Source organism: Photobacterium sp. GB-36 (assembly GCF_003026135.1).
In the GTDB taxonomy this organism is placed as follows: Bacteria; Pseudomonadota; Gammaproteobacteria; order Enterobacterales; family Vibrionaceae; genus Photobacterium.
In genome coordinates this window covers 115,344-173,014 of the sequence record NZ_PYNY01000007.1, presented here as the reverse complement: position 1 = coordinate 173,014, position 57,671 = coordinate 115,344, and the positions used below count along the sequence as shown (strand labels likewise).

General features: G+C 38.9%; 54 protein-coding genes (1 of these 54 only partly in view). 25 read left to right on the top strand and 29 right to left on the bottom strand.

Annotation, left to right across the window (positions count from 1 at the left end):
• Positions 1-72: 72 nt before the first annotated feature.
• Both C9J46_RS09285 and fdhD read right to left on the bottom strand, forming a co-directional pair.
• On the bottom strand, positions 73-984 hold the full coding sequence (locus tag C9J46_RS09285; protein WP_107290804.1) for a helix-turn-helix transcriptional regulator: 912 nt from the start codon (positions 982-984) through the stop codon (positions 73-75).
• On the bottom strand, positions 984-1,865 hold the full coding sequence (gene fdhD / locus C9J46_RS09280; RefSeq protein ID WP_107290803.1) for a formate dehydrogenase accessory sulfurtransferase FdhD: 882 nt from the start codon (positions 1,863-1,865) through the stop codon (positions 984-986). Before fdhD ends, C9J46_RS09285 begins: the two co-directional genes overlap by 1 nt.
• Positions 1,866-2,176: 311 nt before the next feature.
• Between fdhD and C9J46_RS09275 the strand changes: the two genes are divergently transcribed.
• The 10 genes from C9J46_RS09275 (at position 2,177) to cobB (ending at position 12,440) form a co-directional block, all read left to right on the top strand.
• Positions 2,177-2,671, top strand: a complete 495-nt coding sequence (locus tag C9J46_RS09275; RefSeq protein ID WP_107290802.1) for a DUF3305 domain-containing protein — start codon at positions 2,177-2,179, stop codon at positions 2,669-2,671.
• Positions 2,661-3,356 (top strand): DUF3306 domain-containing protein, encoded by a 696-nt coding sequence (locus C9J46_RS09270; RefSeq protein WP_107208199.1) that lies wholly within the window; start codon positions 2,661-2,663, stop codon positions 3,354-3,356. The genes C9J46_RS09275 and C9J46_RS09270 overlap by 11 nt, the downstream gene beginning before the upstream one ends.
• A 300-nt stretch (positions 3,357-3,656) precedes the next feature.
• On the top strand, positions 3,657-5,312 hold the full coding sequence (locus C9J46_RS09265) for a 4Fe-4S binding protein (RefSeq protein WP_107290801.1): 1,656 nt from the start codon (positions 3,657-3,659) through the stop codon (positions 5,310-5,312).
• A 9-nt stretch (positions 5,313-5,321) separates the two neighbouring features.
• Entirely contained in the window at positions 5,322-5,939 is a 618-nt protein-coding gene (locus C9J46_RS09260; protein WP_005367775.1) for a molecular chaperone, read from the top strand.
• Positions 5,940-6,036: 97 nt separating this feature from the next.
• Entirely contained in the window at positions 6,037-6,231 is a 195-nt protein-coding gene (locus tag C9J46_RS09255) for a twin-arginine translocation signal domain-containing protein (protein WP_107208201.1), read from the top strand.
• Between the two features lie 13 nt (positions 6,232-6,244).
• Positions 6,245-9,103, top strand: coding sequence for a formate dehydrogenase subunit alpha (locus tag C9J46_RS09250; protein ID WP_107246638.1), 2,859 nt, complete (start codon positions 6,245-6,247; stop codon positions 9,101-9,103).
• Between the two features lie 11 nt (positions 9,104-9,114).
• Positions 9,115-9,732, top strand: coding sequence for a formate dehydrogenase FDH3 subunit beta (gene fdh3B / locus C9J46_RS09245; protein ID WP_005367779.1), 618 nt, complete (start codon positions 9,115-9,117; stop codon positions 9,730-9,732).
• Positions 9,733-9,827: 95 nt separating this feature from the next.
• A complete protein-coding gene (locus C9J46_RS09240) occupies positions 9,828-10,898 on the top strand; it encodes a formate dehydrogenase subunit gamma (RefSeq protein ID WP_107260310.1) in 1,071 nt (356 codons plus the stop codon).
• Positions 10,899-11,076: 178 nt separating this feature from the next.
• Positions 11,077-11,583 (top strand): prepilin-type N-terminal cleavage/methylation domain-containing protein, encoded by a 507-nt coding sequence (locus C9J46_RS09235; RefSeq protein WP_107208204.1) that lies wholly within the window; start codon positions 11,077-11,079, stop codon positions 11,581-11,583.
• A 143-nt stretch (positions 11,584-11,726) separates the two neighbouring features.
• Positions 11,727-12,440, top strand: coding sequence for a Sir2 family NAD+-dependent deacetylase (gene cobB / locus C9J46_RS09230; RefSeq protein WP_107208205.1), 714 nt, complete (start codon positions 11,727-11,729; stop codon positions 12,438-12,440).
• Between the two features lie 65 nt (positions 12,441-12,505).
• Here cobB and C9J46_RS09225 read toward each other — a convergent pair whose 3' ends face one another.
• From C9J46_RS09225 to potA, 6 genes are all read right to left on the bottom strand, one after another.
• Positions 12,506-12,952, bottom strand: a complete 447-nt coding sequence (locus C9J46_RS09225; RefSeq protein WP_107287402.1) for a glycine zipper family protein — start codon at positions 12,950-12,952, stop codon at positions 12,506-12,508.
• Positions 12,953-13,143: 191 nt separating this feature from the next.
• Complete coding sequence (gene potD, locus C9J46_RS09220) at positions 13,144-14,199, bottom strand: spermidine/putrescine ABC transporter substrate-binding protein PotD (protein WP_107208207.1); 1,056 nt, start codon at positions 14,197-14,199, stop codon at positions 13,144-13,146.
• A 304-nt stretch (positions 14,200-14,503) separates the two neighbouring features.
• Entirely contained in the window at positions 14,504-15,541 is a 1,038-nt protein-coding gene (locus C9J46_RS09215) for an extracellular solute-binding protein (protein ID WP_107208208.1), read from the bottom strand.
• A 184-nt stretch (positions 15,542-15,725) separates the two neighbouring features.
• Positions 15,726-16,496: a spermidine/putrescine ABC transporter permease PotC gene (potC, locus tag C9J46_RS09210; RefSeq protein WP_045084112.1), complete on the bottom strand. Its 771-nt coding sequence runs from the start codon at positions 16,494-16,496 to the stop codon at positions 15,726-15,728.
• Positions 16,496-17,353: a spermidine/putrescine ABC transporter permease PotB gene (potB, locus tag C9J46_RS09205; RefSeq protein WP_045128969.1), complete on the bottom strand. Its 858-nt coding sequence runs from the start codon at positions 17,351-17,353 to the stop codon at positions 16,496-16,498. The genes potC and potB overlap by 1 nt, the downstream gene beginning before the upstream one ends.
• Complete coding sequence (gene potA / locus C9J46_RS09200) at positions 17,337-18,455, bottom strand: spermidine/putrescine ABC transporter ATP-binding protein PotA (protein ID WP_045129697.1); 1,119 nt, start codon at positions 18,453-18,455, stop codon at positions 17,337-17,339. Before potA ends, potB begins: the two co-directional genes overlap by 17 nt.
• A 443-nt stretch (positions 18,456-18,898) precedes the next feature.
• Here potA and C9J46_RS09195 point away from each other — a divergent pair, with 443 nt between their 5' ends.
• Positions 18,899-19,729 (top strand): hypothetical protein, encoded by an 831-nt coding sequence (locus C9J46_RS09195; protein ID WP_107208209.1) that lies wholly within the window; start codon positions 18,899-18,901, stop codon positions 19,727-19,729.
• A 265-nt stretch (positions 19,730-19,994) separates the two neighbouring features.
• Positions 19,995-21,224 carry a peptidase T gene (gene pepT, locus C9J46_RS09190; RefSeq protein WP_107208210.1) on the top strand — a complete coding sequence of 410 codons (1,230 nt, stop codon included), beginning with the start codon at positions 19,995-19,997 and terminating at the stop codon, positions 21,222-21,224.
• A gap of 65 nt (positions 21,225-21,289) precedes the next feature.
• On the opposite strand, the gene C9J46_RS09185 is transcribed toward pepT, so the two are convergent.
• A complete protein-coding gene (locus C9J46_RS09185; RefSeq protein ID WP_107208211.1) occupies positions 21,290-21,535 on the bottom strand; it encodes a hypothetical protein in 246 nt (81 codons plus the stop codon).
• Between the two features lie 251 nt (positions 21,536-21,786).
• Between C9J46_RS09185 and C9J46_RS09180 the strand changes: the two genes are divergently transcribed.
• Together C9J46_RS09180 and C9J46_RS09175 are read left to right on the top strand one after the other, a co-directional pair.
• Complete coding sequence (locus tag C9J46_RS09180) at positions 21,787-22,386, top strand: sugar O-acetyltransferase (protein ID WP_107287401.1); 600 nt, start codon at positions 21,787-21,789, stop codon at positions 22,384-22,386.
• Between the two features lie 75 nt (positions 22,387-22,461).
• Positions 22,462-23,256 carry a Cof-type HAD-IIB family hydrolase gene (locus tag C9J46_RS09175; RefSeq protein ID WP_107290800.1) on the top strand — a complete coding sequence of 265 codons (795 nt, stop codon included), beginning with the start codon at positions 22,462-22,464 and terminating at the stop codon, positions 23,254-23,256.
• A gap of 65 nt (positions 23,257-23,321) precedes the next feature.
• Here the strand turns inward: C9J46_RS09175 and C9J46_RS09170 are convergent, their stop codons facing one another.
• Both C9J46_RS09170 and C9J46_RS09165 read right to left on the bottom strand, forming a co-directional pair.
• Complete coding sequence (locus C9J46_RS09170; RefSeq protein WP_107290799.1) at positions 23,322-23,993, bottom strand: flavin reductase family protein; 672 nt, start codon at positions 23,991-23,993, stop codon at positions 23,322-23,324.
• A 164-nt stretch (positions 23,994-24,157) separates the two neighbouring features.
• Positions 24,158-25,642, bottom strand: a complete 1,485-nt coding sequence (locus C9J46_RS09165) for a carboxypeptidase M32 (RefSeq protein WP_107246641.1) — start codon at positions 25,640-25,642, stop codon at positions 24,158-24,160.
• A gap of 357 nt (positions 25,643-25,999) precedes the next feature.
• On the opposite strand from C9J46_RS09165, the gene C9J46_RS09160 reads away from it, so the two are divergent.
• Positions 26,000-27,175 carry a D-alanyl-D-alanine carboxypeptidase family protein gene (locus C9J46_RS09160; protein ID WP_107208216.1) on the top strand — a complete coding sequence of 392 codons (1,176 nt, stop codon included), beginning with the start codon at positions 26,000-26,002 and terminating at the stop codon, positions 27,173-27,175.
• Positions 27,176-27,373: 198 nt separating this feature from the next.
• Positions 27,374-28,267, top strand: a complete 894-nt coding sequence (gene ttcA / locus C9J46_RS09155) for a tRNA 2-thiocytidine(32) synthetase TtcA (RefSeq protein WP_107208217.1) — start codon at positions 27,374-27,376, stop codon at positions 28,265-28,267.
• A gap of 63 nt (positions 28,268-28,330) precedes the next feature.
• On the opposite strand, the gene C9J46_RS09150 is transcribed toward ttcA, so the two are convergent.
• Together C9J46_RS09150 and C9J46_RS09145 are read right to left on the bottom strand one after the other, a co-directional pair.
• A complete protein-coding gene (locus C9J46_RS09150; RefSeq protein ID WP_107290798.1) occupies positions 28,331-29,089 on the bottom strand; it encodes a hypothetical protein in 759 nt (252 codons plus the stop codon).
• A gap of 3 nt (positions 29,090-29,092) precedes the next feature.
• Complete coding sequence (locus tag C9J46_RS09145) at positions 29,093-30,823, bottom strand: trypsin-like serine protease (RefSeq protein ID WP_107290797.1); 1,731 nt, start codon at positions 30,821-30,823, stop codon at positions 29,093-29,095.
• A gap of 166 nt (positions 30,824-30,989) precedes the next feature.
• Between C9J46_RS09145 and C9J46_RS09140 the strand changes: the two genes are divergently transcribed.
• Complete coding sequence (locus tag C9J46_RS09140; RefSeq protein ID WP_107208220.1) at positions 30,990-31,289, top strand: hypothetical protein; 300 nt, start codon at positions 30,990-30,992, stop codon at positions 31,287-31,289.
• A 44-nt stretch (positions 31,290-31,333) separates the two neighbouring features.
• On the opposite strand, the gene uspE is transcribed toward C9J46_RS09140, so the two are convergent.
• From uspE to C9J46_RS09115, 5 genes are all read right to left on the bottom strand, one after another.
• Positions 31,334-32,275 carry a universal stress protein UspE gene (gene uspE / locus C9J46_RS09135; protein WP_107246646.1) on the bottom strand — a complete coding sequence of 314 codons (942 nt, stop codon included), beginning with the start codon at positions 32,273-32,275 and terminating at the stop codon, positions 31,334-31,336.
• Between the two features lie 271 nt (positions 32,276-32,546).
• The gene (locus C9J46_RS09130; protein ID WP_105060229.1) at positions 32,547-33,311 is read right to left on the bottom strand and encodes an FNR family transcription factor; all 765 of its coding nucleotides are present in this window, start codon (positions 33,309-33,311) and stop codon (positions 32,547-32,549) included.
• Between the two features lie 74 nt (positions 33,312-33,385).
• Positions 33,386-34,069, bottom strand: coding sequence for a sulfite exporter TauE/SafE family protein (locus tag C9J46_RS09125; protein WP_107208166.1), 684 nt, complete (start codon positions 34,067-34,069; stop codon positions 33,386-33,388).
• On the bottom strand, positions 34,062-34,283 hold the full coding sequence (gene ccoS, locus C9J46_RS09120; protein ID WP_107208165.1) for a cbb3-type cytochrome oxidase assembly protein CcoS: 222 nt from the start codon (positions 34,281-34,283) through the stop codon (positions 34,062-34,064). The genes C9J46_RS09125 and ccoS overlap by 8 nt, the downstream gene beginning before the upstream one ends.
• On the bottom strand, positions 34,284-36,680 hold the full coding sequence (locus C9J46_RS09115) for a heavy metal translocating P-type ATPase (protein ID WP_107290796.1): 2,397 nt from the start codon (positions 36,678-36,680) through the stop codon (positions 34,284-34,286). It lies immediately after the preceding gene.
• A gap of 468 nt (positions 36,681-37,148) precedes the next feature.
• On the opposite strand from C9J46_RS09115, the gene C9J46_RS09105 reads away from it, so the two are divergent.
• Positions 37,149-37,604 carry a hypothetical protein gene (locus C9J46_RS09105; protein ID WP_107290794.1) on the top strand — a complete coding sequence of 152 codons (456 nt, stop codon included), beginning with the start codon at positions 37,149-37,151 and terminating at the stop codon, positions 37,602-37,604.
• A 46-nt stretch (positions 37,605-37,650) separates the two neighbouring features.
• On the opposite strand, the gene C9J46_RS09100 is transcribed toward C9J46_RS09105, so the two are convergent.
• Positions 37,651-38,382, bottom strand: a complete 732-nt coding sequence (locus tag C9J46_RS09100; RefSeq protein ID WP_107208162.1) for an SDR family oxidoreductase — start codon at positions 38,380-38,382, stop codon at positions 37,651-37,653.
• Between the two features lie 145 nt (positions 38,383-38,527).
• Here C9J46_RS09100 and C9J46_RS09095 point away from each other — a divergent pair, with 145 nt between their 5' ends.
• The 5 genes from C9J46_RS09095 (at position 38,528) to C9J46_RS09070 (ending at position 44,360) form a co-directional block, all read left to right on the top strand.
• Positions 38,528-39,691: an FIST signal transduction protein gene (locus C9J46_RS09095; RefSeq protein ID WP_107208161.1), complete on the top strand. Its 1,164-nt coding sequence runs from the start codon at positions 38,528-38,530 to the stop codon at positions 39,689-39,691.
• A 12-nt stretch (positions 39,692-39,703) separates the two neighbouring features.
• A complete protein-coding gene (locus C9J46_RS09090; RefSeq protein WP_107208160.1) occupies positions 39,704-41,806 on the top strand; it encodes a PAS domain-containing hybrid sensor histidine kinase/response regulator in 2,103 nt (700 codons plus the stop codon).
• Between the two features lie 968 nt (positions 41,807-42,774).
• Positions 42,775-43,569, top strand: a complete 795-nt coding sequence (locus C9J46_RS09080) for a transcriptional regulator (RefSeq protein ID WP_107208158.1) — start codon at positions 42,775-42,777, stop codon at positions 43,567-43,569.
• Positions 43,562-43,999, top strand: a complete 438-nt coding sequence (locus C9J46_RS09075; RefSeq protein ID WP_107208157.1) for a hypothetical protein — start codon at positions 43,562-43,564, stop codon at positions 43,997-43,999. The genes C9J46_RS09080 and C9J46_RS09075 overlap by 8 nt, the downstream gene beginning before the upstream one ends.
• Positions 44,000-44,114: 115 nt before the next feature.
• Positions 44,115-44,360, top strand: a complete 246-nt coding sequence (locus C9J46_RS09070) for a hypothetical protein (protein WP_107208156.1) — start codon at positions 44,115-44,117, stop codon at positions 44,358-44,360.
• A gap of 45 nt (positions 44,361-44,405) precedes the next feature.
• Here C9J46_RS09070 and C9J46_RS09065 read toward each other — a convergent pair whose 3' ends face one another.
• Genes C9J46_RS09065 through matP form a run of 3 tightly spaced genes read right to left on the bottom strand, consistent with a single transcriptional unit; the run spans position 44,406 to position 45,682 of the window.
• A complete protein-coding gene (locus tag C9J46_RS09065) occupies positions 44,406-44,804 on the bottom strand; it encodes a PPC domain-containing DNA-binding protein (RefSeq protein WP_107260334.1) in 399 nt (132 codons plus the stop codon).
• Between the two features lie 55 nt (positions 44,805-44,859).
• Positions 44,860-45,165, bottom strand: a complete 306-nt coding sequence (locus C9J46_RS09060) for a DUF3634 family protein (RefSeq protein ID WP_107208154.1) — start codon at positions 45,163-45,165, stop codon at positions 44,860-44,862.
• A gap of 52 nt (positions 45,166-45,217) precedes the next feature.
• Positions 45,218-45,682: a macrodomain Ter protein MatP gene (gene matP / locus C9J46_RS09055; protein WP_107208153.1), complete on the bottom strand. Its 465-nt coding sequence runs from the start codon at positions 45,680-45,682 to the stop codon at positions 45,218-45,220.
• Between the two features lie 193 nt (positions 45,683-45,875).
• Between matP and C9J46_RS09050 the strand changes: the two genes are divergently transcribed.
• Entirely contained in the window at positions 45,876-47,609 is a 1,734-nt protein-coding gene (locus C9J46_RS09050; RefSeq protein ID WP_107246653.1) for a Lon protease family protein, read from the top strand.
• A gap of 68 nt (positions 47,610-47,677) precedes the next feature.
• Positions 47,678-48,193, top strand: a complete 516-nt coding sequence (gene fabA / locus C9J46_RS09045; RefSeq protein ID WP_107208151.1) for a bifunctional 3-hydroxydecanoyl-ACP dehydratase/trans-2-decenoyl-ACP isomerase — start codon at positions 47,678-47,680, stop codon at positions 48,191-48,193.
• Between the two features lie 317 nt (positions 48,194-48,510).
• On the opposite strand, the gene rmf is transcribed toward fabA, so the two are convergent.
• The 7 genes from rmf to pyrD form a co-directional block, all read right to left on the bottom strand.
• Positions 48,511-48,684, bottom strand: coding sequence for a ribosome modulation factor (gene rmf, locus C9J46_RS09040; RefSeq protein ID WP_005367875.1), 174 nt, complete (start codon positions 48,682-48,684; stop codon positions 48,511-48,513).
• 172 nt (positions 48,685-48,856) lie between these two features.
• Complete coding sequence (locus tag C9J46_RS09035) at positions 48,857-50,842, bottom strand: DUF3466 family protein (protein WP_107246654.1); 1,986 nt, start codon at positions 50,840-50,842, stop codon at positions 48,857-48,859.
• Positions 50,842-52,776 carry an ABC transporter ATP-binding protein gene (locus C9J46_RS09030; protein ID WP_107287392.1) on the bottom strand — a complete coding sequence of 645 codons (1,935 nt, stop codon included), beginning with the start codon at positions 52,774-52,776 and terminating at the stop codon, positions 50,842-50,844. The genes C9J46_RS09035 and C9J46_RS09030 overlap by 1 nt, the downstream gene beginning before the upstream one ends.
• A gap of 5 nt (positions 52,777-52,781) precedes the next feature.
• Entirely contained in the window at positions 52,782-53,033 is a 252-nt protein-coding gene (locus C9J46_RS09025) for a glutaredoxin family protein (RefSeq protein WP_107246656.1), read from the bottom strand.
• Positions 53,027-55,171 carry a bifunctional 23S rRNA (guanine(2069)-N(7))-methyltransferase RlmK/23S rRNA (guanine(2445)-N(2))-methyltransferase RlmL gene (gene rlmKL / locus C9J46_RS09020; protein WP_107246657.1) on the bottom strand — a complete coding sequence of 715 codons (2,145 nt, stop codon included), beginning with the start codon at positions 55,169-55,171 and terminating at the stop codon, positions 53,027-53,029. Before rlmKL ends, C9J46_RS09025 begins: the two co-directional genes overlap by 7 nt.
• Before the next feature lie 986 nt (positions 55,172-56,157).
• Positions 56,158-56,697, bottom strand: a complete 540-nt coding sequence (locus tag C9J46_RS09015) for a cell division protein ZapC (RefSeq protein WP_107246659.1) — start codon at positions 56,695-56,697, stop codon at positions 56,158-56,160.
• Between the two features lie 254 nt (positions 56,698-56,951).
• Positions 56,952-57,671 carry the 3' portion of a quinone-dependent dihydroorotate dehydrogenase gene (gene pyrD / locus C9J46_RS09010; RefSeq protein ID WP_107208146.1) on the bottom strand. 291 nt of this gene lie beyond the right edge of the window, so 720 of the gene's 1,011 nt are visible here — the last part of the coding sequence; the start codon falls outside the window, past its right edge; it ends in the stop codon at positions 56,952-56,954.

The window sequence follows — 57,671 nt, the reverse complement described above, 5'->3', positions numbered from 1 at the left end:
TAATCATCATGCATTATCAGGGCTTTTTATTATCCAGCGACTTTCAGGGTATGTTGTTAGCTATTAGCTGACTTAGTTAGCACTCCATACCTGTTTACCTGTACGTGCAAAGTTATAACCACCGAGTGCTTTACCGTGAGCTTGAACATCTTCCTCTGAAATCGCTTGCAGCAATTGTTGCTGTAGTGTTCTAAAGTAAATGTTCTTTGGGATCACCAATTCAAACGCTTCGGTACATAGTGGAATAAAGCCTAAGCCAAATTCACCCGCCGTACTTTGGCTAGCGCAGCCCACATCAGCCTTACCACGAGCAACAGACGAGGCAAGTTCACGTTCACTGTTACACACATCTGATTGATTAAGCATAGAAAGATTATAAGCGTGACCGTGTAACCATTCATCTAACGCACGCATGCTACCTGCACCTTCTTGACGTAGTGCCCAGCTCCAGCGAGAAGATAGTAATTCAGGCAGTTGGATAGATTTTGAATTTACCGCTTCTGCTAACTCTTTACTGACCACTAAGCCTTGTTCACGTTCAAAGGCATGGACTAATACCCAGTTTTTATGCCCTTGGTATTGTTGTAATAGTGCAGGGTGACGCAGGCTAGCTTCTTCTGCATTTCCCCAGTGAATGGCGCACATATCAACGTGGCCTTTACTTAACATGGCTAAACCTTGTCGTGTACCCGTTGAGGTATAACCAACTAATGCGGTACTGCCTAATTGGTTAGCCATCTTACCTACCACCATTTGTAATAGTGGATCGTCTGAGCCGGCAATTAATAATCGATCGGTTAACACACCGTTATGGCAAGACTCTAATAGCCATTTATCCAACATTGCTTTAGGAAATAACCATTTCCCTGTCACTTTTGTTGCTGGAAGTAAGCCATCGTTAGCAAGGGCATAGACTTTCTTCTCATTAAGATCTAAATATTCTGCGACAAGTTTCGCGTTCATGAATTCAGGAAAGTCAGCCATTAATTTTGCTCTTTATTAGAAGAAGGTTGCTCTGTTTTCTTCGATTGCTGAGAGGTATCAGCACCTTTCACATCAAGAATAAGATTCTGACCGCCATTATAAACTTGGAAGCGATGACCTTTAGCGCGGGCTATCATAGTAATACCGAGCTTCTGCGCTAACTCATAGCCCATTTGTGTTGCACCAGAGCGGGATAGAAGTACGGGAATACCCATCTGTGCGACTTTAATTACCATCTCTGAGGTTAAGCGGCCTGTGGTGTAGAAAATCTTATCTTCGCCCGTTTCGCCTTTTAGCCACATTTCACCGGCTAGGGTATCAACAGCGTTATGGCGACCTACATCTTCGACAAACGATAAGATTTCTGTATTACGGCAAACGGCACAACCATGAACGGCACCTGCAGCCTTGTACGTTTCATTGTGGTGAGTTAGCGCTTCAAGCAGCCCATACAACATAGATTGTTTTATTTGTACTTGCGGTAGTGTCACGTTTTCTAGCTTTTTCATTACGTTACCAAACATAGTGCCTTGACCACAGCCAGAGGTAACGGTTTTTTTCTCTAATTTCTTTTCTAAGCCATGGGTATTTTCACGGGTGATCACCGCCGCTGAATTGGTATCCCAATCAATAATCACAGATTCAATGGCATCAATATCTTCGATAAAGCCTTGGTTCTTTAGATAACCGAGCACAAGTGCAGAAGGTCGTTCACCTAGGGTCATCAGGGTAACGATCTCAATCCAATTCAAATAAACCGTTAGGGGATGCTCACACGCAATTTCTTTGGTTTGAAGATCACCGTACTCATCCATGATTTCCACAGACATTGTCTGCTTAACGGCGGATTTAGTTTTTATAATTTTAGGGAGTTGGCTCATTAGGATATCCAGTGGTTACAAGAAACGTATCGAGATTTCAAATAAGTCCGTCAAAATACACACAATGATACTAAGCTCAATAAGTAGCATTAAATGGCATGTATTAAGGCAAATAAGTTTATCTCTAACGCATTAAAGCAAATATTGTTCCATAAATTCCATTTACGGATTGAAAGAGGCTACTGGTTGCCATTATTGGCGATATTTTGATTTATATTTCGCACTTGGTCTAAATTTTGCTTATTACGGACGAATATTCTCAACATACCGCGATAAGCGAGTGTGTAAAAAGCAAGATGTAAGGAGTCATTGTGCCAGAACAAGTAAAGCTAGAAATAAAGAAAGATGAAAGTATTTGGCCTATTTATTTTCGACTTCAAGCAGAAGAGAAACAAGTTGGGCGTTGGACGACATACGCATGGACGATTGAAGATCTTTGTTTGAATGGTGAACAAGACTCAAACGTAGCACTTGTAGAAATCGGTGCTGGTAATTACATGCTGCCGTTAGAATTATTTCGTGATGAACGTATGGAGTATCGCTTTAACTTAAACGCACAAGATCCGCATTTATTTTTTGTTTGTGCTGAAGAAGATGAACAACTTAAACCTGTATTAATGACGGCAGCTCAAGGGGTTGCAGCGCGTTATATGGATGGAGATTATGTTGTTCTTCACATTCACATCCCATTGCCTATTCAAGTCTGGATGGAAGCGTATCTTGGACGACACGGTGAATTAGAAGAGTGTAAACGTCGAGGCGGCGGTAAAGGTAAAAAGCAAAAAGGGCGTTCAAGTGGCAACTGATTTTTTTCAACGTTGGTCTCAAAGAAAATTAACCAAAACAGAAGATAAATCTGTAGGTGAGACATTAACTCTCGAAAGTACTGAAACGGCCCCTGAACAAGATGTGGTTGTTACCGAAAATACGGCTATTCATACAGATATTTCTGAATCTATTGAAACGGACAAAACATTAGATAATCAATTAGATAAAACTGATTTAGTCGCTGATGACACCCCTGATATTGCACTGACGCATGATGATGTATCAACCGTGACTTACGATTCTGGCGTTGCATCATTTATGAAAGAGTCGGTTGAGAAATCAGTTAAGAAAGCAGCATTACGTAAGTTATTTCATTCAGAAGAATTTAATTATATCAGTGACATGGATGATTGCACTGAAGACTTTAGCAACATCCCAACGTTAGATCCTGCCATCGCTTCTCAAATGCGTGGTTGGGTAAATCAAGCGGTAGAGAAAGTAACTGATATGGTTGAAGATTTAAGCAGTGAAACGATGTACAACTCTGAGTTAGATAATAAGGCTGAACAGTCTGAATTAGCGCTAACAGCAACAGAGCAAACATCCTTAACTTCTCAAGATACTCTCCAGTCAACAATATCTTCATCTACGGATAATGGTGCTGAGGATGAAACTAACCCTACAACGGTTTCTCCAGAGAAAAATTCAGCACAAGAGATTTAAATTTATAGAGTGAGACAAAAAGGGAACTAAAACCTTATTAAATGTTGGGACATTTTGGCGCGATGGGTCTTTTGCGCTAGGACAAAATGTCTCAATGCTGGTGGGTGTAATTATCCACCTCCGACTTTAGTTCCTTTTAAGTCATTTTATTCCGTGAAAAGTTGGATCGGTTATTGCTCTATATAGAGTGGAAGAAGCCAAAAACGAAAGTCAGATTTTATTGTAGAAAAACTTTAAGACATAACTTCGTTACTTCTTCAATCGGCACTGACTAGCGGTGACGGGCAAACAGGAATAAGAATGTTAAAAAGTACACTAGAAGCATTTTCTGATACAAACGGTAAAGCGCGTGCTGCTGCCATTAATGGCACAGTAGAGCTAACAAATTTAATTCCACCTACGGTTACCTATGAGAGCCGTGGGGATTTGTTGATCGTGGGTACTCAGGAAAACATCATTGCACTTGCTGAACAGTTTTCAGAACTTAATAGCGTCACCTTGCTGTCAACGGATGCAACAGGCGAAAAATCAAGCTTGTCTAATCTTTACTTTAGCCATGACGTATCAGCAAAAGGTTATCTTGGCGCGTTTGAAGTAACTTGTCAGGTTGCAGGTCAATTGACCAAAGCGAATTTAGCAAAAGTGGCTATCGGTCGTGATTGCTTTGATTTGATCTTAGATATGACAGAAAACGGCATTATGTCGTTAGAAATTCCTGCGCCGGGTTATTACGCGGTAGGTAGTCGTAAAGATAAACTGGCTCAGCTGGTGGAAGAACTACCGGCTATGATGGGGACTTTTGATAAACCTAAATACTTTCGCCTAAATCCTGATCTTTGTGCGCATTCATCGCGTGGTGTTTCAGGTTGTGATCGTTGTTTAGATGCATGTCCTGCTGGTGCGCTAAGCAGTGATGGGGTAGAAATTGCGATTGATCCTTACCTTTGTCAGGGTGTTGGCACGTGTGCTACAGCTTGTCCAACAGAGGCGATCACATACGCATTACCTGATCCTCAAAATACACAAAACTTTGTTCATCGTGTTCTTACTCGTTATAAGCAAGAGGGCGGTGAGAAACCAACATTACTTTTGTACGGCAATCGTGATGAGAAAGCGGTGACTGCTGCATTAGCAACGTTTCCAAGTTCAGTTATTGCGATTGCATTAGAAGAGCTTGCAACTGTTGGTGTTGATACATGGTTTAGTGCATTGGTTTATGGTGCGCATCAAGTTCTTCTTGCGACTAACACAAAATATATTCCTGCCACGATTGATCGTGTTTTATCGAATGAGCTTGCAATGGCTCAACGTTTCTTAACCGAAATGGGTTATGACGCTGATCGTATTTGTCTGTTTGATTTTAGTGATGTTGAAAACTTTGTTTCTTATGACGATGCACTAGTTTCTCCTGTTACAGAGGCTTTAACTGGCTCTAAACGTGAAAAACTATTTACTTCACTTGAAATGCTTTACACCGAAGCGAGTACAAAACCAGAACAATCTTCCGTTGTAGAAAAAGCGCCTTATGGTTCTGTTTCATGTGACACAACGGATTGTACGTTATGTATGAGTTGTGTGGCAGTTTGTCCAACTCGCGCTTTACATGCCATTGGTGATCGTCCAGGACTTCTATTTATTGAAGAGGACTGTGTTCAATGTGGTATGTGTGAAAAAGCATGTCCTGAAAAAGTCATTTCATTAGAACCTCGTTTTAATTGGGATTGGCATGCTCGTAAAGAAGCGCGTCTTGTTCATGAAGAGCCTGCGGCTTGTTGTATCAGTTGTGGAAATGCATTTGCGCCAGCATCTATGGTGAAAATGTTAACTGAAAAACTTCAAGGACATTCTCACTTCCAAGGTGATGCTATTCGTCGTTTATCCATGTGTGAAGATTGTCGTGTTCGCGATATTTTCGAACAAATGGAAAAAGATCCAGAAAGTCAGGCTCGAGTTTAAGGAACGAAGATGGAAACAATTGCTATGAGCCCAGCTCAAACGTCATTGAATGAAGACGCAGTACTTCGTATTGAAATTTATAACATGCTTGCACATTTATTTCGTCAAGCGCCTGATCAAAATGTATTGAATTTTTTGGCTGATATAGATGTTGATACGGCTAATAAACCTCAACAATCTACTATGTCTGCTGCTTGGCCTTTACTGAAACTTGCAGCACAAAAGAGCATGCCACTTGCAGTTGAAGAAGAATATCAAGATGTCTTTATTGGTATTGGTCGCGGTGAAGTTGTGCCTTTTGGATCATGGTATTTAACAGGTTCATTAATGGAAATGCCTCTGGCTTATCTTCGACGAGATCTTAAGCAATTAGGATTTGAACGTGATGAGTCAGTGAAAGAACCGGAAGATCATATTGCGGCTTTGCTTGAAGTGATGGCAATGCTAGTTGAAGGCGGCGATGAGCACCTTCAAAAAACGTTCTTTAATCGTCACTTAGCTGAGTGGTGTGAAAAGTTCTGTACCGATGTTAAAGCTGCTAACAGTGCTGTTTTTTATACCGCTGTTGGTGAGCTCGCTTTGCAGTTCTTAACTGTAGAGAAAACACGCTTTTTAGAATCAAAATAATCCCTATACGTTGCTTGCAACGGTTTGATTCAAAGCAATAAAACTAAGGCAAAAACCCATCGTAACTTATTTTAGTGACGATAAAGGAGCAAACTTTATGAGTGAGCAAAAAACCAATGAAAGCCGTCGTCAATTGTTGAAAAACATTGGCTTAACAGTGGCTGCTGGTGCTGTTGCTGCTGGAACGACAACAGCAGTTCAAGCTGTTGAAAAGTCAGAAGAGAAAAAAACAAAAACAACTAAAGGTTATCACGAGACCCAACACATTCGTGATTACTACAACACTTTGTAAGGCGGAGCTCTAAATGAAACTTACTAAACGTTCCGATAAAGTGAGCAAAGCAGAAAACCAACTGGGTATTTCTCGTCGTTCTTTTATTCGTAATACATCTCTAGCTGCGGCTGGTGGCGTTGCAGGTGCAAGCATGTTTGCACCAGGTATGATGAAAAAAGCAGAAGCTGCATCAGAAGATGTGTACGACGCGCCTAAAGTGGTTAAACGTACTATTTGCTCACACTGTTCAGTGGGTTGTGGTATTTACGCAGAGACGCAAGATGGTGTCTGGACTCACCAGGAACCCGCTTTTGATCACCCTTTTAATGCTGGTGGACACTGTGCGAAAGGCGCAGCACTTCGTGAACATGGTCACGGTGCACGTCGCGTAAAATACCCAATGAAACTTGTTAATGGCAAGTGGAAGAAACTGAGCTGGGAACAGGCGTTAGATGAAGTTAGCCAACAAGTGCTTAAGATCCGTGAAGAATCAGGCCCAGATTCTGTTTACTTCCTAGGTTCTGCAAAACATAACAACGAACAAGCTTACATGTTCCGCAAAATGGTTTCTATGTGGGGCTCGAACAACGTTGACCACCAAGCGCGTATTTGTCACTCAACAACAGTGGCAGGTGTAGCGAACACTTGGGGTTACGGTGCAATGACTAACTCGTTAAACGACATGCATAACTGTAAGTCGATGTTATTCATTGGTTCAAACCCAGCTGAAGCTCACCCAGTAGCAATGCAGCACATCCTTATCGCGAAAGAAACGAACAGCTGTAAGATTGTGGTTGTCGATCCACGCCGTACACGTACTGCGGCAAAAGCAGATCACTACGTTTCACTTCGTCCAGGTACTGACGTTGCTTTTGTATGGGGGGTGCTATACCACATCTTCAACAATGGCTGGGAAGATAAGGAATTCATCCGTCAACGTGTATACGGTATGGACGAAGTTCGCGCAGAAGTGGCGAAATGGAATCCAAAAGAAGTTGAGCGCGTATCTGGCGTGCCAGAAGATCAAGTTTATCAAACAGCGAAAATGCTGTCTGAAAACCGTCCTGGTTGTGTTGTTTGGTGTATGGGTGGTACTCAGCATACAACAGGTAACAACAACACACGTGCTTACTGTATCCTTGAACTTGCACTTGGCAATATGGGTAAATCAGGCGGCGGTGCAAACATCTTCCGTGGTCACGATAACGTACAGGGCGCAACAGACTTTGGCGTGCTTTCTGACAACCTGCCTGGTTACTACGGCCTATCTGAAGGAGCTTGGAAACACTGGGCACAAGTGTGGGATGTAGACTACTCATGGCTACAAGGTCGTTTCGACCAAAACACTTACAACGGCAAAAAACCAATGAACAGTGCGGGTATTCCTGTCTCTCGTTGGATCGACGGTGTGTTAGAAAACAAAGATAAGATTGAACAGCGCGATAACATCCGCGCCATGTTCTACTGGGGCCATGCTGTAAACTCACAGACTCGTGGTCCTGAAATGAAAACTGCGATGGAAAAACTGGATATGATGGTTATCGTTGACCCATATCCAGGTGTTGCCGCTGTAATGAATGGTCGTACAGACAATGTATACCTATTCCCAGCGACTACGCAGTTTGAAACATACGGCTCAGTAACAGCAACTAACCGTTCTATTCAATGGCGTGATCAAGTTATCGAACCGCTATTTGAATCGAAACCTGATCACGAAATCATGTACTTGCTTTCTAAGCGTCTTGGTTTTGCAGATCAATTATTTAAAAACATTAAAGTTGAAAATAACCGCCCACACATTGAAGACATTACACGTGAATTCAACAAAGGTATGTGGACGATTGGTTACACAGGTCAAAGCCCTGAGCGTCTAAAAGAGCACCAACAAAACTGGCATACATTCAACCGTACTTCTCTTGAAGCGATTGGTGGCCCAGTGAACGGTGAAACTTACGGTCTACCTTGGCCTTGTTGGGGTACGCCTGAGATGAAACACCCAGGTACACACATTCTTTATGATACATCTAAGACGGTGGCACAGGGTGGCGGTAACTTCCGTGCACGTTTTGGTGTTGAGCACAATGGTGTAAGCCTATTGGCTGACGATAGCTACTCATTAGGTTGTGAGCTAGAAGATGGTTACCCAGAGTTTACCGCTAAGATGTTAAAGCAACTTGGTTGGTGGGACGATCTAACAGCAGAAGAGAAAGTGGCTGCTGAAGGCAAAAACTGGAAAACTGATCTTTCTGGTGGTATTCAGCGTGTAGCGATTAAACACGGTTGTATTCCATATGGTAACGCCAAAGCACGTACTGTGGTTTGGACATTCCCAGATGCAGTGCCTATTCACCGTGAGCCACTGTACACACCTCGTCGTGATCTTCTTCCTGAGTACCAAACTTGGGATGATAAAGCACACTTGTTCCGTCTACCAACACTGTACAAGTCAATTCAAGACAAAGATGTATCAAAAGAATATCCAATTATTCTCACATCTGGTCGTTTGGTTGAGTACGAAGGTGGTGGTGAAGAAACGCGTTCAAACCCATGGCTTGCAGAGCTACAAAAAGAAATGTTCGTTGAGCTTAACCTAAAAGATGCAAACGATCGTGGCATTAAAGATGGCGAGATGGTTTGGGTTGAAGGTGCAGAAAAAGGCCGTATTAAAGTGAAAGCGATGGTAACCCCACGTGTTCGTGAAGGCTTAGCATTCTTACCATTCCACTTCGGTGGCGAATTCGAAGGTGAAAGCCTACGTAGTCATTATCCAGAAGGATGTGCGCCTTATGTTTCTGGCGAAGCTGCTAACACAGCAACGACATACGGTTACGATCCAGTAACTCAGATGCAAGAAACAAAAGTCACCCTTTGTAATATCTCTAAAGCGTAAGGAGTCATCAAATGGCACGTATGAAATTTCTTTGTGACTCTAAGCGTTGTATTGAATGCAATGGTTGTGTGACAGCTTGTAAAAATGCTAATTCAGAAGCCGTAGGCTGGGGTATTCAACGTCGTCGCGTTGTGACACTAAACGATGGTCTACCAGGTGAAACCTCTATTTCTGTTGCTTGTATGCACTGTAGTGATGCGCCTTGTATGGCGGTTTGTCCGGCAGATTGTTTTAGTCAAACAGAAGATGGCATCGTTCAGCACGATAAAGATCTTTGTATTGGTTGTGGTTACTGTCTATTTGCTTGTCCATTTGGAGCGCCTCAGTTCCCTAAACAGGAAGCGTTCGCAGAGCGTGGCAAAATGGATAAATGTACTTATTGTTCTGGCGGTCCAAATACTGAACCTGGTTCAGAAAAAGAGCGTGTACTTTACGGCGCAAACCGTATTGCAGAAGGTAAGTTACCAATGTGTGCATCTATGTGTTCGACTAAATCACTACTTGCAGGTGATGCTGAGAAGATTTCTGAAATCTTCAGCAAGCGTGTTGTTGCTCGTGGTGCAAAAGATGCAGGTTGGGCAAGTACTGAAGATCTAGCGTACGACGCAGCAAAAGTTCGTAAAGCGTAATTGTCTTTATTTGGGCTCAACATAAGTGTTGAGCCTAAATATTAGATCTCGGATGTAACAAAATATCTGTTCAAATTGAGCAGGCAGGAGCTTTAATGACTAAGCGAATTCAACGCTGGTTAACGGTATTCGTTACCGCATTAATGGTTGCGTTTTCTGTCCAAGTGATGGCAAACGAAGCCACTACATCAACCAGTAGCGAGCAACTTGGCGAATCTGTGGTAAAAAAAGAAGTCATAGGTTTTGCAGGTGCTGATTATTGGCGAGCGGTCAAGGATGGCGAAAAAGGGTATACCACATCGGGTTGGCCTGAGCATGATGTGTTGATCAGTGTGCCTGGTCAAACATGGTATATCTTAAAAGAAAAGTGGATGTCACCACTTGGCGCGATGGCTATTTTTGGCAGCCTTGTGATGGTAACACTAGCCTACTTTGTGGTAGGCCCTCTTAAATTAAGTAAGCCTAAAACAGGTCGTAAAATTCAGCGTTGGAGCCGGATGGATCGTGCTTTACACTGGAGTTTGGCATTCACATTTTTAACGTTAGGTTTTAGCGGTTTAGCTCTTGTTTACGGTAAACATTTTATTAAACCTATCGTCCCAACAGAAGTGTGGGGCTGGATCATTTATGCCGCGAAACAATACCATAACTATATGGGGCCATTATTTGCAATCATTCTTCTTTTAGTGGTCGTTAAATGGTGGCGTAAGAGTATCTTCAATAAAGTTGATATTGATTGGTTTAAAAAAATGGGTGGTATGGTGGGCAAACATAAAGGCTCACACCCTAAAGCTGGTTTCTCAAATGGTGGTGAAAAAGCACTGTTCTGGCTACTTGCCTTCTTTGGTGTATTCATTGTCGTGAGTGGTTTTGTTTTAGATTTTCCAATTTTCGACCAAACGCGTCGACACATGGAATTATCAAATCTCGTACACATGATTTCAGCACTTATTCTGATCTGTGGCTTTATTTTCCACATCTATATTGGTTTGTTCGGTATGGAAGCGGGTCTTGACGGCATGGTAACTGGTGAAGTGGATGAAACGTGGGCGCGTGAACACCACAGCGAATGGTTTGAAGAAGTAAAAGATCTGCCTGAAAACCAACCAGGATACAGTGAATCACAGCAGCATGAAGCGAAGAGTAAACCTTCGTCTAATGCATAATCATAGTTAGTGATTTTTAAAACCGACATTCGTGTCGGTTTTTTTATACCTAAAATTCGAGCTTAATGTTTTTTTTTGTTACTTATAGCTATTCATTCATCCTGTTAAGTTTTTGTACAATAAAGTAAAATACTACTGCCAATAATATCAATAATAAAACATTAAAAAGGATTAATTGATGAGGAATAAAGCAGGATTTACCCTGATTGAAGTTGTTATTGTTATCGTCATTCTCGGTATCCTTGCTGTTACTGCGGCTCCTAAATTCCTCAATATTTCTTCAGATACGTATCGCGCCAAGCTACATGAGCTTAAAGGATCTATGACTGAAATATCTCGGATTATCTACGGAAAAGCTGTAATACAAGGCGATGAAAATGATATTACCGGCCGTAAAAAGGTAGAGGGGATCGCTATCTGGAATGGTTACCCGAAAGCAATATACGTCGGTATTGGTTTAACGATTGTGGATTTTAATAAAAACTGGGCATTTAACCAAGATAAGACGGGTTCTAATTCACATAATGGTGGTGAGCGTGTTTTTGTTGCGACTTTTCTCAAAAAACTGGATAGAAAAGACAAAGATGATGTTAATAAAATCAAAGCGACCAATTGTTATTTAAGTTACAAAGAAAATAACACTGGGGGCGAACCTATTATTACAATTATTGATTCAGGTTGCTGATCTAACTGTGATACTGAAAAGTTTATTTACACGGTTTTGTAGGGTGAAATCACGCATAATTAAGAACCTAGATTGTTAGGGTTAAATTCTTTGTATTTCAGTGCTATAAAGGCAGTATAAATACTGAAATAAAGGATGTTCATATGCTTTTTCCCTATAAAAATATCGTTGTACTTACGGGTGCAGGTATCTCGGCTGAATCGGGCATCCGAACTTTCCGTGCCGCTGATGGTTTATGGGAAGAACATCGTGTTGAAGATGTTGCAACACCAGAAGGCTATTTACGTGACCCTGAGCTTGTGCAACGCTTTTATAATGCGCGTCGAGCCCAAATCGAGAATGGCTCTGTAGCGCCTAATGCTGCACATATTGCACTTGCTAAACTTGAACAAGAATTAGATGGTAACGTGACTATTGTTACGCAAAATATTGATAATTTGCATGAGAGAGCAGGAAGTAAAAATGTCATTCATATGCATGGAGAGTTATTAAAAGCACGATGCTGTGAATCAGGACAAACAATTGAATGGCATGGTGACTTAACGACCTGTGATCATTGTCATTGTTGTCAAATTCCTGCACCGATGCGTCCTGATATTGTATGGTTCGGTGAGATGCCAATTGGAATGGATAGAATTCATGATGCCATTGTGAAGGCGGATTTATTCATTTCTATTGGTACTTCTGGCAATGTATATCCAGCAGCTGGATTTGTACATGAAGCTGCTTTGCAGGGCGCTCATACGATTGAATTAAATCTTGAACCAAGTAACGTAGAAAATGAATTTGAAGAAAAACGTTATGGTAAAGCTTCTGAATTAGTACCTGCTTATGTAGACGAAATATTATCTGCTTAATAAAAAGCCTCAAGTTTGAGGCTTTTTTATTATAAGAACAAAAGGTGAGCATGTTTTTCGATTAATTAAGATATATCGTAAACGTGATAACCTTTTTGTAATAAGCATTGGCGAAGAACGGATGACTTTTTATGTTTTTCATCTTTAGATGCTTCATTAGAGCCGGCTACGTATCCGCCAGCTGCACCAACAACAGCACCTAATGCAGTTACAACTCCTGGGTGTTTTATCGTATCGTAATTATCCGAATCGTAAGCGCCTGCACCAAACGCTGTAGCACCTGCTAGAGTGCCAATTACTACATCTCTCTTTTTTGTTGCTGACGTCATTTCAGGTGTTGAAACACTATCAGCAAAATGGTTGCAGTAATCATAATCTTTTTGATATTGAGCAGTAACAACACCATTCATGTCAACGACGAGTTCTTTATCGACTGGTGTCATCGGGGCGCTACAAGCCGAAAGGGTTGAAACGAATAAAACGGGGATTAGCGCTTTAAATTTTGTAGACATTATAACCTTATAACTTACATCTAAAATGGTTGTTATAGCTTATATAGAAATTCTGAATCAAAACTGTATGAGTAAATTGTCATAATTATTGAATGGTTATATGATTTTATTAGGTTATAGATAACCGTCTGACTCAAATAAAAAAACCGAGCATTTAGCTCGGTTTTTTTGCATTTAACGATGAGTGGCTATTATTCACCAGCTTTTAGTTTTTGGAAGTATTCTTCGTAAACTTCAGTCATAGGACCAACGCTGTTCTGCCATTCACCTGCATCCATTACAGATTGTGGTGGGTAGATGCTTGGATCGTTAACAAAATCTGCTGGAAGCAGTTTCTTAGCGGCAGCAACTGGTGTTGGGTAACCAATTTGTAGTGCGATCTTCGCAGCGATGTCTGGACGAAGTAGGAAGTTGATCATCTTGTATGCATTGTCGATGTTCTTCGCATTCTTAGGAATAGAGATGTTATCCATCCAGAAGATTGCGCCTTCTTTTGGCCATACGATGTCGATTGGAGCGCCATCTTTACGTGCCATGTAAGCAGAACCATTCCAAAGCATACCGAGTGATGTTTCACCAGCCATGTATGGGTTAGCAGGGTAGTCTGAGTTAAATACTAATACGTTTGGCATTAGTTTCTTCAACTCTTCATATGCTGCTTTGATTTGCTTAGGATCTTCAGTGTTACCAGAGTAACCAAGTTTACGAAGCGCTACGTGGAATACTTCACGTGCATCATCCATCATCATTAGCTGACCTTGCCATTTAGGATCCCATAGGTCTGCCCAGCTAGTGATTTTAGACTTGTCGATCATGTCTGTGTTAACACCGATACCCGTTGCTCCCCAAATGTATGGAATAGAGTAGTCGTTGTTAGGATCAAAAGGTTTATTTAAAAAGTTAGGATCTAGACCTGCGAAGTTTGGAATTTTAGAATGGTCGATTTTTTGAAGCATACCTTCATTACGCATTTTAGCTACATAATAAGTAGAAGGAACAACAAGGTCGTAACCTTTATCGTAGGTCTTTAGCTTGGCGTACATCGTCTCATTCGACTCGTAAGTCGAATAAATAACTTTAATGCCTGTTTCTTTTGTGAACTCTTCTAAAACATCTGATGGGATGTATTCAGACCAGTTGTAAAAGTACAGCTCATTAGATTTATTGCTATCATCGGCAGTCGCAACGTTCGAAAACATTGACATTGCACATGCAGCACCGGCCATTAATAAAGACCATTTTTTCATTGTGTTAGCTCCTAACTAAACAGGATATCGAGAGTGTTCTCTAGCGGTATTGACCGCTTCTCCTAATTGGTTGTCGACGCATGATACATGCAGAAACAGATGTTGATTATAAAACAGAGTTATTATAGCAGAGATTATTCGTCGAGCGCATCACAAAACAAGAGTAATTTGTCTGTTAAATTCCGCTATCATATTGATAAATAACAAACATGATAAGTAAAACCTTAGAAAATAACACAACTAACCATGTTTATTAATAAATAACAAATATAAAAAAAGCTGCCATTGGCAGCTTTTGTTTTACTTATTGATCCGCTTTTAATTCAAGGAAATAATTTTCGTAGCGGATATTCATGTCACCAACTGAATCTTGCCACTCACCACGATCAAGATCTTCTTGTGGTGGGAATAGAGTTGGGTCATCTTTATATTTAGCGTTAGATTTTTCTACTGCCGTGAGGTAGCCGGTTTGCTCTGAAATTTGAGCGGCAATATCTGGGCGTAGTAGGAAGTCGATCATCTTATGTGCTGCTTCTACATTCTTCGCGTTTCTAGCTATTGCTAAACTATCAACCCAGAAAATACCGCCTTCTTTTGGCCAAACAAGTTTAATTGGTAAACCTTCTTTTTGTGCTGCTGCTGCCGAGCCATTCCACAACATACCTAGACCCACATCACCCGCTAGGTAGGGCGCTGCAGGGTTATCTGAGTTAAATACCAGTACGTTTGGCATGAGTTTCTCAAGCTCTGCTTTCGCTTCGTCAATTTCTTTTGGGTTGGTAGTGTTGCCAGAGTAACCTAGCTTACGTAATGCAATATGGAAGACTTCACGGGTGTCGTCCATTAGCATTAATTGACCTTTAAGGTCAGGATTCCATAAGTCTGCCCAGCTGTCGAAATCTTCTGGGTCGTACATATCAGTATTAACCGCAAGACCTGTCATTGCGATTACGTGTGGAATTGAGTAATCGTTATTTGGATCAAAAGGTTTATCTAAGTAGTTCTTATCAAGCTCAGTAAAGTTCGATAGCTTTGATTTATCAATTTTTTGCAACATACCTTCGTCGCGCATTTTCGCAACAAAGTAAGTTGATGGCACAACCAGATCGTAACCTGTAGGGTGGGCACGAAGTTTTGCATACATGGTTTCATTCGACTCGTAAGTCGAGTAGATCACTTTAATACCTGTCTCTTTCGTGAATTGTTCACGAAGCTCAGTAGAGATATACGGCCCCCAGTTCATAAATACTAACTGTTTGTCTTTCTCTTCTTCTGAAGCAAAAGCATTAAAACTTGCTGAAAGTAGGGCTGTACTAATAACAAGAGATGACCATTTTTTCATTCGAGTGTCTTCGTAGTGAATGCGATAAAAAGTGGCCGAAATTTAGAGCAAGTTTCCGTTTTTAGATAGCAAAAAAGTGTTTGAAAATGTTACAGGAGAATATATTTAAAGGTCATTGAATAATATGTAAAAAAAATGGCTAACTGAATACAGTTAGCCATTTAGCATTAGCTGTTGTTGATGCTTACTTTATTTTGTCTCGAGCCAGTAATTGTGAGCAAATAACCAGAACAAGAGAAACTATCAACATCACTGTCGCTAGGGCGTTCACCTCAGGTGAAATACCGACTTTAACCATTGAGTAAATCTTCAATGGTAAGATTTCGTAAGTTGGACCCGTTACGAACGAGCTTACAATTACATCATCTAGCGATAGGGTGAAGCTTAATAACCAACCTGCAGCAACTGCGGGTTTTGCCAATGGTAGGATAATCTGCTTTAAGATAACCCACTCACTAGCGCCCAAGTCACGTGCTGCTTCAAGCATTTTCACATCAAAGCCTTTTAATCGGCTGTAAACTGTTACAACAACAAAAGGTAAACAGAATGTGATATGAGAAAGCAATAGCGTTAAGAAGCCTAAGTTCGCACCCAATAGTAAGAACAGTGCAAGTAGCGAGATTGCCATTACGATGTCTGGAGACATCATAACGAGAAATAGCATACCTGATACAAACTTCTTACCTTTAAAGTTATAACGAAATAAAGCAACAGCCGTTAAACTACCAATTAGGGATGCTGCTGTTGCAGAGAACACAGCGATAGTGATCGAGTGTCCTGCCGCTTGCATTAAACTGTCATTGTTAACCAGTTGCTCATACCATTTAGTGGTAAAGCCACCCCATTTCATACCGAATTTGCTTTCGTTGAATGAGTTAACAATCAGGATAATGATAGGGGTATATAAAAATGCATATACCACCGACATAAAGCTAAATTTAAACAAGCGTCCCATTATTCAAGCTCCACTTTTTTGTTCAGCAACTTACCTGCACGGTAGTAGGCATACAGCATAATTGCCATTGCTAACGTAAGGGCAATACTTGTTGCAGAACCAAATGGCCAATCTCGCGCGTTTAAAACCTGGCTCTTAATAACATTACCAATCAGTAAGTTCTTCGCGCCGCCTAAAAGGTCGGAAACGTAGAACATACCCAAAGCAGGCAGTAATACCAATAAGCAACCTGCAATAACACCAGGCATGGTTAGTGGGAAGATCACTTTAATAAAGGTTTGAACCTTATTTGCGCCCAAGTCGCGAGCTGCTTCAATGTAGTTATTATCAAGCTTTTCGATAGCGGAGTAGAGTGGTAGCACCATAAATGGTAGCAAGATATACACTAAACCGATCATTACTGCGTACTCGGTGTACATAATACGCAGTGGCTTATCGATAATATCGAGGTACATTAATGTGTTATTTAAAATACCACGCGTACCCAACATCAGTTTAAGGCCATATGTACGAATTAGAGAGTTAGTCCAAAATGGTACGATAACCAAAAACAGCATAAATGGACGCCATTTCTCTGGCATTTTTGCAATGGCATAAGCAAAAGGGTAACCAATTACTAAACACAGAATGGTTGCTGTGATTGCCATGTAAAAAGAGTGCCAAAGTACTTTTGCGTACAGTGGATCAAACAGTCTTTCATAGTTATCAAACGTAAAGACCATTTTGATTAGATTTGCATCATCACGCGTTAGGAAACTCGTTCCTATAATCATTAAGTTAGGTACAAATACAAACAGTACTAACCAACTAACAACTAACGCGATAATGAAATTCTGTAAATTAAACTTCTTGCTCATCAGCGAGTACCACTTCCCAACTTTCAATCCAAGTAATGGCAACTTTTTGGTCAAGAGAGTGGTCTACGTCAGGGTCATCTTCGTTGAAGAATTCGCTAACCATCACAGACTTGCCAGACTCTAACTGCACCACAGAATCCAATGTCATACCTTTATAGGTACGTTCACGAACATAACCCACGATGCCGTTAGTTTCGTCACCGTTATGGATCTCTTCGATAAGAATGTCTTCAGGTCGAAGTAATACTTTAACCTTATCACCAACATTCACATCTAAATCACAGTGGATCAATGAGTGGCGACCTTCAACATCAGCCATGATACGTTTTTCGTCTAAACGCTCTTTAACTGTTGCATCAAATACGTTGATTTCACCGATAAAGTGGGCAACAAATAAATTCGTTGGTTCTTCATAAATTTCACGAGGTGAACCATCTTGCTCAACGTGACCATCGCGCATAACAATGATGCGATCAGACATAGATAAGGCTTCTTCTTGATCGTGTGTTACGAAAATAAAGGTAATGCCTAACTTACGCTGTAGTTGTTTCAACTCAAGCTGCATCTGTTTACGTAATTTGTAATCAAGTGCAGACAGTGATTCATCAAGTAAAAGAACTTTTGGTTTGTTTACAACCGCACGAGCAATCGCAACACGTTGTTGCTGACCACCGGACAGTTGATGAGGTTTACGAGGGGCAAACTTTTCAAGTTGCACCATACGCAATGCTTCCATTACACGCGGCTCAATATCGCTCGCGGGTACTTTTTGCATGCGTAAACCAAACGCGACGTTCTCAAACACTGTCATATGTGGGAACAGTGCGTAACTCTGAAACACCGTGTTTACTAGACGTTGTTCAGCAGGAATGTCTGTAACATCTTTGCCATCAATGGTGATCTGCCCATCATCGGCAGTTTCAAATCCAGCAATTAGACGAAGTACTGTGGTTTTACCACAGCCTGATGGACCTAGAATGGTTAGAAACTCACCATTGTTTACGTTTAGGTCCAAACCTGAAATGATCTGCTTACCGTCAAAGCTTTTGCTAAGACCCTTCAGCTGAATGACAGGTTTCTGAGATGTTTTTTCAGCGTTCAATTCTACGTTATCTCCACCTGGGATTATTTGGTTAAATCCCAACATTTTGGCTTTAAAATAAAGGGCGCATGATAGACCTGTAGTCTTTCAAATTAAAGCGTTTTTTCACTAATTTTAATGCAAAGATGTAATATTTTTCATCGTTAAGTAGTGAAATCCCTTATATGGTGTCAGTCACTTTATCGATTTTATAAACAATCTTTTACTAACATGTCGGTAATATGATTATTCAAAAAACTATCGTTATAATAAAAAACCTTATTACAGCTTAGTCTTAATAGTCGATCTTTAAATGAAAGACGATTTTATTATCAGCTTTTTTGACTTTTTTGCATGAAAAACACACAAATTAGTCAGCTTGACTGTTTTTTTATCTTAGAAATGTTTTTGTCTTACCCTCTCTGAAGTACAATGCCGCCATTACACCAATAACTGACATGAGTATGAAAGAGCCAATTAATCGAAGCTTCCACATTGGTGGGTCTATTGAAAAAGCATTGAAGGGGGAAGTGGAGCTACAACCCGTCACTGTTTTAGTTGAAGCATGGAAAATCACAGGGAAGAACATTTTTAGCTTTTTGCCTGCCGTAATTTGCTTGTTTCTTGCGCAAGTTGCATTATTACTTTTAGGGCTTGAAGTTCAATTAGGTAGCCCAACGGTTTTTTTTGATGCTTTCATTACAGGGCAGGGATTTACCGCTGAAATACTAAAAGCGGGCTTTATGGCTAATTTTTGGTCTGATGTGCTTATTGCGCCACTCTATGCAGGGGTTAGCCTAATGGCATTAAACCATGCGGTTGGTTTACCAACCAAGCCAAGCCAGATCGTTAAAGGGTTTTCTTTTACCCTTGTTTCATTAATTACCATGTTACTGCTTTCTTCTATTCAAGGACTAGGTAGCAGTGTTTTCCCATTAATTGGCTTATTCCTAACAATGGCATTAAGCATGGCTATTTTATTAGTGTGCGAAAAGAAAGTATCACCAATAAAAGCGATTCAATACTCTTTCATGGCAACGATCCGTAAAGTATTGCCAATGACGGCTATCTATATTGTGATCATGCTAATGTTCTTTATCTCGATTGCTACTGCAGGTATCGGATTGATTTGGACATTACCTTTCTTCTTTAACGTGAAAGGGATTATTTATCGCAATATGTTTGGCGTAACATTACAAGTTACTTCTGTGGCAAAAAGTGATGATGAGCAACCTCCACAAGATGGCGGTGAGCCACCAGTTGATAAGATAGATAAAGATGTCTTTAATGCGTAAAGCATAAGTTTAAAAAAAAGCTCCTAGGTTAGGGGCTTTTTTATTATTTGAATAACACCCTAACGCACTATAACTTTATATTTGATTGATAAAATAACAAACAGTAACTAATAAAAATCATGATTCAATCATTTTAAAAGCTTTAATAGGGCATATTGGCCTAAATACCCGTCTATTCATATTAAAACTGATACATCGCAAAAATAGTAATTAACTTATCCGTCATAATTTATTACGCAAATAAATAAGCTATGTAAGGTTAATGATGGATAAGTTACTTGAACGTTTTTTACGATATGTTCGCATCGAAACACAATCTGATGGTGATGTTGCATCATGTCCGAGTACTGCAGGGCAATTTAACCTTGCACAACAACTAAAATCTGAAATGGAAGAGTTGGGTTTATCTGATATTTCATTAGATGAACATTGCTATTTAATGGCACGTCTTCCTTCAAATGTTTCTGCTGATATTCCAGCTATTGGTTTTATTGCTCACATGGATACAGCACCTGATGCTTCAGGTCTAAATGTTAAACCACAAATTGTAGAAAACTATCAAGGTGGTGATATTGCATTAGGCATTGGTGATGAAGTGCTATCTCCCATTCAATATCCCGACTTAAATAAGTTACACGGTCACAATATTATCACTACCGATGGTACAACACTGCTAGGTGCGGATAATAAGGCCGGGGTTGCTGAAATCATGACTGCCATTGCGTATCTTGTGGCACACCCTGAAATTAAACATGGTGATATTTGTATTGGTTTTACACCTGATGAGGAAATCGGACGTGGGGCTGATCTCTTTGATGTTGAGAAGTTCAATGCACAATGGGCTTACACCATAGATGGTGGACCTATAGGTGAATTAGAGTTTGAAAACTTTAATGCAACCTCTGCTGATGTGATTTGTCATGGAACCAATGTTCACCCTGGAACTGCGAAAGGTAAGATGGTGAACTCAATGAACATTGCCGCGCAGTTTCAGTTAATGATGCCCAGCAATGAAACGCCAGAAGCGACAGAAGGGTATGAAGGTTTCTACCATTTAAAATCAATGAAACCATCTGTCGCTAAAACAGAGTTAGGTTATATCATTCGTGATTTTAGCCGTGAAGGGCAAGAACAACGTAAAGCCTTTATGCAGCAGAAAGTTGATGAACTAAATCTACAACTTGAAAAAGGGCGTGTAGAGTTAGTGTTAACCGATTCATATTTCAATATGCGTGAAATGGTAGAGCCATATCCACATATCATTGAATTAGCGAAATCAGCAATGATTGAATGCGATGTACAGCCAGAGATCAAACCGATTAGAGGTGGTACAGACGGCGCGCGTTTATCATTTAAAGGATTACCATGCCCGAATATCTTTACTGGCGGATATAATTTTCATGGTATTCATGAGTTTATTACTGTCGAAGGGATGGAAAAGGCAGTAAATGTGATTATAAAACTGGTTGAAAAAACAACAGAAAAATATAGCTAATGCGTTGTAGCTAATTAAAGCCCCTAACATGTTTTAAATCATAATAAACATGTTAGGGGGTTTTGTTATTCGTGATCTGTGCCTTTAAGTATTTCGTTTAGCTTTTTCAAAATAGTATGAACGGCGTGTCCTTTTGTGACTTCACCACCTTGCTCAACTTCAATTTTCTTTTTACCGTATAAGCCGGTTTCTTCTTCAGCGATATGAAGCCAGTCTGGATGCCAGTAAAAAGATTGACCGCCATCTGTGATCCAATTATGTACACCACAATTTTCACCACGGTAGTTAAGATCTTTAGCTTGGTAAGCCATACTTTATCCTTTGTTTTATAGTCAGTTATGTCAGAACAATATAGAAAATCAGAATACTAAACCGTGATCTAAGTATAATATTTATAGTGAATGTAACCAATTATTAATATAAATAATGGGATTAGATTCTCACGTTTCGTTCTGACTAACTGTATTTGTGATGAGCTTTTGAATCTCATTACAGCAGTCTTCCCAACCCAAATTGTCAGTATTATTCTAGCGTTATTATTAATGTCTTAATAAGGGCAACGATGGACAACCTCGAACAAGTTCATAGTCAAAAAGTCTACTTTTGTACCGATGAAGCGTTAGCAAATGCACAAGTACAATGTTTGGAAGTGCTGTATGACTTTAATCAAACTCGACCTTCTGAATATGATAAGCGCCAAGCTATCATGAAAGATTTGTTTGCTGCTGTGGGTGAGAATTGCTACATCGAGCCACCGCTACGTGCTAATTGGGGAATCAATACACATATAGGCAATAACGTTTACGCTAATTTTAATCTTACCTTGGTTGATGATACCCATATCTATATTGGTGACAGTGTCATGATCGGACCTAATGTCACTATTGCAACAGCAGGTCATCCTATCGACCCTGATCTTCGTCGCGATGTGGCCCAATTTAATATTCCAGTGACGATTGGAAATAATGTCTGGTTAGGTGCACATGTGGTGGTTTTACCGGGTGTGACAATAGGTGAGAATACGGTGATTGGTGCGGGTAGTATTGTTACCAAAGATATTCCTGCCAATGTGGTTGCAGTCGGTAACCCTTGCCGAATATTAAGACCGATTACTGAGCACGATAAAGAGTATTACTATAAGAACCGCCGGATTCATGAGTAATTATTTCTATTCATTTACAATGATTGCTCTCTAACAGGTAAAATAGTGTGATAAACACTCAGTGGTAAAGGTTATATGACAGCTTCAATTAAATTTATTGCAACAGACATGGATGGCACGCTGCTTTGTGAAAAAAAGCAATTACCATCGGATTTTTATGATGTATTCAACCAACTACAGCAAAAGAATGTGCTATTTGCTGCGGCATCAGGGCGTCAATATCAAAGCCTAGTGAATACATTTGCTCCAATTAAAGATGATATGATCTTTATTGCTGAGAACGGTACATTAGTAATGTATCAAGGAAAAGAGTTGTATAGCTCAACTATCCCAACCAATGAAATTCACGATATTCTTAAAACTGTTAAGCAAGTACAGGACTGTGACATTGTGTTATGTGGTAAGAATGCAGCCTATACCGAAGCCACCAGCGAACAAGCTTTAGATGAAATTCGTAAGTATTACCATAATCTTGAGTTAGTTGATGATTTACTGGCTGTTGATGATGAGTTTATTAAAGTCGCGGTTTTAAATTTCAATGGTACAGAAGAGCATGTTTATCCAGTGCTATCACCGCAATTTGGTGGCACTCATCAAGTGGTCGTAAGTGCGAAGATTTGGCTTGATTTAATGCATAAAACAGCGTCAAAAGGCGCCGCAATAAAGTACTTACAAAAAGAATTCAGTTTTACGTTCGAGGAGAGTATGAGCTTTGGTGATTTCTTCAATGATGTAGAAATGCTTAAAGAAACTTACCATAGCTATGCAATGGACAATGCCCATCCTGAGATAAAAAAATTAGCTCGATTTGAAGCGCCGAGTAATAACGAACAGGGTGTAATGACGGTTATTAAGAAGACAATATTATAATCAGCATTTTAATCTAAAGTTATAAGCCTCAATATATTGTTTTAACAATCATTGAGGCTCTACTTTTACTCTTTAATAAAAAAAGCATTACCATCAATATCGAGTGGTACGATAGGTTTATCGGGTTTTGCGTAACTTAAACGTCCAACACTTTGCGTTACGTGGTAGTTATCGAGTCCAGAAAGCGTCATTAAGTCTAGGCTTTCAATATTGATATAGCCATCTTTTCGTAGTGCGTATTTAGGTAAAATCACTCGCTCAATTTCTCCAATAATCATATATGTACCATTAGATGGAATAGGTATGATTTCGACTAACCTTAAGCCTATTTTTATTGGGCTCTCTAATACAAATGGCGCATCAAAATGATTGTCATAGAAAGGGGTGAGACGCGTTTCATTAAATTCTGACACATCTTTAGGATAGCGAGCAGATGTTTGATGGGCTCGTTGGTAGAATTCCTCAGATACAGCGTTAATTGTGTATTGTTCGGTTTGCTGGATGTTTGTATAAGTGTGTCGTTCGACGGTGTTAGGACGTAATATAAAGCCTAATAATGCAGGTGATGATCCAAGATGGATAACAGAACTGAGAATGGATACATTTTCATTTCCATCTTTATCTGTCGTTCCTATAAGGTTGGCGCTTTTAAAACCTGGTAAAGAGTTTATTAATTGAACTCTTTGACGTTTTTCCATTGTGTGAATATCACGTGTTGATAATCGAATATTATCCATATATTACCTCAGGTTTCTAAACGTTAAGTTTTTTACGCCTAATGACTGAGTGTGGATCACCTTGATAATATGAATAATAAAGAAATGAAAGAGTTATAAAGCCATAGTGAGTTATGGTTAACTACTTAAAACACTATGGCTAATATTTAACCTGATTTAATGCATCACTGGTTATAACGAGCCATTAAATGCTGTTTAAAGAAACGAGGATTTAATGTTTCGCCTGTCGCTTGTTTTACTAATTCATCCGTTGAAAGTGTACATCCTTTTGACCAGATATTCGTTTCAAGCCATGTAAAAATAGGGGATAAATCACCTGATGTAATTGCAGCTTCAACATCTACTACTTTCTTCATTGCAGCCATGAATTGTGCGGCGTACATAGCACCCAGCGTATAAGATGGAAAATAACCAAAGCTACCATCTGTCCAGTGAATATCCTGCATACAGCCATCTTTGAAGTTACCTTTCGTATCAATACCAAGATAAGCTTGCATTTTTTGATCCCAAATTTCAGGAATATCGTCAACTTCGATTATCCCTTCAATAAGATCACGTTCAATTTCATAACGCAGAATTACGTGGGCTGGGTAAGTTACTTCGTCAGCATCAACACGGATAAAACCCGGTTTAACGCGAGTATTAATAGTGTTGAGGTTTTCAGCCGTCAGCGCACTATCGGTTTCACGGTTAAATGTTTTCTGTGCTAATGGCGCCAATTTTTTCGCAAAATCAATATTACGTGAAAGCTGCATTTCAAAAAACAGCGACTGACTTTCATGAATCCCCATTGAACGAGCTTGGCCTACAGGCAGATCTCGCCATTGATGTGGTAAACCTTGCTCATAACGTGCATGACCAGTTTCATGAATAACGCCCATTAAGGCTGATGTAAAGTCAGTTTCGTCATAACGCGTTGTAATACGTACATCGGTTGATACACCACCACAGAATGGGTGAGTACTGATATCTAACCGCCCATGATTAAAATCGAAGTTTAATAATTTCATGACGTCTAGACTAAGTGCGTTTTGCTCGGCAATCGGGAATGTTCCGGTTAAAGGCAATACGGCGTCATTCTTCTGCTTGTTTTGCACATCTTGAATAAGCTGCGGCAACCACGATTTTACATCAGCAAAAATACCGTCAAGAATTTCAGAAGTCATTCCTGGTTCGTAAAGATCGAGCAGGGCATCGTATAGACTTAATCCTGTTGCTTTAGAGCGAATAGCCGCTTCTTGACGTGCAAGTTTCACAACAGGAGCGAGGTTTTGTTTAAATCCTTCCCAGTCATTTTCTTTACGTTGGGTACGCCAAGCATGCTCACATTGTGAGCCTAATAAGGATTTTTGCTCCACTAGCTCGGCTGGTAAAATGTTATGCATCATCCATTGACGTTTTAACGCAGCAAGGCTGATACGTTCAGCATTAGATAATTGCTCTTTTTCTGCTTGTTCAAACCAATCAGCAAGATAACCAGCCGTTGATAATTCATGTGTAATAACCGCAAGTTCAGCCATTGCTTCCGAGCGAGCTTCAGCACCACCACTTGGCATCATTGCAGCTTGATCCCAACCACATATTGCGCTTAGATGACCTAAACGCGATAACTTACGAGCATGCTGTTCTAATTTTAGATAATAGCTCATTTCACATCCCTAATGTTTAGCTGTTAAAAACATCACTATATTATGTATTACTTATTGAATAGTCAGTAAAAAAGTACGAAAGGTTCATTAAAATAGGGAAAAATTTATAACAACGTGAGCAATAATAAAAAAACACGATAGAGGCAGTATTAAACGTTTATATTTTTTTTTATTAACGCTATAAATGTAAAGATGGCGTGCAAATCGTAAAACAGTGTTACAAAAGGAAGTTTTTCATATTGCAAACGCTATAATGGGCCTCAACTAATATACCTATTTGAACTATTTTACGAACTTATGATGTTGTAAATAGTTATATTAGATTGTTTATCGTATTTTTAAGGGATTTTGCCTCAAATGAAAAAGACATCACCGCTTTTTTCTCTCGTTGGTGTAACTGCGCTTTGTACTGTGTCGTTTTCATCATTAGCAGCACCTTCTGTTATTCCAGATGCACCGACATTAAGTGCAAAGGGTTATGTATTGATGGACTACAATACAGGCCAAGTATTAGTCGAGAAGAATGCTAACGAAAAATTAAACCCTGCAAGCTTGACGAAATTAATGACTAGTTATGTTGCTGGTCAGGAAATGCAACAAGGCAATATCAGTAAAGATGATATTGTTGTTATTAGCCGTAACGCATGGGCACGTAATTTCCCTGATTCTTCGAAAATGTTTATCGAAGTAGGGAGTGAAGTACCACTAATGGACTTGTTCCGTGGTTTGATTATTCAATCAGGTAACGATGCAAGTGTTGCACTTGCTGAACACGTAGCTGGCTCTGAGCAAGCATTTGTGGGTTTAATGAACTCATGGGCTAAAAAGCTAGGAATGAATGCTACACATTTTGCGAATCCTCATGGTTTAGATCACAGTGATCTTTATACTACACCGTATGATATTGCATTATTAGGCCAAGCGTTAATTCGCGACTTACCATCAATTTATCCGCTGTACAGTGAGAAATCATTTACATATAACAATATTACTCAACGCAACCGAAATGGTTTGTTATATGATAAAAGCATGAATGTTGATGGCATGAAAACCGGCTACACAAGCGGTGCAGGATATAGCTTAACAAGTTCTGCAACTGAAGGTGACATGCGTTTAATTGCGGTTGTGATGGGAACAAAAAGTACCAAAACCCGTGAAAGAGAAAGTAAAGCCTTACTAAATTACGGTTTCCGATTTTTTGAAACAGTAGTGCCACATAAAGCTGGCGATAAAATCTTATCTGAACGCGTATGGTTTGGTAATAAAGAGAACGTTGAGTTAGGTGTTGATAGTTCAAGCTATGTGACATTGTCACGTAACGACACCAAAAAATTGACAGCAAGCGTTGAGCTTAATGGTGAACTTGATGCACCGATCGAGAAAGGTGAAGTCGTCGGTAAGGTACTTTACTCTGTTGATGGTAAAGAAGTTGCGTCTCAACCACTTGTTGCATTAGATTCAGTTGAACAAGGCAGTATTTTCAGCCGCCTTGTTGATCATGTTAAAAAGTTCTTTGCTGGATTATTTAGTTAATTTAATCGCTTTTTAAGGTTAAAGACTCGTATACAAAGAAGCTCGGTTTTAGCCGAGCTTTTTTGTATCGATTTATCCAATGACGGTTTTCCGTAGTTTACTATTTCCTGTTGAGTCTAAAATCCGTATAATTCACGCCCTATAAATTCTTATCCAGCAATTCTACTGTCGGGATTACCGACGGTGAGAGAAGTAGTAATGAATCAGACAGATAATCGTAAAGAAGTACTTGAATTTAATAAGCTGCAAAAGCGTCTACGTCGTAATGTCGGTAACGCCATTATTGACTACAACATGATTGAAGAAAATGATGTTGTGATGGCATGTATCAGTGGCGGCAAGGACTCATTTGCGATGCTGGATATCTTATTGAACCTGCAAAAAGCAGCACCGATCAATTTTGAAGTTGTTGCGGTTAACTTAGATCAAAAGCAACCAGGTTTCCCTGAGCATATTCTGCCAGAGTACTTTTCTAGCTTAAATATCCCATACTATATCGTAGATAAAGACACTTACTCTGTAGTGAAAGAGAAAGTGGAAGAAGGTAAAACAACGTGTGGTCTTTGCTCTCGTTTGCGCCGTGGTACGCTGTACTCTTTTGCTGAGAAAATTGGTGCAACTAAGATCGCACTAGGGCACCACTTAGATGATATCGTTGAAACATTATTCTTAAACATGTTCCACGGCTCTCGTTTAAAGGCAATGCCGCCTAAGTTACGTTCTGATGATGGTCGTAATGTTGTTATTCGTCCATTAAGTTACTGTCGTGAAAAAGATCTAATTAAGTACGCAGAGCATAAAGCCTTCCCAATTATTCCTTGTAACCTGTGTGGCTCTCAAGAAAATCTACAACGTCAAAGTATTAAAGCGATGTTAATTGATTGGGACAAGAAAACACCAGGTCGCGTAGATGCTATCTTTAAATCTATCCAAAACATCAGTCCAAGCCAGTTAGCTGATAAAAATCTATTTGATTTTGTTAACTTGCCATTAGATCGTGAAGGTGAGAAGGCTGAGTATGCCTTTACTGAAGCGACGGTTTCTTCAACAAACATTGATGAGTCGATGTTTATTGATGTGACTAACGTTTAGTCACTACGTTGTTAAAATAATGGGCTAATAAACTTTGCCAAATACGACAAAGAATTTAGCCCTTTATTTAAGAAGCTCAGAAAATGCCTCACTGTTTCTTTTTACTGCATTATCGTTGTTACTCATCAACTGACTTTTGCTGGTTATCCATCCTTTATTATTCACGGTTCTTAAGTGGTATTCGTCTTTATTGTCAGTAATAAACGAACCTTCTGTTAAGTTATTTATTTGTGTAATCTTCCCTATATCTTGGCGTTGTGTGTTTTGAAGATCCCATGATGTTACCTTGTCACTTATTGTATTTATCTTTGATACTATTATTTGTTGTTCAGCACCATTTGGCATGGTGAAAACTAAGCTATCACCAATAGTTAAAATACTGAGTAACTCATCATTTATTTCCACAATACTTTCAATCGGTAGTATTGATATTCCTTGTTCTTGTTTCACTTTGTCTAGTAAATTGGGGCGGTAAAGCCAGAGATCTTCGCCTGTTAATAGATTAATCGGTGTATCAATTGTTGTCGCTACTTGATGATCATAACTATGAAGTTGTGGGTTACCTTCTAGATCTTCTTCAGCGACATAAGAAGGATCATCAATGATTATTTCTTCTTCCATACTTAATATTTTAAAATCTTTGGGCGCTTCAGCAACCTCATAAAGGTTTTTTGTTAATTGATTCTTATTTATTGTACGTGATGTATCACTTACAATTTCAGGTGTTTTTATTTCGTTAGCTGTTTTGTCGGGTTTAAAAATAAAGACACAGAGCAACCCAACAATCAGCGCTAAACCAGTATATCGGATCACTCTTTTCATACATTACTCGGTAATATTTAATTTAATATCAAGGTGTAAGTCTTTAGTGAAACCACGCTTATGTAAGCCCTTCACGTTAACGGATAAAGATCCAGAATATTCACCAATAGGTAAATCTTTATTGTCATCAGCGATAAAGCTCACACGTAACTCGCCATAAACAGGGCGCATATAACGACAATAGGCGGCATTGTTCATTATTGTCCACCCACAACCCATATAGCGTTCTCCGCGCAACATAATAGTTTGTTGTTCTCCGGTTTCTGTATTCGTTACATTTACTTTCAAACGACTATAACCTCGATTATAGCGACGCCAAACCACACGATTACGGTTCATTTTATTATCGGATAGATAATATACGCTGCCATAAATATCTTTTTCATAACGAGGAGAAACGTAAGGTGTTGAATCAGTAATGACTCCGTCACTTGGAAGTGCTGAAGTAATCTCGATATTTGTTGCAACGGTTACTTCATCTGAGTAAGAGCGGTTATAGAGACTTTTTACCATTAAACTAAAATCACCACTGTAAGTACCGATAGGCAATGTCGGATTATCTGCTTGAATAAATTCTAGTTTAAGTTGACCTAAGTTTGGCGCAGGGTAACACCATGCACTGTTATTAATACGTCCCCAGCCACAATGTGTTTTACGTTGACCTCGCAACCAGACTTCATGTTCTGTATTGTTTTCTTTTTGGGTTAATGCAACGGAAAATTTGGTCATTTTTCGTGGATAACGCCAAACAAATCGTTCAGGTCCAGAAACAACATTGTCGCCCTTAACATAATAAACAGAGCCTCGTACACTTTGCTCTAAAGGATCGGTTTCTATCGGTGCTTCATGGGTTAATAACCATGCAGGTTCCTCAACTGGCGGCTCATCTTCAATATCATCTACGGTTTTTAATACAGGAACGACACCTTTTAACCAATCAATATGTAAAGCAATAGGGACGTGACCTGAATACCCATATTGCCAGCCATACCACCATGACGAAATACCGACAGCAACAGGGTGTTCATTCCGTTGTTGCCAAATTGCAGAGCCACTATCACCTGGGCTTGCAAATGCCCATGCGTCTGTATTCTCAATGGCCTGATTAATTAAACAGTCTTGGTAATAATAACGAATATGTCCTTCACCATGTCGCTTACCAATATAGCCAAGTTGACCTAATGAACGTGAACCGAAGATACCAAATCCTGTGAAGGTAGTAGGGTTAAGTAGCAAATCAGTATTTAAATTATTGTCGACAAACGGTTGCTTAATGACATCACCATTTGCATCTAGGGGATCGGAGACTTTCGGGATTTTTGCGACCGCTATGTCATCACTGCAGCCAGTAAAGGTACGAAAATAGTTAGTAGAAATACCTGCAGCAATAATCGTCCCATCTTGTTGTTTAAACGAGACATATTGACCTGAATATTCTGAAGAATCAGAGCCTGATAAACAGTGTGCAGCCGTTAGTACATAGCTATGAGATTCATCACTCCCAAGCCATGTACCTGAACAATATCCGCTACCAATCACTAAACCGACGGAGCGAAATTGTTCAACATTCGCATTTTGTTCTAATACGCTACTAACATTATTGACGACACTTGGATCTAAACTTCCTCCTAATTCAATGTATTTACTATCGTTAATGCCTAATGAAAAAGCAGAAGCTGAAAACAACAGGGTGAGACAGCATATATAACGACTTAAAAAATGATAACTATTCATGACGTTAACCAGCCTAAAACGGTGTGTTTTTAAGAGTAGATTATCAATAAGAAGTCATTTTTATCAAAAATAAGACATTGTCAGTGGCACAACACATACCTAACAATATTCTTTGTGTTTTTAAGCTGATAACATGATTGGAAATATTTCGACGATAGAGACATGCATGTTACGCAGTATTTTAATCACAACGAGCCTTGTATTCATGGTGGGTTGTAGCTCTCATCAAGCACAAGAATTGGGGCTAGGTGGTGGGCAAGTTAATGGCTATGCGCAAAATATGACAAATGCTCAATTGTGCAGCATTTATTTAAAAGAACGGACGTCAAATCAGACTCGATCAGCTATTGCTTCTGAATGGAGTCGTCGCAAGTTAAGTCGAGCATATTGTAAAGAAAAAGCAAATGAGTGGTATCTTACCAAATTTGCCAAATGGCTAACGCTACAAGAATCTGAGAAGAAATAAATCGCATTCTATAAGAGAAAGGCCTCAATAGAGGCCTTTCTTACTTAATCGATATTAGGTGCTAATGGACTAACGTACCCATCAGGTTTTAAAGCTAATAAATCACAATTTAAACTATCAATCGTATTTTCAGCGGTATTTCCTATAAAGACAGCCGATAATCCAGTCCGACCTGTTGTTCCTAATATAACAAGTTCTGCTTTTATATCTTCAGCAACTTGAGGAATAATATCTTCAGGTAAACCTTCAAGCACATGAGTTTGCTCTTCACTAATTCCATATTTTTGACGGAGTGCTTTCATCGTCGTTAGGTGATACCCACGTACAGCATCGGTATAACTAGCAGGATCAAATTCAGGTAATTCAATCGTAATATTTACCGGTGTTGCAGGGTAAGCATTAACTAAATTAACTTCGGCATTAGCGATAGAAGCAAACGCAAATGATTCTTTGACGATTTTTTCGTTAAGCTCCTCGTGAGTTTCATCATCGGTAGAGATATTGACGCAACCTAATACTTTGCCGTGCTCAGGCCAGTTATTACCTTTAACTAAAAGTACAGGAATAGGGCATTTACGAAGCAGATGCCAATCTGTTGGTGTGAAAATCACAGAGCCTAAACGATCATGTTCATGAGTGGCTTTGATAAGTAAATCAATGTCTTGGCTATATACATCAGCAATGATGGCCTCATAAGGACGATTATGCCAAACCACTTTAATTTCTATATCAACGTCTTTTTCTAAGTAAGGCTGAATGATTTCCTTTAACCACTCTTCTCGCTGCATTACCACACCGCGACGCATAGCATCACGTTCGTCTGATGATAACATTGACGTCATTTCATAAGAGAAATCATAAATAGCTAAGAAAATAATAATTTTTACATCTTTGCTCATTTTAGCAAGATGAACAGCGCGCGAGATCGCTGGTTGTTGTTCTTTTTCAGGATCTGCGACGACTAATATATTTTTATACTTTTGCATAATGCCTCCTTTACACAACTGTGTAGGCAATCTCTTGATAAGTTGAATTTAAAACAGGTATAACAACGGCTATGTACTTAGATATCAAAAGATTAAATAAATCCTTATAAATACTGTAACCTAGAATAGAAAGATATGGGAACGATAATAGAGAAAATTATGTAAACTTTGATACGCTGGACAAATAAATATAAGAAATAGCGGATTAGCGAAATAAAAAAGCACCGTATAAACGATGCTTTAAAATTTAAAAAGGATAGGGTTAAAACGATTATTGTGGAGGTAATGTGTTACTTTTAGCCACACCAGCAAGACGAGCTAACTCATCGTGATCAATAATTGTAATGTATTTACCTTTTACACTTAACATCTCAGATTTCTGGAAACGCCCTAATAAACGACTGATAGTCTCAACCGTTAAGCCTAAGTAGTTACCAATATCACCGCGTGTCATTGTTAAACGGAATTCACGTGGAGAAAAACCGCGCTGAGAAAAACGTAGTGATAAGTTATATAAGAAAGCGGCAAGACGTTCTTCAGCATTCTTTTTAGAAAGCAGCAAGATCATTTCCTGATCGCCTTTAATCTCATTGCTCATTAAGCGCATGATTTGTTGACGAAGCTTTGGCATTTTACCAGAAAGATCATCAAGGATTTCAAATGGGATTTCACACACCATTGATGTTTCAAGTGATTGAGCAAAACTTGGATGCTGCATTTCATTGATCGCATCAAAACCTACTAAATCACCTGCAAGATGGAAGGCAGTAATTTGCTCGTCACCTTGTTCGGTAATGGTGTAGCTCTTAATGGTGCCAGAACGAATAGCATATAACGATTTTAGTTCGTCACCTGCTTTAAATAGCTCCTGACCTTTTTGGATCGGTTTTTTTCGTTCTATGATTTGATCCAGTTGGTCTAGCTCAGACTCATTCAGCGTGAAAGGAATGCATAACTGACTAATACTGCAATCTTGGCAGTGAATTGCACACCCACCTGATTGGATACGTTTTGTTGTAAGCTTGTCTGAAATCATATGCCTGTCTAACCAATTTGATGTAGGTCAATATTTTAACATATTATGAAGCATTATTACGAGTAATAAAAAGGTCACAATATTTGTTTGATTGCTATATAACCAGTTTGAATGCCATAAACCATTAATAATAATGCACTAACACGCCTAAAATAGAGGTTCTTTAGACATATTTTTAACTGTGTCGCAAAACCGCCAACCGCTAACATTGCAGGTAATGTACCTAACCCGAAAGCAAGCATTACTATTGCACCATTTAGAGCACTTCCAGAAACAGCTGCCCATGTTAAAGTTGAATAAACTAAACCGCAAGGTAGCCAGCCCCAGAGAAAACCAAATGGCAAAGCTTTTATCGGTGATTTAAGGGGAAGAAATGATGAGGCTAGTGGTGAGATATATCGCCATACCACTTGCCCAACACGTTCAATTTTGTTTAACCCAAACCACCATTGGCCAATATATAACGCTAAAATAATCATCATAATTGCTGCTAAAAAGCGCATGAATATCAATGGGCTATTAGATCCATTAATGGTAGCAATACTCGCAAGCATTGCGCCTATAATTGCCCCCGCAACTGTATAAGCGACTAATCTTCCAAAATTATAATTTAATAGATAAATCCAACGTTTACTGTTTTTTGTGTTTTCTGGCATACCGATTGTGATCGCAGCAGCAACACCACCACACATACCAATGCAATGGCCAGCGCCCATTAAGCCGATTAAAAAGGCAGCATAAAAATCTAAATTAACCATTATTGCTATCTTGATCGTTACTTGGCTTTTTTTCTATTAATTCAGAATTGGAAACTGTGTTTTTATGTTTAGTATCATCTTCGTCGAACAAAATATCATATCCACGACGCTCTAAATCATCAAATTGCTCACTTTTCACTGCCCATAAAAATATACCGATAGCAATACAGACAAAAACAATAGCGATAGGTATTAATATGTAAAGACTTTCCATTTATTTTAATAACCTTAAAGAATTTGATACAACAATGATCGAGCTTGCTGACATACCGACAACGGCAAAATAGGGCGCCACCAGTCCTGAAATAGCCAGAGGTAGGATTATCAAGTTATAGCCAAGCGCCCAAGATAAATTTTCTCGAATAATTTTTCGAGTTTTCAATGCTAAAGTACGGGCTTCTAAGATACGTTCTAATTTATCGCCAACTAGTACCATATCTGCTGAAGATTTAGCTATATCTGTTCCACCACCCATAGCAACAGAAAGGTGAGCGCCTGCGAGAACAGGGGCGTCATTGACACCATCACCTATCATTAATACTACGTCATCTGCTAATAATTCGTTCAAATACGCCAACTTTCCTTGTGGTGTTTGGTTAGCTATAACCTCATCAATATTCAGTTGTTTAGCAACGTTATTGGCATGAACAGTATTATCACCCGTTAACATTGTTACGTTAATACCATGTTGCTGACATTGTTTAACTAAAAGAGCGCTTTCTTGACGGATTGGGTCGTCTAATTTAAATGCTGCAATAGGTTGCTGATTGCAAGTTAACCATACCGAGAATTCATTACTATTTTTAAACGATTGATTATTTTCAATATCAAGAGCAAAACTATATTTACCAATGCGCCACTCATCACCATTCAGCGTTGCTTTCAAACCACAACCAATCACATTCTCGACCTTATCAAAAAGTACGCTTTGTAGGCGATATTGGCTAAAAGCTTGAGCAATAGGGTGATTGGCGAAACGCTCTAATTCAGCAGCAATCATCAACGTTTTGTCTTGCTCTATGTTTCCGAATGTACGCGTTTCAACTAAGCGAATGTTACCTTCAGTTAAGGTGCCTGTTTTGTCTAATACCAGTCGATTAACGTTACATAGCGTTTCTAATACATGCCCTTGACGAAGCAATATCCCTAATTTACTAAGTGTAGACGTTGAACAGGTAATAGCCGTTGGTGTGGCTAATGATAGGGCACACGGACAGGTGGCAACTAAGACAGCTAATGTGATCCATAATGCATCATCAGGTTGATTTTGATGCCAATAATACCAAGTGCTAGCTGCGATAATCAGTATTGCAGCAACAAAATAGCGAGCTACATTATCGGCTAACTCTGCCACTTTAGGTTTTGAGAGTTGAGCTTCATCTTGCAAGCGTACGATATTAGAAATAAGTGAGTCATTTCTATTGACTGTAACTGTCATTGTGACATTGGCATCACCGTTAATCGTCCCTGCATACACCTTATCTCCAATCGCGCGAGTGACAGGCACTGACTCTCCCGTTAACATGGATTCATTAACGGTTGTTAATCCTTTATTTATTTCACCATCTGCAGGGAAATGCTCCCCTGGTAATATAGTGACAACGTCACCTATTTTAAGCGTTTTTGCTGCAACTTGTTCACCATTAGCAAGCGTAGCCATATTTGGTATGAGTTTTAACAAATTTGCACTGGCGGCCGCTGCTTGTCGACGGGCACGCATTTCTAAGAATCGACCCAATAGTAAAAAGAACGTAAACATTGAAATGGATTCAAAGAATACTTCGCCTTTTGCCATAACAGTTGCGTATAAACTTGCACCGTAAGCAAACAATAAAGCGATTGAAACAGGCACATCCATACCTAATGTGAAGGCTTTTAGGCTTCTCCACGCATTAATATAAAAAGGGAGTGCTGAGTAGAGTAAAACGGGGGTGGAAAAAATTAGGCTTACCCAACGGAGGTAGTTTTTAAACTCACTATCTAGATCGCCAAAGACTTCAAAATAGAGCGCAAATGCAAGCATCATCACCTGCATGGTAGCAATGCCCGCAATACCTAGCTTATACAAATATTGCTTCATTATGTTGTGGTATTGTAGCTCTTGAGCATCAGCTTCAAAGGGTGATGCTTGATAGCCAATATTATGGATAACCGTTAATAAATGGCTGAGTTGTACTTTTTCAGTATCCCAAACGAGCAATGCACGATTGGTCGTAGTATTTACACGAATGGAAATAACACCATCTTCGCGTACTAATTGCTTTTCAATTAACCATGCGCAAGCAGCACAAGAGACACCTTCAACAGAAAGGGACACCTCACTGAAATTTTGATCTGTCGTTCGTACGAAATCTTGCTGAATATCTGCATGATCATAAAGGGAGAGAGACTTAAACTGTTCGGGGACTAAATCGGCTTTTTCGGCAGGCTCAGTTCGGTACTCGTAATACGAAGTAAGGCCACTTTTAACAATCGTTGTTGCAACGGCTTCACAGCCAGGACAACACATAGATCGAAGTTGGCCTAATATTTCGACTTCAAATTGGCAACCACTAGGAACAGGATCACCGCAGTGGTAGCACTCATCATGAACATGTTTTTCTATTGTCATTCCTTACTCTGCCCGTACAACGAAGTCGGAGAAGGTGATGGTACGTTACACGTCCTTGTAAACTCCAATCACTTTTAAAAGGTTCAATATCAACTAACCATGGGCCAATTAAAGATTCCGGTGTGATAAGTACCTTTTACGTAGGTCATGATCATTTGGCTAATATCTTTATCCGGAATAATTCGTATATTCGCATTAATATTTAAAGTATCAACCTCCCGAAAACGAGAACGAACTACATTAATAATAGTAATCCATATCCCCAAAAATGGTGACATTCGACCTTGCTCCTCTGATTACTCATCAAAACAAGATTCAAATTGCTATTTTTTTGTAGAAGTGGCATTTTCATTTCTCATAATACTTGAGCTAACACATTTTTCAGAGTGGGGTGACCACATTACATTTACGCTTAAGTAACAGTATGTGAGAATTTTGAGCTCTGTAACACAGGAATATTTGTAAAATATGGCAGCAGAAAAACTAACCCGTGGTCGTTTAATCCAAATAATAGTGTTAATGACTATATTGATTTCAGCTTTTTTTTGGAGAACAGTGACATATACATCTCCCGAAGGTGAAGATAGTCTTAAAGATGGAGTGAAAATATGTCAATTAGACACAACAAATTGTCAGTATTTGTTAGATGATAAGAACGTTGATGTACAGCTTTTAACAAAAAAAATATCTGCACAAGTACCAATTCTATTACAAATAACCAACATGGATGTTAAACCGTCAGCTACTGCTTCAGGTGTTTCAATGAATATGGGAACGGTACCCATTATGTTTACGCAGCATAATAAGAACACTTGGGTGGGAGAGTTTACCGTTCCAGCATGTACACATAACTCAATGGTTTGGGAAATAGATATAACGGCTAAAAACACGACAATGATTGCCCAATTTACCGTAACTAAATAATATTAGAAATAGCACTTCTTAATATGAACATTTACTGAAGTGCTATTTACTCGCAATAAATCATTTTCTTTGTCATCCCGCCATCCACAACAAAATTTTGCCCCGTTATGAAACCTTGGCTACAAAGTAAAAAATCAACCATTTCAGCTATATCATTGACATTTCCAACTCTTCCAGACAAGTGCTGCTGATGATCGATACCTCGTAATTGACTCGTATCTGTATGAATCCAACCCGGTGAAATACAGTTTACTTTTATATTAGGAGATAAACTCACAGCGAGTGCATGAGTTAATGATACCAATCCACCTTTACTTGCAGCGTAAGCTTCGGTGTTTGGTTCAGACTGTAGATATCTTGTTGAGCTCATATTAATAATATGTCCTTTACTTTCAGTAAGTAAAGGTAGGCACTGCTGACTCATGGCTAAAGGGGATGTTAAGTTAACATTTAAAATATGGTGCCATTCATCTAACGGTAATTGGTGTAAGGGAGTATTGTAAGGGTTGGAAATAGCAGCATTATTGATGAGACCATCTAGTCTTCCAAATTGACATTTCACCCAATCTAACGTGTTTTTAATATCCGATATTTGAGTAACGTCCGTTAAACGAAACCGAATACGTGGTTCTTCATTGACTAAATCATATCCGGCTTGTTCATTGATATCTAATGCGATAACGATAACGTTTTTTTGTGCCAAATATTTACAAATCCCTTTGCCGATACCATTAGCACCACCGGTGACAATAACGATTTTATTTAAGCTTAAATCCACTTTAATAATCCTTAGCTTACAAATATTTGCATCATGATACGATAAGATAAGCTAATCTAATAAGAGGTAGGTAAAATTCTGACTTAAAATGTGCAAATAACTGATAATATTAATCATGAGTTAATTCAAGGATGAGTCTATTGATATGGATATAACAACAAGTTACTCAATACAATCTTCATCTTTCGAAGCTATTAATGAGGCTATTGATAAGCTAAATCTAAAAATTGCAACGCCTTCTTTGCTGCTTATCTATTATTCTGAAAATTATGACATCAATATTTTCCAAGCCGAACTCAAAAAGTCATTTCCCCATACCGCTATTTTAGGTTGTACGTCATGTCAGGGCTTTATGACAAATGAAGGCTATTTTAGTGGAACAGGTTTAGCATTATGGGCAATTAATGATTATCACGGAGCATATGGCACGGCCATTATTTCGAATTTTGAGACGCCTTATGAAATGGCAAGGCAAGCAACATTAAAAGCGATTCATAATAGCGGTCGAGTTGGCGAGTTGCCATCACTTATTTTATTACATGCAACACCGGGTTACGAAGAACAAATTATTCAAGGAATAGAAAAAGAGTTGGGCTGTACCGTTCCTATTATTGGCGGCTCAGCTGCTGACGATTTCATTGCAGAGAAATGGCAAATATTTAATGTTGAACAACAAACAGGTCAGGGGATTGGTATCGCTGTTTTTTATCCGACCTGCGAAGTAAGCCTTTCATTTCATTCAGGTTATGCTAGTACAGGCTTATCAGCAATAGCAACTAAAGTTGAACATAGAGAAGTTATAGAGCTCGATAATAAACCCGCAGCGGATGTCTATCAACAATGGATGAAGATTCCATTTGATACCAACAGCAACATAATAAGTGAAAGCAGTTTAAATCCTTTAGGACGTTTTGCTGGAGAATATTTTGATTTACCTTATTTTAAATTAGCTCATCCTGCACATATTACACAACGCAAGGGCATCGAAATGTTTGCTGAAGTAAAGCAAGGGGATCGCTTGTACTTTATGAACGGCACTGATGAACGACTGATTTCTAGAGCAAGTCGGGTAGTTAAAGCATCAAATGGTAATAAGCTTAATCCAATAGGTGGCATTACGATTTTTTGTGCCGGATGCATGTTAAAAATAAAAAATCGTATGGATGATGTTGCTAGCGGTGTAAATATTGCAATGTTAAATAAGCCTTATGTTTCTCCATTTACCTTTGGTGAACAGGGGCAATTCATCAGTGGTGAAAATGCGCACGGTAACTTAATGATTTCAGCAGCTATTTTTCATAAAGGGTAGGTTGTTAATACTATGATAAGTTCTGAATCTGAAAAGCTACAAGAAACAGTCATTGATTTATTACGCAGTCAAGAACGAGAAAGCCAATTACAAGATGAGAATGAAGCCATCTTAGAAGGCATCTCGGCAATGGCGGGTGCGAATGATAAACGTCAAGTATTCAATAGCTTATTAGAAGTCCTACGCAAGTTTATTGGTTTTGATCAAGCGCTAGTTCTGACTAGAGAAGACGAGCAAGAGCTGCTTGATGTGCTGGTCAGTACTGATAATCGTTTTAGTACAAACTCTTGGCTTATGGAAAGTACATTTAGACGAGCGATTAATGGTGAATGCATTGCACTATATTCTCCTAAAGATATTGTTGAATTTAGTACGCAATCGATTGAAGCATTAAATGACTACAGTTCGGCATTATTAACGGGGGTTAAAGTAAGCTCAAGTGATGCTGTTATGATTTTAATGAGCCACGATAAAAGTCAGTTCACACCAAGATGCAGGCGAGTGCTTAATAGATTTAGACCATTACTTGCACGTGCGATCATCGATATAGATTATCGAGAACGGCTGCAATCTTTAGTGGCAGCCCGAACTCAACAACTGACATTTAGTCAGCAACGATTTAAAGATTTTGCCAAAACAGCAGGTGATTGGTTTTGGGAAATTGATGTTGATTATAACTTTACCTATATTTCAGAACCTCAAGTCGCTAATACACAAATTGCCTGTGATAACTTTATAGAATTCTTTAATAACTACCCACTGTTCCAACAAAAAATGACGAATAAGCTCTCGCAGCAAGTTGTCTTTGAAGACGTAGAATGGAATCTTAGCGTTGATAATACTGAGCAGTGGTACAGCTTTAGTGGCACCCCTTATTTTGATAAGTATGGAAAACTACAAGGATTTCGCGGAACAGCTAAAAACATAACGAGCAGAAAAAAACGTTTATTTGACTTACAGGAAGCGCAAAAGCAAGCAGAAACAGCCAACAAAGCTAAATCTCAATTTATCGCAATGATGAGTCATGAGATACGAACACCACTTAATGCGGTGTTAGGTTTAATGGAATCGCTATCTTTATCTGGCTTGAATAATAAGCAAAATCTTTGGTTGTCACAGATGGACCAGTCAGCACATTTATTGCTGACGATTATCAATGACATCTTAGACTTATCAAGAATAGAATCGGGGAGTTTTAGGCTTTTCAATAGTGATATTAATGTTGTGGAAAGTATAAGGCTTGTCTCTGATCAATTAGCACCACAAGCAACTAAGAATAATGTTCAATTTCAATGTGAAATTGACGATGCGATCCCTAAACAAATCTACGGTGACAAAAATCGAATTGCTCAAGTGTTATTTAATTTAATCGGCAATGCCGTTAAATTTACGAGTATTGGTTCGGTTCGCGTTGTTGCTCGTAAAGTTGACGATAACATTGAAATAGCAGTCATCGATACCGGTATTGGTATTGCTAAAGATGCACAAGCAAATATCTTTAATCCATTTCATCAAGCGGATGGAAGTATCACACGTCGTTATGGCGGCACAGGTTTGGGCTTGGCGATTAGCCAGCATTTGATCGAAAAGATGAACGGAACAATATCACTTGAAAGTGAATTAGGAACGGGAAGTTGTTTTAAAATTTCTATTCCTATTATTTATCCATCATTGAAGAGTTGTGAAGCTGACACTAAATTTAAAAATAAATCGGATTGCTCTTTAAATATTTTATTAGCAGAAGATAGTAACACCAATCAGTTGGTTGCTAAGTTGATGTTAGAGCGGCGAGGACATAAAGTTGCGATAACTAACAACGGAAAGGAAGCGATAAATGTACTGTTACAGGGTCACAATAAGTTTGATTTAGTGCTAATGGATATTTCTATGCCTATTTTAGATGGCTTAGAAGCAACAAAACAACTTAGACAGAGAAAAATTAGTATTCCAATCGTCGCATTAACCGCGAACGCGATGCAAAGTGACCAGAAAATTTATCATGATATTGGTATGGATGGCTTTTTAGCAAAACCAATCTGTTCAAACGAGCTAGATGCGTTGCTGGAAAAATACCAAGAACTTAAAGAAAACCAGCAATCAGAAAGTACGATTTAGAGATTCGTATTAATCGAATCTCTAGTAATTAACAGCAAGCTTTAAGTACAAGGCAAACTGAACATTTGCAGCAGTATTTAAAATTGATGTTAATTACCTATTTTATGGTAAATAGCCAATACTGTTAAATACAATAATCAACCCACAAGCAGAGTAGAGATATTAGATACAAAGTAGGAAAAACAAGATCATACATAGTTACCTCGACACATTATTTAACATAATATACATAATGCGCACTTAGATTATAGGCCCCAAGGTAAAGTGTCTCTTTTCTGCAAAGCTAAAATGTCCTGTTTTTCTATAGTGATCAGTATCTGCTGATCAATGTGAGTTAAACAAAATATGTTGTGCTGCTCAGCTTCTTAATGTCATTGTTCGTCAGGTTCAACGATTAATAACACGCTATCGAGATCTTGGTGCTGTTGGTTTAGTGCATCAACGTCGTGGACAATCGCCAGGCAACAAAATTAATACTGATATACGCCATCAATGTTTAAACCTGCTCCACGAATATTACGCAGACTTCGGACCCACATTGGCACGTGAAAAATTGATTGAACGCCACGAATTGGATTAGAAACCTTACGCCAATGGATGATCGCTGATGGCCTTTGGGTGCCACCGGCAAACTGATGAGCTTACGTTTTAGCGAAACAGAATCTGCGTTTGATTACATAGTTGCCACGCATGCATATGTTGAACATCATGGCAAACCCACTGCTTTTTACAGTGATCGCCATGCGTAAGTAAACGGGATGCAGAAACCAACCGTGTGACTCAGTTTGGTCGTGTATTGCATGACTTAAACATTGAATTGATTGAAAAACCGAAAAATTTATAAACATATAATGATATGACAAGCAGATGGTTGCATCAATATAGAATTCGATACCTTTTTTGTATAAAATAGCCTCTCTTTTTGAGTAGTTATCCCCTTTGACAACTCTATTATTGATAAGTAAATAATGAACGATGAAGTAAACAACGGAATAGAACGTTTTGGTCGTTTTGATGTTGATTATTCGCGAAGAACGATCACCCGTATAAGTGATAATGCTGTTTTAAAAGTCTCACGCTCAGAGACTCATATCTTTGCTTTATTAGCAAACACCGCAAACAATACTGTACATAGAGAAACATTACTAAAAGAGTGCTGGCAAGGAAAAGTAGTAACGAATAATTCGTTAACTGTAGCGATAAAAAACCTTCGCACTTCATTTAGTAAAATCGGTGAGCATAATATCATCACAACTGAGCCAAAACTTGGTTACTCAATTAGAGAAACCTCTCTGCTTGATGATGGTTCTCATCCGCCTCTGTCTGAAGATATTAGTAAACATATAGAAGCTCATGAAATTGCAGAAAAGTTAGAATTAGAAGAGCATCAAGAAAGCATTATTGATAAACCAGTAATTACTGAGAAGAAAAAAAAATTCAGCTTACTCAATAAATTAAATACATTCAGCCTATTTGATTTTCTGATTGTTTGCTTTTTCTTTTTAGCTACTTTATTTGTCTGTTACCAGTACTTATTTTTTGTTAATACAACTGATGTTGATGGTATATCTGTTAATTATAATGGCGTTGAATTACCAAATCCTGTTACACAGGCAATCATTGATTATAAAGCAGGCGATATAAGTCAATGGTATGCATTCCCTATCGGTGGATTGTGTGAGCGTTATAAATTAATAGGTGTGCATAATGAGCACTATATTGACTTAACTTCACAGGTGAACCAGGAGCAGTGCGATGCTTAAAAAAGCTTTCCTTGGCATATTCCTAGCTCTATTGTTTATTATTGTCCAAGCGATTTTTAATGCTGTCAGCACACAGTCGGCATATTTATTTACTAAGGAATACCCTGCTTTTGGCTCTGAAATTATAAAGGTTGACCTAAATGATGGGCGAATTAAGATTAATACAATTAGAAAAGATAAAGAAAATCGAGTTATTTCATCATCTTTATTTAGTGGTGTATTTTTAAAAATTCAAAATCATTATTACACTTTTGGTGTTAAGCAATTAAATAAAAGTCGTGAAGTCGATTTCACTTTTAGTAACTTCTATATTGATTATCTTCGAACAAAAGAAGCTGTTTATATCTCCGATGACAGAGGCATTCTAGAGCTAGCTTCAGGTAAGTCTATTTACCTAAGTAGCCTACTATTAGGTCAAAAGATACGCTAAAAATAAGCCGGTGTTTGCCGGTTTATTTTTAGCTAACAACACTAAGTTATAGTGCGCTAGGATGGTGACGTTTTGATTAAAAATTGATATATTATAGAGAGTTAAGGAGTATCTAATGGCAATAACAATCCGTGATATCGATAAGCATTATTATATGATTGAGTCTCTTAAATCATTAACGAATAGTAATGTTACAACCAAAGCGCTGATAAAAGGTGGCTATTTAGCCGTAGATTTAGGTCAACAATTAGAAGATGAACGACTAAAAAGAATAAAAGCAGAGAGTGAACTTCAGGAATTAAAGCAAAAGTTTTCATCTTATATAAAAAGTAAAGAAGAGTTATTAGATGCATTAAAGTAGATTTAATAACAAGTTAAACTTATCTTTAACTTGTTATTATTCGCTTCACTTTGCACAAATTTTCAGCTCATCAAATCGTGTTGATTCGTCATACTCTCGGTTAAATGATAAATTTGTATAACTCGCAATACAAACTTCTGCAGTATAAGAAACAATACTTCCATCAACAAGATGGCCACCTATTACCTGCCCTTTTTTATCAGCTACCGAAATATGAAGATGGACATGCTGTGGTGTTAATGTTCCTGATAATGTAAGAATTTCCAGAGGGCCAGAAACCTCTATTGTCTTAGATTCATCAGCCAATCGTATAATCACTTTAGACAAACAACCAATGCCTGAAAGTAAACTTCCTGCTTGGATCTTATTGTCTTGTACAAAGTGCAGAATACTCTTTTTAAGATCTTTACCTTGGGTTAATCGAAACGCGTATGGAATAATCACAATTGACTCTTTTAAATAGTAAGTGTAATAAACGTTTTATTACACTTACTTCCAATTAAGCACGTTTGCCCTTTTTAGTTGAATGAGAGCTATGAGGGAAAACATTACGAATACGTTGCTTTGTTTTACTTGGAATATCCTTTGAAAAATCAATTTTTGTAGTGAATCGATTTTTATAAACTTTGATATGACCACTAAAAGGTGTTTTATGTGCGATTTCTTTACATGCGGTTTGAAAGCCAGTCGGTACACTCCCTTTCGTTTTTATCAGTTCGCCATTTTCAAATTTCAAAACCATAATAGGACGATCTTTAAAGACGATAAAAATAACAACTACTGCTAAAACAAGTACATATTCCATTTGCTTACTCCTTAAACGTAACCTTTAAAAGAACAGCAACCACCAAAAAACGTTATTTATCAAAGGATTCAATGTTCAGTAGTTCTGTCAGGTTATTCTTGATATCACTAACCTGTTTGTTAGCTCGCTCTGTTCGGTTACTTTCACTGATCAAATATTCGATAGTATCGGATAATGTAGAACCTAACTCTTGCGATTTTTCTGCCAACTTTTCCCAAACACGGAAATCTAAATCGATTGATTTTTTTCGTGTATGTACTTGTTCTGCATTAAAATGGCGCTTTCTTTTTGCTCGAATCGCTTGTTTTAATTTATTTTCAAGCGCAGGAGACATATTTGAACCGATCCATTCAATCACTTTTGTTGGTTCGTGTTCAATATCGAAAAGAGCCTCAACAGCAGCTTCTGCTTCACTGCGATCAATAAAGCGTGTAATTGATTCGCCTTCCTTGTGTTTTTTTACTAAATAAGCCCATTTCCAACCGGATTCAAGATTTTCAAGCTGCTGATATTTCATAAAATTACAATTTTCTCATCGTCAACGAAAAACGCGTTACAGTGTAACTCTGGCATTCTTAAATAACAATCACCTATATAGAATAACCGATTGTTTTTATGAAACATAAATATAGCTCATAAGTTTCTATTATGAGCTCTTTGATTGTTTTATACTGCTTACCTTTTCACAGTAACAATAGAAAGCTAAATTTATGCATGAAGAATCTTGGCGTACAATGTTTCCTGATTATAGCCAGTACCAAACAACTCTAGAACATTATAGTAATCTTGAACCCGCGACAGTTGGTACTCTTCAACCTCGACTATCAGATGCCGTACGCCGCTTCAGCGCGCTTAATTTACAGCCTCGTATTCTACGTATTACGGCGCCTGATAACACGTTGTATCGTGACTATATTATTGAACTCATAAAAAAATACCAATATCAAAGTAGTAATAATACATCTAGCTCACAAACGAGTGAAAATGAGCAACCGATCATCATCGCGGGTGATGATATTACTGCTGAAAAACTATTTGGTGCCGTCTATCCTGCTCTAGAGTCAAATAGTTTAGCAAAACCAAGCGTTAAGCATGGTTTATTACACCAAGCAAATAATGGATATTTGATTTTATCAATCACCGCCCTTCTCAGTAATCCATCGTTATGGCCGCGTTTAAAAAGCGTACTAATGGACGGCATGCTAGATTGGGAGGCCGCTAACAAAAAAGTACTATGCCCCTTACCTGCGCCTGAGAAGGTAAATGTAAAACTGGTAATCATTGGTGATCGTCATTTAATGGCAGAACTTGATCATGCTGAGCCTGATCTTGCCGCTGGTTTTGCTATGTACGGTGAATTTGAACAAGATCTCTTATTAAACGAATCCAATCTTGAAGAGTATCTTCGTTATATAAAGGCGATTATTACTCATCATAAACTGCCAGACTTGGCTGATACGGACGCTGTAACTGCACTGCTATGTGCAGGTGCGCGTTATGCTGAAGATCAAACACGCTTACCACTTTGTTTGCTTTGGCACCTAAATCTATTGTCTGAAGCAAGTATAGAGACAGACGGCAAAGTTTTAACGGCAACGAATATTAAAGCATCACTTCGCGCTAAAGAATATCGTGAGTCTTATTTGCCAGAACGCGCTATTGCTGATATTCACCATGGCCAAGTCCTGATTGCTAGTGAAGGTAAAGAAGTGGGTCAGGTTAATGGTTTAACCGTGGTTGAAATGCCTGGACACCCAACAGCCTATGGCGAGCCGGCTCGTATTTCTTGTGTGGTTCACTTTGGTGACGGCGATATTTCTGATGTCGAACGTAAAGTTGAACTGGGCGGAAATATTCACGCGAAAGGCATGATGATCATGCAAGCGTTTGTTGCAACAGCGCTAGATTTAGATCAAGCCCTGCCTTACTCAGCGTCCATTGTTTTTGAACAGTCATACTCTGAAGTCGATGGTGACAGTGCCTCTCTTGCAGAACTCTGTGCATTAATGTCTGCATTATCTTCACAGCCTATTAATCAGCAAATAGCGGTAACCGGTGCTGTTGATCAGTTTGGCCGTGTACAAGCTGTAGGTGGGATTAATGAAAAAATCGAAGGCTTCTATAAAGTGTGTGTTCATCGAGGGTTAACTGGTAATCAGGGTGTTATATTACCAAAGACTAACTTGAGTAACCTTTGTTTAAATGATGAAGTCATTGAAGCAATAAAAGCGAAGCAGTTCCACATCTGGGCAATAGAGAACGTTGATGAAGCGATCCCTCTTTTAACGGATAAGCCATTCCGTAGCGAGAATGATGAAGATGAAACGATTTTATCTTTGATTGAAGAAAGAATTGATTATTTCCACCATGGTGACCTTTCAAATGAGATTGGTCTGTTAAATCGCCTACGTTTACGTATATCTAACTGGTTTGTCCAGAACTGATCCGAGTTGTTTAGCTTACACGTGTAAGCTAAATTGCTCCCATACATTTGAAGGAGTAATTGATTCTAATGACACGCCAGCATTCTTATACACACGAAGAACTTGTCGCTTGTGGCAACAGCGAACTATACGGTCCTGACTTCCCATCATTACCATCAGATAACATGCTAATGATTGACCGTATCGTAAATATCACCGATAAAGATGGTGATCACGGCAAAGGTTTTATTGTCGCCGAATTAGATATCAATCCTGACTTATGGTTTTTTAACTGTCACTTTAAAGGTGATCCTGTAATGCCTGGTTGCCTTGGTCTTGATGCAATGTGGCAACTAGTAGGCTTCTTCCTTGGTTGGTCTGGCGGTGAAGGCAAAGGTCGAGCACTGGGTGTGGGTGAAGTTAAATTTACAGGTCAAATTCTCCCGACAGCCAAAAAAGTAACTTATGAAATTCAGTTTAAGCGTGTTATCAACCGTAAGCTAATCATGGGTGTTGCTGATGGCCGTGTACTGGTAGACGGTAAAGAAATCTACGTTGCTAAAGATTTAAAAGTGGGTCTTTTTAAAGATACTGACAATTTCTAATCAGTGTGGCGAATCTAAATACTCAGCCCTGAGGCATTTATGTCTCGGGGCTTTTTTTATCCACCAGCATAATAACCTTGTATCTCTTCTACGTACTTATCCGTTACATGACTCTGACAAATCAACGAATTAAAAATAATAACACTCTTTAGTTTGCAATCACAAAAACAAGAAAATATCCATTAATACTCATTTGATTGCAGTCTCTGTAATGTGTCTTAAGTAGATAAATCAAGAATGCTATCATTTCTTATTATGCATAAAAAAGCCCCTTCTCCTAAGGGGCTGCAGAATAGGGTTAACCATGAGGGAGGTTATTATTTGTAGAGACCTTGTTGTAACTCTTCTCTAGCGTCTCGCCAACCACCTAGCCAGTTAGTACGGGCATCTGTACCTTGGTACGGACATGCATCTGTAGAACGGCCATTTAATCCGGCTTGATAACCTCGAGCCTGCGCACGTTCTAAACGATCCCGCTTTTGTCTCTTCATAGTTCGGTCCTCATCCTTATCTGTATATTACTTTTCATTATCATTACATAATGATGGAGTTTTTATGTCTCCACTTATAAAAATGGGTTATTTCGAACAATTTATCAAATTTAAAAACGAAACAAGCCCACAAAATGTGAGCTTGTTGGTATAACATAATTTATTTTAAAAATTACTTACGGCGTCTGAAACCAATAAAGCCTAACGCTGTCAAAGCCAAAATGCCAAGCGATCCACCAGAACGTTTTACTGGCTCCTCGTCTTCTGTTTTACGAACAATAATATCTTTATCCGTCGCATTTGCCTTAGGAACAAGCTTAATCGCAACCTGCTTTTCAGTCACAGAACACTGCGCTTCTTTAGTTAAGTTTTGATAACCACCAGCACAGTAATTTGCTGTTGCTGAAATAACACCTGCGTCGTTAATATCGGTTGCAGAAATAATACGGTAAGAGTTTGCAACCGTATTCGCTGCACCGCCATCATTGGTTAAGTCATCTAGCATCCATACACTACCAGCCTTTAGAGGCCCTTGCGCTGTAGAGCCTGCAATGTAGGTAAATGCACGATGACGACGCTCAGAGCCATCAATTTGATTCTTCGTTTCTGAATCAACCCAACCTACAACCTGATCATTATCATTAATTGCTGTTGCATCACCATTTGAACCACGGAAGAATAATGGGCTTATAGATGTATCAAGGAACTTAGTCTGGTTCGTTGCTTTATCAAAGATAAACATTTTTTGTGGAATCGAACGGTTTTCAGCATTATGACTCTTTGCAATACCAACAACTTTAAAGCTCGAGTTGATGTCGTTAGCCATTGTGTATTGATAATTACGATCATCGCCAGTTGAAATATTTAAGCCAGGAACAAAAGTTTGTGTCCATTTCGTTAAATCAGCACTAGGTTCAAAGTATGCGGCTTGCATAACATAAGAATCATTACTATTGGTATCGCGAGATGCATAGCCTACAGCAACAGGAGCGTTATTGACCATAGCAACCGCATTAGCAGATGCCTGTGAAGAAACATCATCATGATCAGGGTCAACAGCTGCTAAATTTGAACTAATAACACCTGATTTAACAAGATTACCTGTATTATCAACAACCCAGAAAGCAGCTGCATTAGCAAAAGTACTAAACTGGCACTCAAACGTACTGTACAGATTAGAAGGATTATTCACACATTTAGCGAAGGTATCTTTGTTGAAACCTAAACCTATATTAATGTTATCTGTATTTGGCTCTCGCGAATCAAGATTTTGAGTAAATGTTTGACCAAAAGAAGATGAACCCACAACTAGCAAATTACCGTCAGTCGTTTCTACTGCCCCATTCGCTGTCGTCTGCCCCATATTTTTAACAAATGCATCGCCCGATACAGGCGCTAATAATGATACTGGGGTACCATCATTATTTACAAAACCACGTTTAGCAAAAGCACGAGGATTTACCGAACCATTCTTAAATACGGCTGAAGTTGACGTACCAAAACTGTAATTACCCACGATACCTTCAAGAACGGCATCAGTAGTATTTGCTTCGATATCACCTAGTGTTTTATCAATTGAAGTATAACCACTAGCTTCATCAGCTTTGGTTGTAACAGCTACACCATTTTTAAGTGCAAGAGCATTTGAATGGTAACCATTTAACCATGTCTGTTGAATATGTTGTAGACCACCTAAACCTTGACCGTCTTGAACATCATCAATATTGTAGTCATAACCGTAATACTCATTATCAGCCCAAACATTACAGATGTTGTAGCCTAAGTTATCACGACAGTAACTATATAACCCATTCCAATCATCAATGAACTGACGATTCTCATTATATGCTGTGGTATCAGATAACGGCGTACCTTGAGTACCACGTCGAACGGTTCCCGCAACATCATATGAATCAGCATTACAGTTGTTACCTGTAAAGCAATTGTCGCCTTCAGCAGATGGTTTAATACCCGTAGTAAAAGCTGAAACAGGTGTACTATCTGCATTTGCCTGTGCACTCGGGAAATATGCTTGAGCTGCAAGTTGATCTGATCCTGCAGTTGAAACAGGGACAATATCATAAACAGCAGCGCTAGCTTGAGAGGCACCAGCAACGAGGATTGCAAGTGTTGATAGTTTTAACATCTTATGTGGCATTAGGATTCCTTTTGCATCGCTTCCAATTCTTCCCATCGTTCAAAGGCAACTTCAAACTCTTCTTCAAGCTTAGCTAAACCTGTAAGGATGGCTTGTGTGTCATTTTTCGGATCGGAGAAAAATGCAGGATCATTAATTTGTTCCTGAATTTTCGCGATTTCATTTTCCAAGTCTTCAATTTTTTGCGGCAAGCCAGCTAACTCATGTTGAAGAGTAAAAGATAGCTTCTTACCTGCGCGTTTAGGTGTAACATCTTTTTGCTTTTGTTCTTGAGCAGCTTTCTTGCTCTTCTCTAATTCGATTTTTGCAGCCTGCTCTCTTGCTTGATTGGCATAAGAATTCGCACGCTGAGATTGTGCATCATGGTAACCGCCAACGTATTCGTTAACAACGCCCTCACCTTCAAAAATCCAGCTTGTAGTCACAGTATTATCAACGAATTGACGATCGTGACTCACTAAAAGTAACGTACCTTGATAATTGGCAAGTATATCTTCTAAAAGTTCCAATGTTTCGATATCTAAATCGTTCGTTGGTTCATCAAGAACCAGCAAATTATTTGGTTTTAGGAACAATTTCGCCAACAATAGTCGGTTCTTCTCACCACCAGACAGCGCTTTAACTGGCGTACGAGCACGACGAGGGTGAAATAGGAAATCTTGTAAATAACCTAGCGCATGACGAGTTTTACCGTTAATTGTCACTTCTTGCTTACCATCAGCAAGGTTATCCATTACGGTTTTCTCTGGATCGAGAATTTCACGGTACTGGTCAAAATAAGCCACTTCTAGCTTAGTACCACAGTGGAAGTCACCCTCAGTTGCTTGCAGTTTATCCAGCATCAGTTTAATTAAGGTACTCTTACCACAACCATTAGGACCAATTAAGGCAATACGATCGCCACGCATAACATTAAAGCTGAAATCTTTAACGATTTGCTTATCGCCATAGCTATAACCGATATTCTTCGCTTCAAAGACAATCTTACCTGAACGGTTCGCGTCTTGTAGCTGCATATCCGCTTTACCTACAACATCACGACGCTCTGCACGTTCATTGCGCAATGCTTTAAGTGCACGAACACGACCTTCGTTACGAGTACGACGCGCTTTAATACCTTGCCTTATCCACACTTCTTCTTGTGCTAGTTTTTTGTCAAATAATGCGTTTTGTTCTTCTTCTACACGCAATAACTCAACTTTTGCCTCTAGGTAACCTTCATAGTCACCAGGGAAAGACACTAATTGGCCACGATCTAAATCAACGATACGAGTCGCCATAGAACGAATAAATGCACGGTCGTGCGAAATAAAGATAATTGAACCACGGAAGTCTTTTAGAAAACCTTCTAACCATTCAATCGTTGTTACATCAAGGTGGTTTGTTGGCTCATCAAGTAACAAAATATCAGGATCACACACTAGCGCACGAGCAAGTGCTGCTTTACGTTGCCAACCACCAGACAAATCAGTAAGAAGTGTATTCGGTTCAAGCTTCAAGCTTTCAAGTACTGCTGCAATACGCGTATCTAACTGCCAACCGTTATGGTGATCAACTTGCTCCTGAATACGCGATAGTTTATTAATGTTTGCTTCACTAGGATCGGCGGTGACAAGGTCCAATTGGTGATGGTACTCACGCAGAACACGACCTGCATCAGCAAGACCTTCCGCTACATAATCAAATACAGACCCTTCCGCATTACGCGGTGGATCTTGCTCTAAACGAGAAACCACCAGCTCATTTTGACGTTGAATACTACCGTCATCGAGTAATACGTCACCAGCAATCACTTTCATTAATGTTGATTTACCAGCGCCGTTACGGCCAACAAGACAAACACGCTCATGTGGCTGAAGAAGAAATTCTGCTTTATCGAGTAAAGCATGATCGCCATACGCTAGTTGAGCGTTACTAATTTTTATAAGTGCCATCGTAATTAACCAAGCTTATTTGTTATTAACCATGTTTTTAATGAATCTGTATCAAAGGGCCAGCCCAATTCAGGAACATTACGATCATGATTTTGAATAGAGAGTACAGGTATAGTTACACCGTAACGAGAAAACAGTGCGTCATCAAATGCGATATCAACAATATCAACTTTATCTTTAAGTCCAACCTCTACGAGCAGACGGTATGCCTGCTCGCAAAGGTGGCAGCCTTCCGTGCTATAAAGTGTGATTAACACTCGTCTTCCTTGTGAGTAATAATCCAACAGTTATGGATTTGCTTATTCTTAGCAAAGTCCATTGGCAATGTTTTATTTGAGATATTCTTCGCCTGTAAGCCAAGTTCATTAATCTTATCTAAATCCATCTTGAACTGACGTTTATTGTTTGAGAAAACAATTTGACCATCAGGACGTAGCATGCGCTTTAGGTTTTCCATTAACATGATGTGATCACGTTGAATATCAAACGTCTGCTTCATACGCTTAGAGTTAGAGAACGTTGGTGGATCGATAAAAATCAGGTCGAAAGTATCATCAACTTCTTGTAGCCACTGTAAACAGTCAGCCTGAACATATTCATGTTGTGGGCCTACCTGATTATTAAGCTCCATATTCTCTTGAGCCCAACGAAGGTAAGTATTCGACATATCAACGGTAGTTGTTGTCTTTGCACCACCGACAGCAGCATGAACAGTTGCAGATCCTGTATAAGAGAACAAGTTAAGGAAATCCTTACCTGTTGCCATTTGGCCAAGCATACGACGCGTAATACGGTGATCAAGGAACAAACCTGTATCTAAGTAATCATAAAGATTCACTTTAAGTTCAACACCGTACTCTTCAACAATCATGTGGCGCTCTGCACTTGATAGCTTCTGGTATTGGTTCTTACCTTTTTGACGCTCACGGACTTTAAGAATAACTTTATTGCTTTCTACACCCGTTACTTCAATTGTCGCACGCAACACATCCATAATACGACGACGTGCTGTTTCTTCAGAAACAGATTTAGGCGCTGCATATTCTTGGATAATTAAGTAATCTTTGTACTTATCAATCGCGGCATTGTAGTTAGGTAAATCAGCATCGTAGATACGGTAACATTCGATACCTTCACGTTTTGCCCATTTATCTAACTTAGTAATGTTCTTTTTAAGACGGTTCGCGAAATCAGGCGCGACCTCTTCTTGAACGATGACACCCTCAGATTGCCCTTCTTCTTTCTGAACACTACCTGCAGTGATCAAATAAGTTTTAAGTACACAATCTAATGCGCCGTTACGAAGCTTAAATTGCTTGTCTGCACGCATACGCATACAACTTAACAATTCGTTCGAACCTGAATAAATGGCAGCAACAGAACCCGCAAAAGCGAGTTTTAAACGGTTACCAAATTCTTTGTACAATGCAATAAGTTCAGGGGTTGTACCTAAACGTTCACCATATGGAGGGTTACAAAGAATAATGCCTGTTTCGAACCCTTCAGGGCGAACAAGCTGTGTGGCATCGCCATATTCAAAATCAATCAGATCTTTAACACCAGCACGACCCGCATTATCACGAGCAATCGCTAATACACGACGATCCATTTCACGACCAAAGAACTTGGTCGTGACTTTTGCAGGACCACGACGAGATTTAACCGTTGCTTCTGCATGGATCTCTAACCAAGCTTCTTGGTCAAAGTCTTTGATTGATTCAAAGCCCCAACACTTACGTTTAAGACCTGGTGCAATTTCAGCGGCTATCATCGCAGCTTCAATCACTAAAGTACCTGAACCACACATTGGATCTAACAATGCTTGTTCTGGTGTCCAGCCACTTTTCATAACAAGTGCAGCAGCATGGGTTTCACGCAGTGGTGCTTTACCCGCTTCACTACGGTAACCACGTTGGTGTAAACCGCTACCGGCCATATCAAGACCAAGAATACCTTTCTCACCAGATAGACGCATATGAATACGTAGATCAGGACGCTCGCGGTCAATGTTAGGACGACGTAAATCCGCTTTTGTAAATCGGTCTACAATCGCATCTTTAATTTTCATTGCACCGTATTGGCTATTACGGATTTCACGGTTAGTACCATTAAAATCGACCACAATACGTGTATTGCTATCAAAGTAGTTCATCCAGTTGATAGCTGTTGCACCTAAGTACAAGTCCATATCATCACGAACGTTAAATTCACTCAGTACTTGAATGATACGTGATGAGATTCGTGTCCATAGACAACAACGGTAAGCTGTTGCTTGTTCTGCTTTAAAACGGACACCTGCATGCACAACTTGAATGTTCTGTGCACCTAATTGTTCTAATTCATCCGCAAGCAAATTTTCAAGGCCGCGGGAAGTAATCGCTAGATATTGATTCATGGAGTTCTTTTCACACTAATATTGCGAGGAATTATAACTGAAATCACAAAAAATGCCTCGTCAAAACCATAATGAAATGGCTCATTTAGGAAAAAAAATTCATTCTTCAATCAGTACGTTCTCAATCAAAGAGGATGTAACAACAAACATCTTCACTTACCTGCAAAACTTGCGACCAATACAACGCTAAAAGTCATATTTAACGATTCTCATCAAACAAAGAACAAATCATTAATCTGGAATAATGAAAACCACCCTCAAAGCAATTTCTCACCCTGAGTGACATTTGATTTATCTTTAACATTCAAGAAATTAAAAATTTTTTTACGCTAAATACCCCTATTCAATATTATCACCCGCCCTTTGGTGGAATAAATTATTCCAACGCTATTACACAACCACTACTTCACTATTAACGCAGGAAAAAGAGGAAGGGATTATCAATCAAACGTAATGTAACAAAGAAATTAACGTCATAAACCATCAGGTTTTACTTAAATAAAGCAGTAAGAATTGTCTGGCTATATATAAGAATTTTGAGATCTATGACATATTTTTAGTGTAATTTTTAACCAGAAAAATGGTGGATATACCTTGCTGAGTAGCAATGAAGTCAGTTAACGAATACAAATATACGCTCTAACCTATCTTGAATACCTACAAGGAAGCGTAACTATCACGAATTACAGAAATTGATGATGCGGTATGTAGATAACAGTAGTTATGTTGTTATCGTTAGTTACAAAGAAAATGGATATAAAAATGAGAGATTTGGACGATAACTATCTCAATAAAAGGTGATATCTTTCTCACCATCTAATAGAGAAAAGCATGCAAATATACTAAGGGAGGCCGTACTAGACAGCATAAGAAAGATAGCAAATTAGCCTAAATTTAATGGGCTTTTACTACAAAAGATAACAAATACTGCTATCTACCGGGAGACTGATAAGGATATACGACAAAAATATGAGATGAAGAAACGACTAACCGACAAGCGCAAAATGTCGCTGTTCAGTTTCTACAAAACAGGGAGCCATTCGATCATTCATAACTTTAATGGTTTCGCAGAACTCCATGCTTTTAAGGCCGTCTAAATCAACAGTAGCAACATCAGCAAGCATACAGAGACTCGCGACCCCACTGTTTTCAATCACAACGTAATGGGCAGTACAAGAAGCCGTCATTAAAGTAATAACTTGTCCCTGTAACGGCTCTACACCTTGTTGAGGTGCGAAATACCAACTTTTTGGCATCATAGGCTTATGGAAACGTCGTGCGGCTGTAGCATTTAATGCTAATTCACATTTTCTAGCTGCAGAAATTGGCAGATGAGCAATCTGCTCTTGGAAGTTTTGATAAGCTTCAATATCATCAACATTAAAAAAATCACTTATTTTAGCTTCTGGGGTAAGCAGCTTACTTGGTAACGATACACGGAAAAGCATATCGTCATTCAACTCAAGCATGAGTGAATTCATTTCAGCGTCAAAATACCATTTCCATGAATTATCTGGCTTTAACACGTTCTTACTCCTGAAAGACAGTGATTTATTTTGTATCTGTGATCATATGTTTAAATTTTAGCTTAATTCTACTCGCGTATTCATAAAATAAAAGGGGAAAATAGCGGTTCTATCACGAGTAAATCAGATGTATATTTGATACAAATAGACTAAGTACATAATTAAAAACCCAGCCTAGTATTCACTAAGCTGGGTTTTCGTATGTCAGAAGATATTTAAATTTAATACTTCAGTACGAGAGCGATAGCCAACAGTTAAAGACCGTTTACAATATCTTTAACTAAACGTGGGCCATGATAAATAAAGCCAGAATAAACCTGTACTAGGCTTGCACCAACCATCATCTTCTCGCGAGCAGCCATTGCAGAGTCAATACCACCGACACCAATGATTGGTACTGCGCCATTTAATGCTTCTGACATTTTTCGAATAACTTCAGTACTCTTGTTTTGCAAAGGACGACCGCTTAAGCCCCCCGCTTCATCACAATGTTCCATCCCTTGAACCAAAGAGCGATCCAATGTGGTATTTGTTCCAATCACACCATCTATATTATTACGGATCAAAGAATCACATACCTGTTGAATCTCATGATCATCAAGATCGGGAGCGATCTTAAGTGCTAGAGGAACATACTTATCATGTTGTTTCGCTAATTCAGCTTGTTTAGCTTTAAGCTGGGAAAGCAGATCATCTAAAGCTTCACCATATTGTAAGCTACGTAATCCCGGTGTATTCGGTGACGAAATATTTACAGCAATATAACCAGCATATTGATAAACTTTTTCCATACAAATAATGTAATCTTCAACACCCTTTTCTATCGGTGTATCTTTATTTTTACCGATATTAATACCAATGATGCCGTCAAATTTTGCTTTCTTTACATTCTCAACAAGATTATCAACACCAAGGTTATTAAAACCAAAACGGTTGATAATGCCTTCTGCTGGGATCAAACGGAAAAGACGAGG

Excerpts from the sequence above, each read along its gene's own strand:
- C9J46_RS09285 (WP_107290804.1), bottom strand. The coding sequence starts at position 984 with ATGGCTGACTTTCCTGAATTCATGAACGCGAAACTTGTCGCAGAATAT.
- fdhD (WP_107290803.1), bottom strand. The coding sequence starts at position 1,865 with ATGAGCCAACTCCCTAAAATTATAAAAACTAAATCCGCCGTTAAGCAG.
- C9J46_RS09265 (WP_107290801.1), top strand. The coding sequence starts at position 3,657 with ATGTTAAAAAGTACACTAGAAGCATTTTCTGATACAAACGGTAAAGCG.
- C9J46_RS09260 (WP_005367775.1), top strand. The coding sequence starts at position 5,322 with ATGGAAACAATTGCTATGAGCCCAGCTCAAACGTCATTGAATGAAGAC.
- C9J46_RS09255 (WP_107208201.1), top strand. The coding sequence starts at position 6,037 with ATGAGTGAGCAAAAAACCAATGAAAGCCGTCGTCAATTGTTGAAAAAC.
- C9J46_RS09250 (WP_107246638.1), top strand. The coding sequence starts at position 6,245 with ATGAAACTTACTAAACGTTCCGATAAAGTGAGCAAAGCAGAAAACCAA.
- fdh3B (WP_005367779.1), top strand. The coding sequence starts at position 9,115 with ATGGCACGTATGAAATTTCTTTGTGACTCTAAGCGTTGTATTGAATGC.
- C9J46_RS09240 (WP_107260310.1), top strand. The coding sequence starts at position 9,828 with ATGACTAAGCGAATTCAACGCTGGTTAACGGTATTCGTTACCGCATTA.
- C9J46_RS09235 (WP_107208204.1), top strand. The coding sequence starts at position 11,077 with ATGAGGAATAAAGCAGGATTTACCCTGATTGAAGTTGTTATTGTTATC.
- cobB (WP_107208205.1), top strand. The coding sequence starts at position 11,727 with ATGCTTTTTCCCTATAAAAATATCGTTGTACTTACGGGTGCAGGTATC.
- C9J46_RS09225 (WP_107287402.1), bottom strand. The coding sequence starts at position 12,952 with ATGTCTACAAAATTTAAAGCGCTAATCCCCGTTTTATTCGTTTCAACC.
- potD (WP_107208207.1), bottom strand. The coding sequence starts at position 14,199 with ATGAAAAAATGGTCTTTATTAATGGCCGGTGCTGCATGTGCAATGTCA.
- C9J46_RS09215 (WP_107208208.1), bottom strand. The coding sequence starts at position 15,541 with ATGAAAAAATGGTCATCTCTTGTTATTAGTACAGCCCTACTTTCAGCA.
- potC (WP_045084112.1), bottom strand. The coding sequence starts at position 16,496 with ATGGGACGCTTGTTTAAATTTAGCTTTATGTCGGTGGTATATGCATTT.
- potB (WP_045128969.1), bottom strand. The coding sequence starts at position 17,353 with ATGAGCAAGAAGTTTAATTTACAGAATTTCATTATCGCGTTAGTTGTT.
- C9J46_RS09195 (WP_107208209.1), top strand. The coding sequence starts at position 18,899 with ATGAAAGAGCCAATTAATCGAAGCTTCCACATTGGTGGGTCTATTGAA.
- pepT (WP_107208210.1), top strand. The coding sequence starts at position 19,995 with ATGGATAAGTTACTTGAACGTTTTTTACGATATGTTCGCATCGAAACA.
- C9J46_RS09185 (WP_107208211.1), bottom strand. The coding sequence starts at position 21,535 with ATGGCTTACCAAGCTAAAGATCTTAACTACCGTGGTGAAAATTGTGGT.
- C9J46_RS09180 (WP_107287401.1), top strand. The coding sequence starts at position 21,787 with ATGGACAACCTCGAACAAGTTCATAGTCAAAAAGTCTACTTTTGTACC.
- C9J46_RS09175 (WP_107290800.1), top strand. The coding sequence starts at position 22,462 with ATGACAGCTTCAATTAAATTTATTGCAACAGACATGGATGGCACGCTG.
- C9J46_RS09170 (WP_107290799.1), bottom strand. The coding sequence starts at position 23,993 with ATGGATAATATTCGATTATCAACACGTGATATTCACACAATGGAAAAA.
- C9J46_RS09165 (WP_107246641.1), bottom strand. The coding sequence starts at position 25,642 with ATGAGCTATTATCTAAAATTAGAACAGCATGCTCGTAAGTTATCGCGT.
- C9J46_RS09160 (WP_107208216.1), top strand. The coding sequence starts at position 26,000 with ATGAAAAAGACATCACCGCTTTTTTCTCTCGTTGGTGTAACTGCGCTT.
- ttcA (WP_107208217.1), top strand. The coding sequence starts at position 27,374 with ATGAATCAGACAGATAATCGTAAAGAAGTACTTGAATTTAATAAGCTG.
- C9J46_RS09150 (WP_107290798.1), bottom strand. The coding sequence starts at position 29,089 with ATGAAAAGAGTGATCCGATATACTGGTTTAGCGCTGATTGTTGGGTTG.
- C9J46_RS09145 (WP_107290797.1), bottom strand. The coding sequence starts at position 30,823 with ATGAATAGTTATCATTTTTTAAGTCGTTATATATGCTGTCTCACCCTG.
- C9J46_RS09140 (WP_107208220.1), top strand. The coding sequence starts at position 30,990 with ATGTTACGCAGTATTTTAATCACAACGAGCCTTGTATTCATGGTGGGT.
- uspE (WP_107246646.1), bottom strand. The coding sequence starts at position 32,275 with ATGCAAAAGTATAAAAATATATTAGTCGTCGCAGATCCTGAAAAAGAA.
- C9J46_RS09130 (WP_105060229.1), bottom strand. The coding sequence starts at position 33,311 with ATGATTTCAGACAAGCTTACAACAAAACGTATCCAATCAGGTGGGTGT.
- C9J46_RS09125 (WP_107208166.1), bottom strand. The coding sequence starts at position 34,069 with ATGGTTAATTTAGATTTTTATGCTGCCTTTTTAATCGGCTTAATGGGC.
- ccoS (WP_107208165.1), bottom strand. The coding sequence starts at position 34,283 with ATGGAAAGTCTTTACATATTAATACCTATCGCTATTGTTTTTGTCTGT.
- C9J46_RS09115 (WP_107290796.1), bottom strand. The coding sequence starts at position 36,680 with ATGACAATAGAAAAACATGTTCATGATGAGTGCTACCACTGCGGTGAT.
- C9J46_RS09105 (WP_107290794.1), top strand. The coding sequence starts at position 37,149 with ATGGCAGCAGAAAAACTAACCCGTGGTCGTTTAATCCAAATAATAGTG.
- C9J46_RS09095 (WP_107208161.1), top strand. The coding sequence starts at position 38,528 with ATGGATATAACAACAAGTTACTCAATACAATCTTCATCTTTCGAAGCT.
- C9J46_RS09090 (WP_107208160.1), top strand. The coding sequence starts at position 39,704 with ATGATAAGTTCTGAATCTGAAAAGCTACAAGAAACAGTCATTGATTTA.
- C9J46_RS09080 (WP_107208158.1), top strand. The coding sequence starts at position 42,775 with ATGAACGATGAAGTAAACAACGGAATAGAACGTTTTGGTCGTTTTGAT.
- C9J46_RS09075 (WP_107208157.1), top strand. The coding sequence starts at position 43,562 with ATGCTTAAAAAAGCTTTCCTTGGCATATTCCTAGCTCTATTGTTTATT.
- C9J46_RS09070 (WP_107208156.1), top strand. The coding sequence starts at position 44,115 with ATGGCAATAACAATCCGTGATATCGATAAGCATTATTATATGATTGAG.
- C9J46_RS09060 (WP_107208154.1), bottom strand. The coding sequence starts at position 45,165 with ATGGAATATGTACTTGTTTTAGCAGTAGTTGTTATTTTTATCGTCTTT.
- matP (WP_107208153.1), bottom strand. The coding sequence starts at position 45,682 with ATGAAATATCAGCAGCTTGAAAATCTTGAATCCGGTTGGAAATGGGCT.
- C9J46_RS09050 (WP_107246653.1), top strand. The coding sequence starts at position 45,876 with ATGCATGAAGAATCTTGGCGTACAATGTTTCCTGATTATAGCCAGTAC.
- fabA (WP_107208151.1), top strand. The coding sequence starts at position 47,678 with ATGACACGCCAGCATTCTTATACACACGAAGAACTTGTCGCTTGTGGC.
- rmf (WP_005367875.1), bottom strand. The coding sequence starts at position 48,684 with ATGAAGAGACAAAAGCGGGATCGTTTAGAACGTGCGCAGGCTCGAGGT.
- C9J46_RS09035 (WP_107246654.1), bottom strand. The coding sequence starts at position 50,842 with ATGCCACATAAGATGTTAAAACTATCAACACTTGCAATCCTCGTTGCT.
- C9J46_RS09030 (WP_107287392.1), bottom strand. The coding sequence starts at position 52,776 with ATGGCACTTATAAAAATTAGTAACGCTCAACTAGCGTATGGCGATCAT.
- rlmKL (WP_107246657.1), bottom strand. The coding sequence starts at position 55,171 with ATGAATCAATATCTAGCGATTACTTCCCGCGGCCTTGAAAATTTGCTT.